60 protein-coding genes, 3 tRNA genes, 1 pseudogene and 2 other annotated features (1 of these 66 cut by a window edge) are annotated in these 56665 nt (G+C 41.4%); of the genes and pseudogenes, 55 read left to right on the forward strand and 9 right to left on the reverse strand.

Annotation, left to right across the window (positions count from 1 at the left end; genetic code table 11):
• Positions 1-16: 16 nt before the first annotated feature.
• The 9 genes and pseudogenes from AC3E9F_RS07025 (at position 17) to AC3E9F_RS07065 (ending at position 6135) form a co-directional block, all read left to right on the forward strand.
• Positions 17-87, forward strand: a tRNA-Gly gene (locus AC3E9F_RS07025).
• 32 nt (positions 88-119) lie between these two features.
• Positions 120-193: transfer RNA gene (locus AC3E9F_RS07030), tRNA-Ile, on the forward strand.
• Between the two features lie 6 nt (positions 194-199).
• Positions 200-287 (forward strand) — tRNA-Ser (locus tag AC3E9F_RS07035).
• A 163-nt stretch (positions 288-450) separates the two neighbouring features.
• Positions 451-1590, forward strand: a pseudogene (locus AC3E9F_RS07040) (DUF4767 domain-containing protein).
• A 152-nt stretch (positions 1591-1742) separates the two neighbouring features.
• Complete coding sequence (locus tag AC3E9F_RS07045; protein WP_263394428.1) at positions 1743-2447, forward strand: hypothetical protein; 705 nt, start codon at positions 1743-1745, stop codon at positions 2445-2447.
• A 134-nt stretch (positions 2448-2581) separates the two neighbouring features.
• Positions 2582-3031, forward strand: coding sequence for a MarR family winged helix-turn-helix transcriptional regulator (locus tag AC3E9F_RS07050; protein ID WP_263394429.1), 450 nt, complete (start codon positions 2582-2584; stop codon positions 3029-3031).
• Positions 3032-3049: 18 nt separating this feature from the next.
• A complete protein-coding gene (locus tag AC3E9F_RS07055) occupies positions 3050-3904 on the forward strand; it encodes an SDR family oxidoreductase (protein WP_490672952.1) in 855 nt (284 codons plus the stop codon).
• The gene (locus AC3E9F_RS07060; protein WP_263394431.1) at positions 3897-4625 is read left to right on the forward strand and encodes an ABC transporter ATP-binding protein; all 729 of its coding nucleotides are present in this window, start codon (positions 3897-3899) and stop codon (positions 4623-4625) included. Before AC3E9F_RS07055 ends, AC3E9F_RS07060 begins: the two co-directional genes overlap by 8 nt.
• Positions 4618-6135, forward strand: a complete 1518-nt coding sequence (locus AC3E9F_RS07065; protein ID WP_263394432.1) for an ABC transporter permease/substrate-binding protein — start codon at positions 4618-4620, stop codon at positions 6133-6135. The genes AC3E9F_RS07060 and AC3E9F_RS07065 overlap by 8 nt, the downstream gene beginning before the upstream one ends.
• A gap of 72 nt (positions 6136-6207) precedes the next feature.
• Here the strand turns inward: AC3E9F_RS07065 and AC3E9F_RS07070 are convergent, their stop codons facing one another.
• On the reverse strand, positions 6208-6543 hold the full coding sequence (locus AC3E9F_RS07070) for a glucuronide permease (RefSeq protein WP_263394433.1): 336 nt from the start codon (positions 6541-6543) through the stop codon (positions 6208-6210).
• Positions 6544-6575: 32 nt separating this feature from the next.
• On the reverse strand, positions 6576-7121 hold the full coding sequence (locus tag AC3E9F_RS07075; RefSeq protein WP_263394434.1) for a TetR/AcrR family transcriptional regulator: 546 nt from the start codon (positions 7119-7121) through the stop codon (positions 6576-6578).
• A 133-nt stretch (positions 7122-7254) separates the two neighbouring features.
• Between AC3E9F_RS07075 and AC3E9F_RS07080 the strand changes: the two genes are divergently transcribed.
• Together AC3E9F_RS07080 and AC3E9F_RS07085 are read left to right on the forward strand one after the other, a co-directional pair.
• Positions 7255-8157, forward strand: coding sequence for a cation diffusion facilitator family transporter (locus AC3E9F_RS07080; protein ID WP_214261531.1), 903 nt, complete (start codon positions 7255-7257; stop codon positions 8155-8157).
• A gap of 79 nt (positions 8158-8236) precedes the next feature.
• Positions 8237-9274: a zinc-binding dehydrogenase gene (locus AC3E9F_RS07085; protein ID WP_490672953.1), complete on the forward strand. Its 1038-nt coding sequence runs from the start codon at positions 8237-8239 to the stop codon at positions 9272-9274.
• 214 nt (positions 9275-9488) lie between these two features.
• Here AC3E9F_RS07085 and AC3E9F_RS07090 read toward each other — a convergent pair whose 3' ends face one another.
• Entirely contained in the window at positions 9489-10490 is a 1002-nt protein-coding gene (locus AC3E9F_RS07090; protein ID WP_490672954.1) for a LacI family DNA-binding transcriptional regulator, read from the reverse strand.
• A gap of 168 nt (positions 10491-10658) precedes the next feature.
• On the opposite strand from AC3E9F_RS07090, the gene AC3E9F_RS07095 reads away from it, so the two are divergent.
• The 3 genes from AC3E9F_RS07095 to AC3E9F_RS07105 all read left to right on the forward strand — a co-directional run bounded on the left by AC3E9F_RS07095 (position 10659) and on the right by AC3E9F_RS07105 (position 13811).
• Entirely contained in the window at positions 10659-11837 is a 1179-nt protein-coding gene (locus tag AC3E9F_RS07095; RefSeq protein WP_490672955.1) for a galactokinase, read from the forward strand.
• A gap of 18 nt (positions 11838-11855) precedes the next feature.
• Positions 11856-13334, forward strand: coding sequence for a UDP-glucose--hexose-1-phosphate uridylyltransferase (locus tag AC3E9F_RS07100; RefSeq protein WP_490672956.1), 1479 nt, complete (start codon positions 11856-11858; stop codon positions 13332-13334).
• Between the two features lie 72 nt (positions 13335-13406).
• Positions 13407-13811 carry a PaaI family thioesterase gene (locus AC3E9F_RS07105; RefSeq protein ID WP_006152721.1) on the forward strand — a complete coding sequence of 135 codons (405 nt, stop codon included), beginning with the start codon at positions 13407-13409 and terminating at the stop codon, positions 13809-13811.
• Positions 13812-13874: 63 nt separating this feature from the next.
• Here the strand turns inward: AC3E9F_RS07105 and AC3E9F_RS07110 are convergent, their stop codons facing one another.
• Positions 13875-14261 carry a bleomycin resistance protein gene (locus AC3E9F_RS07110; RefSeq protein WP_490672957.1) on the reverse strand — a complete coding sequence of 129 codons (387 nt, stop codon included), beginning with the start codon at positions 14259-14261 and terminating at the stop codon, positions 13875-13877.
• 10 nt (positions 14262-14271) lie between these two features.
• Positions 14272-15099 (reverse strand): exodeoxyribonuclease III, encoded by an 828-nt coding sequence (locus tag AC3E9F_RS07115; RefSeq protein ID WP_006155508.1) that lies wholly within the window; start codon positions 15097-15099, stop codon positions 14272-14274.
• A 262-nt stretch (positions 15100-15361) separates the two neighbouring features.
• Here AC3E9F_RS07115 and AC3E9F_RS07120 point away from each other — a divergent pair, with 262 nt between their 5' ends.
• The 12 genes from AC3E9F_RS07120 to trpA all read left to right on the forward strand — a co-directional run bounded on the left by AC3E9F_RS07120 (position 15362) and on the right by trpA (position 28995).
• Positions 15362-17107 carry an ABC transporter ATP-binding protein gene (locus AC3E9F_RS07120; protein WP_004251494.1) on the forward strand — a complete coding sequence of 582 codons (1746 nt, stop codon included), beginning with the start codon at positions 15362-15364 and terminating at the stop codon, positions 17105-17107.
• On the forward strand, positions 17097-18839 hold the full coding sequence (locus tag AC3E9F_RS07125) for an ABC transporter ATP-binding protein (RefSeq protein WP_490672958.1): 1743 nt from the start codon (positions 17097-17099) through the stop codon (positions 18837-18839). Before AC3E9F_RS07120 ends, AC3E9F_RS07125 begins: the two co-directional genes overlap by 11 nt.
• Positions 18840-18945: 106 nt before the next feature.
• Positions 18946-19638, forward strand: coding sequence for a sugar transferase (locus AC3E9F_RS07130; protein WP_006149937.1), 693 nt, complete (start codon positions 18946-18948; stop codon positions 19636-19638).
• A gap of 38 nt (positions 19639-19676) precedes the next feature.
• Complete coding sequence (locus AC3E9F_RS07135) at positions 19677-20903, forward strand: DegT/DnrJ/EryC1/StrS family aminotransferase (protein WP_263394444.1); 1227 nt, start codon at positions 19677-19679, stop codon at positions 20901-20903.
• Positions 20904-20968: 65 nt separating this feature from the next.
• Positions 20969-21193: a binding site (T-box leader), on the forward strand.
• Positions 21194-21257: 64 nt separating this feature from the next.
• Positions 21258-22436: a tryptophan synthase subunit beta gene (gene trpB / locus AC3E9F_RS07140; RefSeq protein ID WP_490672959.1), complete on the forward strand. Its 1179-nt coding sequence runs from the start codon at positions 21258-21260 to the stop codon at positions 22434-22436.
• Positions 22433-22658 (forward strand) — a binding site (T-box leader). Its footprint overlaps the gene before it by 4 nt.
• Before the next feature lie 71 nt (positions 22659-22729).
• A complete protein-coding gene (trpE, locus tag AC3E9F_RS07145; protein WP_490672960.1) occupies positions 22730-24091 on the forward strand; it encodes an anthranilate synthase component I in 1362 nt (453 codons plus the stop codon).
• Positions 24088-24654 (forward strand): aminodeoxychorismate/anthranilate synthase component II, encoded by a 567-nt coding sequence (locus tag AC3E9F_RS07150; protein ID WP_490672961.1) that lies wholly within the window; start codon positions 24088-24090, stop codon positions 24652-24654. Before trpE ends, AC3E9F_RS07150 begins: the two co-directional genes overlap by 4 nt.
• A 10-nt stretch (positions 24655-24664) precedes the next feature.
• On the forward strand, positions 24665-25669 hold the full coding sequence (gene trpD, locus AC3E9F_RS07155) for an anthranilate phosphoribosyltransferase (RefSeq protein WP_263394447.1): 1005 nt from the start codon (positions 24665-24667) through the stop codon (positions 25667-25669).
• A complete protein-coding gene (trpC, locus tag AC3E9F_RS07160) occupies positions 25666-26433 on the forward strand; it encodes an indole-3-glycerol phosphate synthase TrpC (RefSeq protein ID WP_263394448.1) in 768 nt (255 codons plus the stop codon). The genes trpD and trpC overlap by 4 nt, the downstream gene beginning before the upstream one ends.
• Positions 26420-27019 (forward strand): phosphoribosylanthranilate isomerase, encoded by a 600-nt coding sequence (locus AC3E9F_RS07165; protein ID WP_263394449.1) that lies wholly within the window; start codon positions 26420-26422, stop codon positions 27017-27019. The genes trpC and AC3E9F_RS07165 overlap by 14 nt, the downstream gene beginning before the upstream one ends.
• Positions 26997-28220, forward strand: coding sequence for a tryptophan synthase subunit beta (trpB, locus tag AC3E9F_RS07170; protein ID WP_006149843.1), 1224 nt, complete (start codon positions 26997-26999; stop codon positions 28218-28220). The genes AC3E9F_RS07165 and trpB (AC3E9F_RS07170) overlap by 23 nt, the downstream gene beginning before the upstream one ends.
• Positions 28213-28995, forward strand: coding sequence for a tryptophan synthase subunit alpha (trpA, locus tag AC3E9F_RS07175; RefSeq protein WP_263394450.1), 783 nt, complete (start codon positions 28213-28215; stop codon positions 28993-28995). The genes trpB (AC3E9F_RS07170) and trpA overlap by 8 nt, the downstream gene beginning before the upstream one ends.
• Here the strand turns inward: trpA and AC3E9F_RS07180 are convergent.
• Positions 28964-29626: a prepilin peptidase gene (locus tag AC3E9F_RS07180; protein WP_263394451.1), complete on the reverse strand. Its 663-nt coding sequence runs from the start codon at positions 29624-29626 to the stop codon at positions 28964-28966. The genes trpA and AC3E9F_RS07180 overlap by 32 nt on opposite strands.
• 70 nt (positions 29627-29696) lie before the next feature.
• Here AC3E9F_RS07180 and AC3E9F_RS07185 point away from each other — a divergent pair, with 70 nt between their 5' ends.
• The 8 genes from AC3E9F_RS07185 to AC3E9F_RS07220 all read left to right on the forward strand — a co-directional run bounded on the left by AC3E9F_RS07185 (position 29697) and on the right by AC3E9F_RS07220 (position 33624).
• The gene (locus tag AC3E9F_RS07185; RefSeq protein ID WP_263394452.1) at positions 29697-30152 is read left to right on the forward strand and encodes a GNAT family N-acetyltransferase; all 456 of its coding nucleotides are present in this window, start codon (positions 29697-29699) and stop codon (positions 30150-30152) included.
• 85 nt (positions 30153-30237) lie between these two features.
• Positions 30238-30987: a tRNA pseudouridine(38-40) synthase TruA gene (truA, locus tag AC3E9F_RS07190; protein ID WP_263394453.1), complete on the forward strand. Its 750-nt coding sequence runs from the start codon at positions 30238-30240 to the stop codon at positions 30985-30987.
• The gene (locus AC3E9F_RS07195) at positions 30977-31750 is read left to right on the forward strand and encodes a bifunctional hydroxymethylpyrimidine kinase/phosphomethylpyrimidine kinase (protein WP_263394454.1); all 774 of its coding nucleotides are present in this window, start codon (positions 30977-30979) and stop codon (positions 31748-31750) included. The genes truA and AC3E9F_RS07195 overlap by 11 nt, the downstream gene beginning before the upstream one ends.
• Positions 31728-32195, forward strand: a complete 468-nt coding sequence (locus AC3E9F_RS07200; protein WP_263394455.1) for an ECF transporter S component — start codon at positions 31728-31730, stop codon at positions 32193-32195. Before AC3E9F_RS07195 ends, AC3E9F_RS07200 begins: the two co-directional genes overlap by 23 nt.
• Before the next feature lie 50 nt (positions 32196-32245).
• Positions 32246-32470, forward strand: a complete 225-nt coding sequence (locus AC3E9F_RS07205) for a YqgQ family protein (RefSeq protein ID WP_024053574.1) — start codon at positions 32246-32248, stop codon at positions 32468-32470.
• A 5-nt stretch (positions 32471-32475) separates the two neighbouring features.
• Positions 32476-32856, forward strand: coding sequence for a rhodanese-like domain-containing protein (locus AC3E9F_RS07210; RefSeq protein ID WP_263394456.1), 381 nt, complete (start codon positions 32476-32478; stop codon positions 32854-32856).
• A gap of 93 nt (positions 32857-32949) precedes the next feature.
• Positions 32950-33177 carry a DUF4190 domain-containing protein gene (locus tag AC3E9F_RS07215; protein WP_263394457.1) on the forward strand — a complete coding sequence of 76 codons (228 nt, stop codon included), beginning with the start codon at positions 32950-32952 and terminating at the stop codon, positions 33175-33177.
• Positions 33178-33372: 195 nt separating this feature from the next.
• On the forward strand, positions 33373-33624 hold the full coding sequence (locus AC3E9F_RS07220; RefSeq protein WP_263394458.1) for a hypothetical protein: 252 nt from the start codon (positions 33373-33375) through the stop codon (positions 33622-33624).
• Between the two features lie 185 nt (positions 33625-33809).
• On the opposite strand, the gene AC3E9F_RS07225 is transcribed toward AC3E9F_RS07220, so the two are convergent.
• Positions 33810-34535 carry a pseudouridine synthase gene (locus AC3E9F_RS07225; RefSeq protein ID WP_263394459.1) on the reverse strand — a complete coding sequence of 242 codons (726 nt, stop codon included), beginning with the start codon at positions 34533-34535 and terminating at the stop codon, positions 33810-33812.
• A gap of 161 nt (positions 34536-34696) precedes the next feature.
• Here AC3E9F_RS07225 and typA point away from each other — a divergent pair, with 161 nt between their 5' ends.
• On the forward strand, positions 34697-36538 hold the full coding sequence (typA, locus tag AC3E9F_RS07230; RefSeq protein WP_178894671.1) for a translational GTPase TypA: 1842 nt from the start codon (positions 34697-34699) through the stop codon (positions 36536-36538).
• Positions 36539-36557: 19 nt separating this feature from the next.
• Positions 36558-36812, forward strand: a complete 255-nt coding sequence (locus AC3E9F_RS07235) for a DUF3165 family protein (protein WP_263394460.1) — start codon at positions 36558-36560, stop codon at positions 36810-36812.
• 53 nt (positions 36813-36865) lie between these two features.
• Here the strand turns inward: AC3E9F_RS07235 and AC3E9F_RS07240 are convergent, their stop codons facing one another.
• Both AC3E9F_RS07240 and sstT read right to left on the reverse strand, forming a co-directional pair.
• Positions 36866-37834: an aromatic acid exporter family protein gene (locus tag AC3E9F_RS07240; RefSeq protein WP_490672962.1), complete on the reverse strand. Its 969-nt coding sequence runs from the start codon at positions 37832-37834 to the stop codon at positions 36866-36868.
• Positions 37835-37894: 60 nt separating this feature from the next.
• On the reverse strand, positions 37895-39100 hold the full coding sequence (gene sstT, locus AC3E9F_RS07245; protein WP_490672963.1) for a serine/threonine transporter SstT: 1206 nt from the start codon (positions 39098-39100) through the stop codon (positions 37895-37897).
• Between the two features lie 148 nt (positions 39101-39248).
• On the opposite strand from sstT, the gene AC3E9F_RS07250 reads away from it, so the two are divergent.
• From AC3E9F_RS07250 to pknB, 19 genes are all read left to right on the forward strand, one after another.
• Positions 39249-39815, forward strand: a complete 567-nt coding sequence (locus tag AC3E9F_RS07250) for a mechanosensitive ion channel family protein (RefSeq protein ID WP_006152683.1) — start codon at positions 39249-39251, stop codon at positions 39813-39815.
• 51 nt (positions 39816-39866) lie between these two features.
• The gene (locus tag AC3E9F_RS07255; RefSeq protein ID WP_247912921.1) at positions 39867-40772 is read left to right on the forward strand and encodes a magnesium transporter CorA family protein; all 906 of its coding nucleotides are present in this window, start codon (positions 39867-39869) and stop codon (positions 40770-40772) included.
• Between the two features lie 16 nt (positions 40773-40788).
• A complete protein-coding gene (locus tag AC3E9F_RS07260) occupies positions 40789-41316 on the forward strand; it encodes a YqeG family HAD IIIA-type phosphatase (protein WP_263394463.1) in 528 nt (175 codons plus the stop codon).
• A 2-nt stretch (positions 41317-41318) separates the two neighbouring features.
• The gene (yqeH, locus tag AC3E9F_RS07265) at positions 41319-42425 is read left to right on the forward strand and encodes a ribosome biogenesis GTPase YqeH (protein WP_263394464.1); all 1107 of its coding nucleotides are present in this window, start codon (positions 41319-41321) and stop codon (positions 42423-42425) included.
• Between the two features lie 215 nt (positions 42426-42640).
• Entirely contained in the window at positions 42641-42952 is a 312-nt protein-coding gene (yhbY, locus tag AC3E9F_RS07270; RefSeq protein WP_000060171.1) for a ribosome assembly RNA-binding protein YhbY, read from the forward strand.
• A 48-nt stretch (positions 42953-43000) separates the two neighbouring features.
• Positions 43001-43630, forward strand: a complete 630-nt coding sequence (locus AC3E9F_RS07275) for a nicotinate-nucleotide adenylyltransferase (RefSeq protein ID WP_004251404.1) — start codon at positions 43001-43003, stop codon at positions 43628-43630.
• A complete protein-coding gene (gene yqeK / locus AC3E9F_RS07280) occupies positions 43630-44223 on the forward strand; it encodes a bis(5'-nucleosyl)-tetraphosphatase (symmetrical) YqeK (protein WP_263394465.1) in 594 nt (197 codons plus the stop codon). Before AC3E9F_RS07275 ends, yqeK begins: the two co-directional genes overlap by 1 nt.
• Positions 44224-44574 carry a ribosome silencing factor gene (gene rsfS, locus AC3E9F_RS07285; RefSeq protein ID WP_263394466.1) on the forward strand — a complete coding sequence of 117 codons (351 nt, stop codon included), beginning with the start codon at positions 44224-44226 and terminating at the stop codon, positions 44572-44574.
• Positions 44575-44791: 217 nt separating this feature from the next.
• Positions 44792-45532, forward strand: coding sequence for a class I SAM-dependent DNA methyltransferase (locus AC3E9F_RS07290; RefSeq protein WP_263394555.1), 741 nt, complete (start codon positions 44792-44794; stop codon positions 45530-45532).
• Positions 45533-45541: 9 nt separating this feature from the next.
• Positions 45542-45934: a hypothetical protein gene (locus AC3E9F_RS07295; protein ID WP_263394467.1), complete on the forward strand. Its 393-nt coding sequence runs from the start codon at positions 45542-45544 to the stop codon at positions 45932-45934.
• A gap of 14 nt (positions 45935-45948) precedes the next feature.
• Positions 45949-47046: a nucleotidyltransferase gene (locus AC3E9F_RS07300; protein ID WP_263394468.1), complete on the forward strand. Its 1098-nt coding sequence runs from the start codon at positions 45949-45951 to the stop codon at positions 47044-47046.
• Positions 47047-47261: 215 nt separating this feature from the next.
• Positions 47262-48875, forward strand: a complete 1614-nt coding sequence (locus tag AC3E9F_RS07305; RefSeq protein ID WP_263394469.1) for a ribonuclease Y — start codon at positions 47262-47264, stop codon at positions 48873-48875.
• Between the two features lie 135 nt (positions 48876-49010).
• Complete coding sequence (gene gmk / locus AC3E9F_RS07310; protein WP_000775049.1) at positions 49011-49637, forward strand: guanylate kinase; 627 nt, start codon at positions 49011-49013, stop codon at positions 49635-49637.
• Positions 49638-49661: 24 nt separating this feature from the next.
• On the forward strand, positions 49662-49976 hold the full coding sequence (rpoZ, locus tag AC3E9F_RS07315) for a DNA-directed RNA polymerase subunit omega (RefSeq protein WP_485716510.1): 315 nt from the start codon (positions 49662-49664) through the stop codon (positions 49974-49976).
• A gap of 84 nt (positions 49977-50060) precedes the next feature.
• Complete coding sequence (locus AC3E9F_RS07320) at positions 50061-52457, forward strand: primosomal protein N' (RefSeq protein ID WP_263394471.1); 2397 nt, start codon at positions 50061-50063, stop codon at positions 52455-52457.
• 11 nt (positions 52458-52468) lie between these two features.
• Positions 52469-53404, forward strand: a complete 936-nt coding sequence (fmt, locus tag AC3E9F_RS07325; RefSeq protein ID WP_263394472.1) for a methionyl-tRNA formyltransferase — start codon at positions 52469-52471, stop codon at positions 53402-53404.
• Positions 53397-54710: a 16S rRNA (cytosine(967)-C(5))-methyltransferase RsmB gene (gene rsmB / locus AC3E9F_RS07330; RefSeq protein ID WP_263394473.1), complete on the forward strand. Its 1314-nt coding sequence runs from the start codon at positions 53397-53399 to the stop codon at positions 54708-54710. The genes fmt and rsmB overlap by 8 nt, the downstream gene beginning before the upstream one ends.
• 15 nt (positions 54711-54725) lie before the next feature.
• Positions 54726-55463 carry a Stp1/IreP family PP2C-type Ser/Thr phosphatase gene (locus tag AC3E9F_RS07335; RefSeq protein ID WP_263394474.1) on the forward strand — a complete coding sequence of 246 codons (738 nt, stop codon included), beginning with the start codon at positions 54726-54728 and terminating at the stop codon, positions 55461-55463.
• On the forward strand, positions 55460-56665 hold the 5' portion of the coding sequence (pknB, locus tag AC3E9F_RS07340; protein WP_263394475.1) for a Stk1 family PASTA domain-containing Ser/Thr kinase. Its footprint extends 672 nt past the window's final position; only the first 1206 of its 1878 coding nucleotides appear in the window; it begins with the start codon at positions 55460-55462; its stop codon lies beyond the right edge, outside the window. Before AC3E9F_RS07335 ends, pknB begins: the two co-directional genes overlap by 4 nt.

Consider the following 56665-nt stretch of genomic DNA (forward strand, 5'->3'; position numbering starts at 1 on the left):
ATTTTTATATATTTATGCGGGTGTAGTTTAGTGGTAAAACTACAGCCTTCCAAGCTGTTGTCGCGAGTTCGATTCTCGTCACCCGCTTTGAACTTTGTTCATTACCAAGTTTTTAACTTGGGCGCGTAGCTCAGGTGGTTAGAGCGCACGCCTGATAAGCGTGAGGTCGGTGGTTCGAGTCCACTCGTGCCCATTAATAGGAGAATTACTCAAGAGGCTGAAGAGGACGGTTTGCTAAATCGTTAGGTCGGGTAACCGGCGCAAGGGTTCGAATCCCTTATTCTCCGTAATGAAAGAGCTTTTTAGCTCTTTTTTTATTTTCCCTTTTTTCATATTTTAAATCAGTTATTGCTTTTTAAGTTTTATTCTTTTATGTTAAAGTTTTTTATATTTGATATAATGTAAGAGAGATTTAAGCATTATTTTTCTGTAACTATTAAGGAGAATGCTATGGAGAATAAAAAAGTATTAGGATCTTTCTTTGTTCTTGTTCTAAGTTTATTTACATTTGGTTGTAGGAGTCAAAATGTTGAAATTTCTAGTAAGGATAGCAGCTTATCGTCTTCTACTAGTCAGTCTACAACGAATGAATCATCTAAGAAAGATTATAAAGAATTATACAAGTCGATTTTTGATGATTACCAAAAAATTCTTTCTACACCTAAGGATACAGCTAAAATTCTAGATCTTTATTAAAATCTGAATACAACTGATTGGCCTATTGATAGTTGGGCACTTGAAAATGCAGTTTATCAAGCGGATAAGATGCGCTATGTCTATACAGACCTTAATCAAGATGGTGTAGAGGAATTGCTAATCGGTGTTGAGCAATCTAGTGGTGGTTATTTTATTTCGGGGCTTTATTATTTAGTAAATGAGAAACCGGTACTTCTAGCAGAAGGTTTTGTAGCAGGTCACGGTGGTGCTAGAAATGCTATGAATATCTATCAGAGCGGTGATATCTTAGAATTAAGTTGGTCCTCTGGAACAGGTGAAGGTAGAGGAGTGCTGTATCATCTAAATGTAAATCAGCAAGCTGCAAGTAAATTACAAGAACAGGATATCCGAGTTCCTGGGAATAAGAGTTTACATGCAGATTTTGGAAAAACAGAGGCTGAAATACTAGATCTCAATCAACTTGATTGGCAGAAATTTGAAACTTCTACTAGCAGCAAGACTATTTCAGGTGAAGAGCAAAAAGCTCCTTGGAACGCTAACAAATCTGCCAAACTTGAAGCTTTTATAAAGGACTGGGGCGAAAGACTAGGACAACCCAATTACCAAAAGGGGATCGCAGGAGGGGATGTTGGGGCTGACCATCTCTATACCCTTAGGGATGATGGACCAAGTGAGAAAATGAATGCCGAGTATACGGATACAGGTCTCGGTAATGCCCAGTTCCGAATTGTAGAGCGTTATAGTAATTGGGATAAATACCCGGATGTTCATAGTTACTTCTTTGCGATAAGCAATACAGGAGAAGCAATTGTCTTTTATTCACCGACTACTAATGGTGGGGTCATGTACTTAAAACCAACAGAAAATACAGAAATCCAAGCAGAGTTTAAACGCTTGGTTGAAGAAGAATAAAAGAAAAAGAGTTTAGTTTTTAGCTAGGCTCTATTTTTAATATCTCTTTCTATCATTTTTATATTCTTTGAGTATTTAATGGTATACTATTGTTAGATAAAATTATATAGTATTATTTGACGATGATTGTATAATTTAGGAGAACATAATTTATGACAAAAGGTGTTAAGTTTCGTAGTATTTTTTATAGATTTGTTTTATTTATCATTGTTTTGTTTTTTCTAGGTTTTAATCAAATTGTTGGCCGAGGATTTCAATCGATTACCCTTTTTGATTACACTTTTAGTTTTGATCAAATACAGTTGGTGTATTGCCTTCTTTTATTAATTTTAGTTGGCATTGGCATAAATTTTCTTTTTCCTTGGAAATTTTATATTTCACAGGATGGGATTTACCTTAGAAGATTAGATTTATTTGTTCCTTGGAGTGATATTAGTGGAGTCTCCCATGTTTGGATTAACAAAGCAAGTAATTTTAGCAGAGGACTTATTTTTTATAATTATAAATGTTTAGTTTTCTATCGTCATGACTACAAGCCGATTTGTATCTATAATACTTCCTTATTAGCTTTATTTCTTATCAAACTCTTTAATCCTCAGATTAAAACGAATACCATGTCAGCTAGTTTTGCTACTGGATTAAATATTCTATTAAATTCGTCGCTTTTTTATTATCTTTACTTTCTTGAGTTAAAGGATCTTAGTTTTAGTTCTTTTTTACTTTTTTGCTTACTCTACTTTATAAAAAGTTTTATCATTCCTTTATGGTTGGTTTATAGTCAAAATTCTAAGTACGGTCCTTATCTAGCTCATAGTACTTTCTTTAAGAGGAATGCTTCTGATGTGATTCCTGTTTAATTTTATAAAAATGATGGCTTTCTACTTTTTAGTAGGAAGTTTTTATTATTTCTATATCGAAAGAGTTGACAGATGTAATCAAAAAGATTACAATTAGCAGTATAAAGTTCCATATGGAAGAAAAAGGAGACAAAATGAATAAGATGATAGGGGGCTACCAAGCTCTACAGATTCGTTTGTTGAATGGGCGTATCTTTCAAAAACTCTTGAGCAAGGAACCAGATGCTCAATACCGGAGTGAACAAGGGAAAATTTTAACGATTTTGTGGAAGCAAGAGTTGGGGTGCGTTACTACGACCGATATTGCTCTTGCGACGGGTTTAGCCAATAATACATTGACCAGTATGGTTAAGAAATTGGAAGAACAAGGTTTGGTCACGATTCAACCTTGCACGCAGGATAAAAGGAAAAAATATATCTCTTTGACAGACCTCGGTTGGGCACAAAAAGAAATTGGAGACCGTGTCAGTAAAGAATTGGGGGAGATTTTCTACCAAGGCTTTTCGGATCAAGAAATCCGAGAATTTGAGACCTATCAAGAGCGCATTATCTCAAATCTAAAGGCTAATGAAAATGACATCTAGGGAAAGGGAGTAACAGTTATGATTGGAATAACAGGTGTAACAGGGAAATTAGGTTCCTATGTGGCGAATCTTATAGATCAAAAAGGAATCGCTTCAATCCATCTAGCACGAAGCCCAGAGCGTGCAAAGATTTATGCATCTGCGGAAATTCGTCAGATGGTGTATGCCAAAACTCCAGAGGTGGTTGAGGCCTTACAGGGGATTGATGTCTTGCTGATGGTCTCTGCTCGCGAAAATCCAGAGCGTGTGAAGGAACACAAGAGTTTTTTAGATGCCGCAAAGCTAGCAGGGGTCCAGCATATCGTCTATACCTCCTTTTATGGGGCAGATGAACAGGAAACTTTTACCTTGTCTCGAGATCATGCCCAGACAGAAGCCTATATCAAGGAGTTAGGCTTCACCTACACGTTTCTAAGAGATAATTTTTACTTGGATTTCTTTATTGATATGGCCCTTGAAAATGGAGAAATTCGTGGTCCGGCTGGTAGTGGCCTGGTATCAGCTGTTGCCCGTAAGGATACTTCTAGGGTTGCAGCAGAAATTCTATTAAAACCTAAAAAATGGGAAAATCAAACCTTGAATTTGACAGGGCCAGAGGATCTTTCCATGGAAGAAATCGTAGCGCTTCTCTCAAAAGAAACCGGTAACGCCATCGCGTATGTGGATGAAACAGTAGAAGAAGCTTATGAGTCACGGAAAAAATGGCCAGCACAAACTTGGGAGTACGATGCCTGGGTCAGTACCTATACAGCAATTAAAGCTGGCGAACAAGCTGGGGTTTCAACAGATATTGAAAAAGTCCTAGGGCATCCGGCAAGTAGCCTATTGGATACTTTTAGAGACAGAAAACTTATAGAGGAAGAACATGATTGAATACAAACATGTAGCCTTACGCTACACGGATAAGGACATTTTAAAAGATGTCAATCTCCGCATTGAAAATGGAGAATTTATGGTGCTAGTGGGTCCTTCAGGATCTGGAAAGACCACCATGATCAAGATGATTAACCGTCTCTTGGAGCCGACTGATGGCAATATCTATATGGATGGGAAACGCATCAAGGACTATGATGAACGGGAGTTACGTCTCAGTACCGGCTATGTCCTCCAAGCTATTGCCCTATTTCCTAACTTGACGGTTGCGGAAAATATAGCTCTCATTCCTGAGATGAAGGGCTGGAGTAAGGAACAAATCGCCTCTAAAACAGAAGAACTCTTGGACAAGGTGGGTCTGCCTGCTGCAGAGTATGCAAATCGCATACCTAGTGAGTTATCGGGTGGGGAGCAACAACGAATTGGGATTGTGCGGGCCATCATTGGGGAACCAAAAATCTTGCTGATGGATGAGCCCTTCTCTGCTCTCGATGCTATCTCCCGCAAGCAGTTGCAAGCTCTCACCAAAGATTTGCACAAGGAGTTCGGTATGACGACCATTTTCGTGACTCATGATACGGACGAGGCCTTAAAATTAGGCGATCGGATTGCTGTTTTACAGGATGGAGAGATTCGCCAGGTCGCTGACCCTGAAACAATTCTACAAGCACCTGCGACAGACTTTGTAGCAAACTTGTTTGGAGGTGTCCTTCATGTCTAATTTCATTTCAACCTTTCAGGAGCGATTTAGTGAATGGGTAACAGCTCTGGGACAACACTTACAATTATCTCTTTTGACCTTATTGGTCGCTATTTTTCTGACCATCCCACTTGCGGTTTATCTAAATGGTCACAAAAAAGCAGCGACCTGGGTGCTACAAGTTGCAGGTATCTTCCAGACCATTCCTTCAATGGCTTTGTTGGGGCTCTTTATTCCTTTCATGGGGATTGGAACCTTACCAGCCCTCACAGCCCTTGTCATTTACGCTATTTTCCCGATTTTGGAAAATACAATCACAGCCCTGAATGGTATTGATCCTAGTCTTGAGGAGGCAGGGATTGCTTTTGGGATGACCAAGTGGGAGCGACTCAAGAAGTTTGAAATTCCACTTGCCATGCCTGTCATTGTATCGGGGGTTCGAACAGCGACCGTTATGATCATTGGTACAGCGACTCTAGCAGCTCTTGTGGGAGCTGGTGGATTGGGCTCCTTTATCCTTTTGGGAATTGATCGTCGGAATGCTAGTCTCATTTTAATCGGAGCAATCTCATCAGCCATCTTGGCCATTCTCTTTAATATCATTCTTAAATGGTTGGAAAAGGCAAAGTTGCGTACGATTGTTTCGACCTTTGCTGTCATGGTCCTTGGTTTGGGAGTTAGTTATGTTCCAAGCATGATTCCACATAATGAGAAAGACAATCTCGTCATTGCTGGGAAGTTAGGACCTGAACCTGAGATTCTCATGAATATGTATAAACTTCTCATTGAGGAAAATACGGATATGACAGTGACGGTTAAACCTAATTTTGGGAAGACAGACTTTCTTTACCAAGCGCTGAAAAAAGGGGACATTGATATCTATCCAGAATTTTCTGGAACAGTGACAGAGAGTCTCCTCCAACCATCTCCAGAAGTTGGACATGACCCAGAAAAGGTTTATGAAGTTGCTCGTGATGGCATTGCCAAACAGGATCAACTAGCCTTTCTTAAACCTATGGCTTATCAAAATACTTATGCTATAGCAGTTCCCAAAAAAATTGCGCAAGAATATGGACTTAAGACGATTTCAGACTTGAAAAAAGTAGAAGGACAGCTCAAGGCGGGATTCACTCTAGAGTTTAATGATCGTGAGGATGGAAACAAGGGCTTGCAGTCTGTTTATGGATTGAATCTCAATGTGGCAACCATGGAGCCAGCTCTTCGCTACCAAGCCATCCAGTCAGGGGACATTCAAATTACAGATGCTTACTCAACAGATGCTGAAATTGCTCGCTATGATTTAGTGGTTTTGGAGGATGATAAACAACTCTTCCCGCCATATCAAGGTGCACCACTGATGAAAGCTGAATTACTCGAAAAACATCCTGAATTAGAAGCTATTCTTAATAAACTAGCTGGTAAAATCACCGAGAGCCAGATGAGTCAGATGAACTATCAAGTCGGAGTAGAAGGCAAGTCGGCTGAAACAGTGGCGCGTGAGTTTCTCCTTCAAGAAGGAATACTTAAGTAATAAAGTTTCAAAGGATTATTGGATTAGTTGATACTCTTAACAGTAAATAAAAAAGGATCAGACGGTCCTTTTTTATTGTATCAAGGCTAACAAGATAGTAAGAACCAGTGCGATTCCAATTCGAATAAGATGGTGAACTGGATGAAAGTTTTCTTTTCGTTTGCCATTCCAATAGGCTCCGTAGCAAATCAAACCACAACCAATCAGCCAAATGAATAAAGCAACAATCGGCAAAAGGAAGTAGAGGATGAGAGATAAGGTCGCAAGGCAACTTCCTATGAACAGAAGTCGATTTCCTAGAGTGTTCTTGCCCTTTATTAATTCTGAAAGGATGGCCAATAAATGAATAAGAGGAAAAGCAAGAAGTAAGAAGGCTATAAAAATAGCAAGAATAATAACGAAGTTCATAAGATTTCCTTTCTAGCTAGAATAATGATGATTTATTTTTGTTTGGTTGTTATTTTCATGACGTCTAAGTAAAATCTCACTACTTGATCTTCCTTATAAGATTTCCCCTTTTTCAGCCACCAAGTCAATGTTTCGATAAAGTTAGTTACAACAAAGTGCTTGAGGTAGGAGTCAGGAATATTAGGATAGGCAACTTGTAAGTCCTCTACAACCATGGGGTAGACGTGGTGTTCCAATTCTTTCTGTAATTGACGGAGGAAGTAGTCATTTTTTGAAAAAAGGAGGCTGGTGATATGGTCTTGATTTTTCTTAAAATGCAAAAAGATATGAGCCAAATAAGCTTCTTTAGATATATTTTTCTCACGTTCAAAAAGATGATGGAAGAGATAACGGCAGAGCTCGTCTAGGAGTAATTCTTTACTTTCATAATGGCTATAAAAGGTGGAACGACCGACATCTGCTAGGTCTATTATCTCCTGAACAGTGATGGTTTCAAAGTTTTTTTGATTTAGTAATTGTAAGAAAGCAGCATAGATAGCTTTTCGAGTCTTGGTAATGCGACGATCTTGAGTACTCATATGAACAATTTGAACAAACTGTTCAGTAACTTACAAACTGAACAGAATGCTTCTATCCTTTCTGTTGATAGTATTGGATAATAGATAATGAACAAGATGTTCATGAATCTATTATATCAGAGGATTAAGGATTATGAAGACAAAACATGCTGTTTGGTTAGCATTTTTCTTGAATTTGAGTTATGCCATTGTCGAGTTTATCGCTGGAGGAGTATTTGGATCGAGTGCAGTTCTTGCTGATTCCGTTCACGACATGGGAGATGCAATCGCAATTGGGGTATCAGCCGTTCTAGAAACGATCTCCAATCGTGAAGAGGATAGCCGTTACACCTTGGGTTACAAACGATTTAGCCTTCTAGGAGCTTTGATAACGGCTGTGATTCTCATGACAGGATCAGTTTTTGTCATTTTGGAAAATATAACGAAAATCTTTCATCCCCAACCTGTCAATGATGAGGGCATTCTCTGGCTAGGGATCATCGCGGTTACGATCAATGTGCTAGCGAGTTTAGTGGTTCGTAATGGGAAAACAAAGAACGAGTCGATTCTTAGCCTGCATTTTCTGGAAGACACACTTGGTTGGGTCGCCGTCATCCTGATGGCTATTATTCTACGATTTACGGATTGGTATATCTTAGATCCTCTCTTGTCGCTTGTCATTTCCTTCTTTATCTTGTCAAAAGCCATTCCACGTTTTTGGTCTACGCTAAAGATTTTCTTGGATGCTGTACCAGAAGGAGTGGATATCGAGCAAGTAACGAGTGATTTGGAGCAATTGGAGTATGTGGCCAGTGTGAATCAGCTCAATCTCTGGACCATGGATGGTTTGGAGAAAAATGCCATTATTCACGTTTGTCTGGAGCATGTCAAGCATATGGAGGTCTGTAAAGAATCTATCCGAGACTTGCTCAAAGAGAGTGGCTTTCAAAATGTCACCATTGAGGTGGATGAAGACTTAGCAACCCACCGAGCTCATAAGCGTAATGTCGAAGAGCTGGAATCTAGTCAAAGTCATGATTACGATCATCGTCATTGATGAAGCGTAGTATAAGTGAGCGAAAGCTTCATAAAAAGTGTATACTTGAAGTAAGTTAGATACAGAGAGGTAAATGTTTATGAAATCAGCAGTCTATAAAAAAGCAGGTCAGGTTGGTATTGAAGAGGTTAAACATCCAAGCATTCAAGAAGCGGATGATGTGATTATCCGTGTGGTTCGTGCTTGCGTATGTGGTTCAGACCTATGGAGTTACCGAAATCCAGATATTAAAGCGGGTCACAAAAATAGTGGACACGAAGCAATTGGAATCGTTGAAGAAACTGGAGAGGCCATTACAACAGTCAAGCCCGGTGATTTTGTGATTGTACCATTTACTCATGGCTGTGGGGAATGCGACGCTTGTCGTGCTGGATTTGATGGTTCTTGTGACAATCATATTGGAAATAATCTAGGAGGAAATTTCCAAGCTGAATATCTCCGTTTCCACTACGCTAATTGGGCACTTGTGAAAATTCCTGGTCAACCTTCAGATTATAGCGAAGGCATGCTCAAGTCACTTTTGACACTTGCTGATGTCATGCCGACCGGTTACCATGCAGCGCGTGTGGCTAATGTGCAAAAAGGCGACAAAGTTGTCGTTATTGGGGATGGGGCTGTTGGTCAATGTGCTGTCATTGCAGCTAAGATGCGTGGCGCATCCCAAATTGTCCTTATGAGTCGCCACGAAGACCGTCAACAAATGGCCTTGGAGTCAGGCGCGACAGCAGTCGTAGCTGAGCGAGGAGAAGAAGGAATTGCCAAGGTACGTGAAATTCTTGGCGGTGGACCAGATGCAGCACTTGAGTGTGTTGGTACTGAGGCTGCTGCTGAGCAAGCACTGGGTGTCCTTCATAATGGCGGTCGCATGGGATTTGTAGGAGTTCCACATTATAAGAATCGTGCACTTGGTTCAACCTTTATGCAAAATATCTCTGTTGCAGGTGGAGCAGCTTCTGCGACAACATACGATAAACAATTCTTGCTCAAAGCTGTCCTTGACGGTGATATCAATCCAGGTCGTGTCTTTACTTCAAGCTATAAACTGAAAGATATCGACCAAGCTTATAAGGATATGGATGAACGTAAGACTATTAAATCTATGATTGTGATGGATTAATACTCTTCAAAAATCTCTTCAAACCACGTCAGCTCTATCTGCAACCTCAAAACAGTGTTTTGAGCTGACTTCGTCAGTCTTATCCACAACCTCAAAGCAGTGCTTTGAGCAGCTTGCGGCTCGCTTCCTAGTTTGCTCTTTGAGTATAAAAAAGAAAATCCTAATAGAGAACTGAGAAGCTCTTATTAGGATTTTTTGTATTCAACTCTTGTACTTAATGCAAGGTGCTTTCTCTTAAAGTCAGTTTGGTTCCCAGCATAGTGAGGCTTGGGATTTTACGGCCGTGAAGGACTTCTCTGTTCAGAATATCCATTCCTGTGCGTCCCATTTCTTCGGTGTAGACTGTAATACTGGAAAGTGGTGGGAACACTTGCTTAGTCAGAATGGTATCATTAAAGGAAATAATGCTGACGCGCTCTGGTATGCTGATGCTGGCTTCTTGAAGGGCGCGAAGGGCACCAATGGCCAAGCTATCACTGGCTGCAAAAAAGGCTTGTGGAAGCTTCTCTCCTAATTTTTCGATAGCTTCTTTCATTAAATCATATCCAGATTGAGCAGTAAATAGACCTTGGGAAACGAATTTCTCGTTATAAATTCCTTTTTCTTGCGTATAAGATTTGAAGTAATCTAAACGCTTGTCTGCGATGACTTCTTCTTGGTCAGTAGTAGTTTCAAGACCGGATAAGATACCAATCTTCTTAATCCCGTGGTCTGTAAAGTAATCAACCACCTGTCTAACAGCATTATTAAAATCTGTAATGACACAGGTATGGCCCAAGGCGATGGTGTCACTATCAAGAAAAACTAGAGGTTTTTGATATTCTTCAAATGAGGCAATCTGTGCTTGGCTAAATTTTCCAATACAAAGAATTCCAATGACTTCTTCGCTAAGCGTGAAAGGTTGGTCGTTGAAATAGCGCAAGATTTCGTAATCTAATTCTTGGGCTCTATTTTCAATTCCTAGTCGAATCTGGTAGTAGTAGAGGTCTTCTAACTCTCCCTGTTCACTGACCCATTGGATGATGGCAATCTTTTGTTTGAGTTTATGAGATTCACCAGTTTTGAGATGCTTGGTGTAACCTAGTTCTTCGGCGACGGTTAAAATACGATGTCGGGTTTCTTCTGTGACAGATAGACTCTGATCGCGATTGAGGACACGGGATACAGTTGCGATTGAAACAGAGGCTAGCTGAGCGATATCTTTGAGTGTAGCCATAATTCCCCTCCTTTTTAGGTTATTATAGCATATTTTTCTTGCTTTTTACTCATAGTTTAGTAAAATATCGGTAAAATTGTTGACCAAAGCAAAACCCTTGGGTACAATAGAAGAAAACGATTACAAGGTAAATTTTTTTACCTGACAAATTGTCAAAGGAGAATTCATATGACACAACATCTTACTGCTGATGCACTTCGCAAGGACTTTCTTGCGGTTTTTGGTCAAGAAGCAGATCAAACCTTCTTCTCACCAGGCCGTATCAACTTGATTGGGGAACATACTGACTATAATGGTGGCCATGTTTTCCCAGCTGCTATTTCACTCGGAACTTATGGGGCCGCACGTAAGCGTGATGACCAAGTATTGCGTTTTTACTCAGCTAACTTTGAGGATAAAGGAATCATCGAAGTGCCTCTAGCTGACCTTAAGTTTGAGAAAGAGCACAACTGGACCAACTATCCAAAGGGTGTCCTTCATTTCTTGCAAGATGCTGGTCATGTGATTGATAAAGGGTTTGATTTCTATGTTTTTGGGAATATACCAAATGGTGCGGGCTTGTCTTCTTCTGCATCCTTAGAACTTTTGACTGGTGTTGTGGCAGAATACCTCTTTGACTTAAAATTGGACCGTTTAGATTTGGTTAAAATCGGAAAATTAACAGAGAACAACTTTATCGGTGTTAACTCTGGTATCATGGACCAATTTGCTATCGGTATGGGGGCAGACCAACGTGCTATTTACCTGGATACCAATACTTTAGAATACGATTTGGTTCCCCTTGATTTGAAGGACAATGTCGTTGTTATCATGAATACCAACAAACGCCGTGAACTTGCGGATTCTAAATACAATGAACGCCGCGCTGAATGTGAAAAAGCAGTAGAAGAACTCCAAGTGGCCTTGGATATTCAGACTTTGGGTGAATTGGATGAGTGGGCTTTTGATGAATACAGTTACCTCATCAAAGATGAAAATCGTTTGAAACGTGCTCGCCATGCCGTTCTTGAAAACCAACGTACGCTTAAAGCACAAGCAGCACTTCAAGCGGGAGATTTGGACAAGTTTGGTCGTTTGATGAATGCATCTCACGTTTCTCTTGAGCATGATTATGAAGTGACTGGTTTGGAATTAGATACCCTTGTTCATACGGCTTGGGATCAAGAAGGGGTTCTTGGTGCTCGTATGACTGGAGCAGGTTTTGGTGGTTGTGCGATCGCCCTGGTTCAAAAAGATGCTGTTGAGTCCTTTAAAGAAGCTGTAGGCAAGCATTATGAAGAAATCGTTGGATATGCTCCAAGCTTCTATATCGCTGAAGTAGCAGGTGGAACTCGCGTTCTTGATTAGTCAAAAGGAGGTTTTCTAATGACCTTAGTAGAAACATTTGTTACCAAAGTCATTGCAGAAAGTACCTTTGAAGAGTTAGATCGGATTTATCTGACCAATCGTGTCTTGGCCTTGGTTGGTGATGGTGTTCTGGAAGTTGAGACTGACCAAGACAACTTGATTGATCTCAAAGACCAGCTTGTCGAGGAAGCCGTTCGACTGGAAACAATTGAAGATAGTCAGGCTGCGCGTGAGATTCTCGGTGCTGACCTCATGGACTTGGGAACGCCTTGTCCAAGTCAGGTTAATCGTGATTTTTGGAATACCTATGCCCAGTCACCAGAGCAGGCAATTGCGAATTTCTACCAACTCAGTCAGAAGAATGACTACATCAAACTGAAGGCTATCGCAAAGAATATTGCTTATCGTGTACCATCTGACTACGGTGAACTAGAGATTACCATCAATCTCTCTAAGCCTGAAAAGGATCCAAAGGAAATCGCGGCAGCTAAGTTGGTCAAGTCGAGTAACTATCCTCAATGTCAGCTCTGTATGGAAAATGAAGGCTACCATGGTCGTGTCAATCATCCAGCTAGAAGCAATCACCGGATTATTCGTTTTGATATTTCTGGGCAGGAGTGGGGCTTCCAGTATTCGCCTTACGCTTACTTTAATGAGCACTGTATTTTCCTAGATAGCAAGCATCGTCCTATGGCCATTAGTCGCCAAAGTTTTGAACGTTTGTTAGCAATTGTGGAGCAATTTCCAGGCTACTTTGCTGGTTCGAATGCTGATCTGCCAATTGTGGGTGGCTCTATCCTGACGCATGATCATTATCAAGGGGGGCGGCATGTCTTCCCAATGGAAGTGGCTCCTTTACAGAAATGCTTTACTTTTGATGGTTTTGAATCTGTTAAAGCAGGAATTGTTCAGTGGCCTATGTCTGTGATTCGATTGACGTCGGATTCAAAAGACGATTTGATAAATCTTGCTGAGAAAATCTTACTGGCTTGGCGTCGGTACTCAGATCCAAGTGTGCAGGTTTTGGCGGAAAGCAATGGAACACCGCACCATACTATCACACCGATAGCCCGTAAACGAGATGGACAGTTTTCGTTGGACTTGGTTTTGAGAGACAATCAAACATCTCCAGAGCATCCAGATGGTATCTATCATCCCCACAAGGATGTCCAACATATCAAAAAGGAAAATATCGGCTTGATTGAGGTCATGGGCTTAGCCATCTTGCCACCACGCTTGAAGGAAGAAGTGGAGCAGGTAGCAGCTTACCTAGTCGGAGAGGAAGTATCAGTCGCAACTTATCACCAAGAATGGGCAGATGAGTTGAAAGAAAATCATCCTGGATTGACTGATAAAGACCAAGCTCTCGAAATTGTTCAAGAATCTGTCGGAAAGATATTTGCTCGAGTGTTAGAAGATGCAGGGGTTTACAAGCAAACAGAAGAAGGACAGGCAGCCTTTATGCGCTTTGTGGAGCAGGTTGGAGTTTTACCTTAATAAGTGCTTCTCTCTTGCATAGACTCATGAAAAGTAGTATCATAGTGTCGTTTGAAAAATCAGGAGGAAAGTATGAAAGATTTTCACTTTGACGCTATATCTGCCTTTGAAAACTACGAAATTGAAAAAATGAGGGACGGTCACGTGGTGGTGACAACAAAAGTAGTGGACTCTTCACTCAACTACTATGGAAATGCCCATGGAGGCTATCTATTTACCCTTTGTGACCAAATCAGTGGTCTTGTGGTGATTTCGCTAGGATTAGACGGGGTGACACTCCAGTCTTCCATCAACTATCTGAAAGCTGGAAATCTAGGGGATGTTCTCACTATCAAAGGAGAATGTGTCCATCAAGGACGTACCACTTGTGTCGTCGATGTTGACATCATCAACCAAGATGGCCGAAATGTCTGCAAGGCAACCTTCACCATGTTTGTCACAGGACAACGGTCTGAAGATAGACAGGTGAGGATATAGGAAACAAAAAAAGAGGCACATGCCTCTTTTTTTATTACTTTTCCACTCTAATGATTTATTATTCTACTCACTAAATCTTAAAAAATAGCCATCTGGGTCTAAAACTGCAAATTCATGAGGATAGATATACTTCTCATCAACACGAAATTCTTTTTTAGTCAAAGGACGATGAATAGGATAGTTAGACTCGATTACTTTCTGATAGAGTCTGGGGACATCCTTGATACCAAAGGAAATATTGACACCACGCCCGAAAGGATAAGTCAGTTGGGATAATTCTTCTGCGTTGCCTTCTTCTAGCATAAGCTGGCAATCCTCAAAAGAAAGGAAGAGGAATTTTTCTTCTGGGCGCTCGTATTCGATGGTAAAACCCAGTAAATCGCAGTAGAAGTGACGCGATTTCTCGATATCCGATACGACAAATTCAGGGATGACAGCTTGATAGTCCATTGTTTTCTCCTTAGAAATCAATCTCCATGACAATCGGTGTATGGTCTTGGCGTGCGCCTGAGTCAATCATGTCTGACTTGCTAACCTTGTCTGCTACACGGTTACTTGTAAGCCAGTAGTCGATTCTCCAGCCTGTGTTGTTGATTTTTGAAGTCTTGCTGCGTTGTGCCCACCAAGTATAGCGTTCTGGCACATCGCCATGGATATGGCGGAAGGTATCTGTAAATCCTTTGGCTAAAAGGTTTGTAAATCCTTCACGTTCTTCGTCTGTAAATCCTGGTGAACGGCGGTTGCTGGCTGGGTTGGCAAGGTCAATTTCCTTGTGGGCAACGTTATAGTCACCTGTAGCAAGGACAGGCTTTTGCTTGTCTAGCTGAGCTAAGTACTCTGCATATTTGACATCCCAGACTTGACGTTCTTCCAAGCGTTTGAGTCCATCACCAGCGTTTGGTGTGTAAACTTGAGTCACGAAAAATGTATCAAATTCTAGGGTAATGATGCGTCCTTCAGAATCCATAGTAGAAGGGGCACCGATTTCCGGGAAACTGATAGTTGGAGTCAGTTCTTTCTTATAGAGGAACATGGTTCCAGCATAGCCTTTACGAGCAGGTTCTTGAGAGGAACGCCAAGTATTTTCATATCCAGGGAAGAGTTCTTCTAACACCTCAAGATGTTTTTTAGTAGGCCCTGTAGCTGAAAGCTTGGTTTCTTGGATGGCGATGATATCAGCGTTTTCAGCAACCAAGGTTTGGAGGACGTCTTGTGATAATTTCGCACGCGCAGAATCGCTCGTGAGTGCAGCGTTTAGGGAATCAATATTCCATGAGATCAGTTTCATAATGTTTACCTTTTCATTCAGATTATAGACAATATTATACCAGAAAAAGAAGCAATTCCCCAGCGTATAGTTTGAAAAATCCAGGTCATTCCTATATAATAAAGAATGATTTATGTAAAAGATTGAAAATAAATGAAATGTTACTCCTTTGAGTATCTTTATCGCTGAATATGACAAAGTTTAAGTTAGTGTCATCACCTATGAATAGGAAAAACCTGAGGCAGTCGCCTCAGGTTTCCATTTGTCATTAGAAAGGAATTTTATGTCCATCATCCAAAAACTCTGGTGGTTTTTTAAATTAGAAAAACGCCGTTACCTAGTTGGAATTGTAGCTTTGGTTTTGGTTTCTGTACTAAACCTTATCCCACCTATGATCATGGGGCGCGTGATCGATGCCATCACTTCGGGACGATTAACACAAGATGAGCTCCTGCTTCATCTCTTTTATCTCCTGCTGGCAGCTTTCGGTATGTATTACCTGCGTTATGTTTGGCGCATGTATATCCTAGGGACCTCCTACCGACTTGGACAAATCATGCGTTCAAGACTATTTGAGCACTTTACAAAGATGTCTCCCGCTTTTTATCAGAATTATCGAACCGGGGACCTGATGGCTCACGCAACCAATGATATCAATGCCCTGACTCGTCTAGCAGGTGGTGGTGTCATGTCGGCGGTGGATGCCTCTATCACGGCCTTGGTGACTCTGCTGACTATGCTCTTTAGCATTTCTTGGCAGATGACCTTGGTTGCCATTCTACCTTTGCCATTTATGGCCTATGCGACTAGTCGTCTGGGGAGAAAGACCCATAAGGCTTTTGGAGAATCGCAAGCAGCCTTTTCTGAACTCAACAATAAGGTTCAAGAATCTGTATCAGGTATCAAGGTAACCAAGTCCTTTGGTTATCAATCTGATGAGTTGGCATCTTTCCAGGAAGTCAATGATTTGACCTTCCAAAAGAATCTGCAAACCATGAAATATGATAGCCTCTTTGACCCTATGGTTCTACTCTTTGTTGGTTCTTCCTATGCCTTAACTCTCTTAGTCGGTGCTTTTATTGTGCAAGCAGGACAAGTAACCGTTGGTAATCTTGTCACCTTTATCTCTTACTTGGATATGTTGGTCTGGCCCTTAATGGCTATTGGATTCCTCTTTAATATTACTCAAAGAGGGAAGGTTTCTTATCAACGAATTGAGAGTCTTTTGTCTCAAGAATCACCTGTCAAAGATCCAGAATCTCCACTTGACGGGATTGAAAATGGGCGCTTGGACTATGCCATTGATCGTTTTGCCTTTGAAGACGAAGAGACGCTGAGAGATATACATTTTAGTCTCGAAAAAGGGCAAACCTTGGGTTTGGTTGGGCAAACTGGTTCAGGGAAAACTGCTTTGATTAAATTGCTCCTACGTGAGTATGATGTTGACCAAGGAGCTATTTATCTAAATGGTCATGATATTCGTGACTATCGACTAGCTGACTTACGTAGTTTGATGGGATACGTCCCACAGGACCAATTTCTCTTTGCTAGTTCCATCTTAGAGAATATTTGTTTTGGAAATCCCGACCTACCTTTCTCTGCAGTAGAAGAAGCGACTCAGTTGGCTCAAGTCTATCAAGACATTCAAGCCATGCCTGAGGGATTTGATACAGTTATCGGGGAAAAAGGTGTCAGTCTATCTGGTGGACAAAAGCAACGTCTGGCTATGAGTCGGGCTATGATTTTAAATCCTGATATCTTGATTTTAGATGATTCCTTGTCAGCTGTGGATGCTAAGACAGAGTTCGCGATCATCGATAATCTCAAGGAAACTCGCAAAGATAAAACGACTATCATCACTGCCCATCGTCTCAGTGCAGTTGTTCATGCTGATTTGATCTTGGTTATGCAAAATGGACAGATTATCGAACGTGGGACTCATGAGGACTTACTAGCCTTGGATGGTTGGTATGCCCAAACCTACCAGTCTCAACAGTTAGAAATGAAAGGAGAAGAAGATGCGGAATAAACAAGAACAATGGGCTGTATTAAAGCGTTTGTTGTCTTATCTTAAGCCTTATGGGCTCCTCACCTTTTTAGCCTTAGCTTTTCTCCTTGCGACAACTGTTGTTAAGAGTATTATCCCCCTGGTAGCTTCTCACTTTATCGACCAGTATCTAAACAACCTTAATCAGCTTGCTGTTACAGTTTTGCTAGTTTACTATGGTCTCTACATTCTTCAAACCATTGTCCAATATGTGGGGAATCTCCTTTTTGCGCGCGTGTCCTACAGTATCGTTAGAGATATTCGACGTGATGCCTTTGCCAATATGGAGAAGCTAGGCATGTCTTACTTTGATAAAACGCCTGCAGGTTCCATCGTTTCTCGCTTGACCAATGATACTGAGACTATCAGTGATATGTTTTCGGGGATCTTATCTAGCTTTATCTCAGCAGTCTTTATCTTTGTGACAACCCTTTATACCATGCTTGTTCTGGACTATCGTCTGACAGCTTTGGTTCTACTCTTTTTACCCTTGATTTTCCTTTTGGTTAATCTCTACCGTAAAAAATCGGTCAAGGTCATTGAAAAAACCAGAAGTCTCTTATCAGATATTAACAGTAAGCTGGCAGAAAACATCGAAGGCATTCGTATTATTCAAGCCTTTAATCAAGAAAAGCGCCTGCAAGAAGAGTTTGATGAGATAAACCAGGAGCACCTGGTCTACGCCAACCGTTCGGTAGCCCTTGACTCTCTCTTCCTACGTCCGGCCATGAGCTTATTGAAGCTATTGGGGTATGCAGTTTTGATGGCTTACTTTGGCTATCGTGGTCTCTATCTAGGCATAACGGCAGGAACCATGTATGCCTTTATCCAGTACATCAATCGCCTCTTTGATCCCCTCATCGAGGTAACACAAAACTTTTCTACCCTTCAGACATCTATGGTGTCAGCAGGTCGTGTTTTTGCACTTATCGATGAAACCAACTATGAACCGGCTCAAGAAAATGGACAAGCGGAGATTCAAGAAGGAAATATCCGTTTTGAACATGTGTCCTTCTCTTATGATGGGAAACACCAGATTCTCGATGATATTTCCTTTACGGTTAATAAAGGTGAAACCATCGCCTTTGTCGGACATACTGGCTCTGGGAAATCCTCTATCATCAATGTTCTTATGCGCTTTTATGAATTCCAGTCTGGTCGGGTTTTACTTGATGGTGTGGATATTCGTAAGTATAGTCAAGAGGAGTTGAGAAAAAATATTGGTCTGGTCCTACAGGAACCTTTCCTCTATCATGGGACCATCAAGTCCAATATCGCCATGTACCAAGATATCAGCGATGACCAGGTTAAGGCAGCAGCAGAGTTTGTGGATGCAGATTCTTTCATTCAGGACCTTCCATTAGGTTATGATGCCCCTGTGTCTGAGCGTGGTTCGAGTTTCTCTACTGGTCAACGTCAGCTTCTTGCCTTTGCTAGAACCGTTGCCAGTCAACCGAAAATTCTGATTTTGGATGAAGCGACAGCCAATATCGACTCTGAAACAGAAGCCTTGGTCCAAAATTCCCTAGCCAAGATGAGACAGGGCCGGACGACCATTGCCATCGCTCATCGTCTCTCTACTATCCAAGATGCCAACTGTATCTATGTCCTTGATAAGGGACGTATTATTGAGAGTGGAACCCATGAGGAACTTTTGGCCTTGGGTGGAACCTATCACAAGATGTATAGTTTGCAGGCAGGTGCTCTTTCCTAGGGAAGAATTCCTTTAAAATACATATTTCTTGCACTGCCTCTTTCATTTTGTGGTATAATGTAGAATGTTAATAAAGATTACATATTAAAAGCAGAGGAGAATGTGCATGCTGAAATGGGATGAACTACCTCAGGAGATGCAATTGAGCGAGGTAAAACCATACTACCAGCTCGTCTCTGGAAGAAAAGGTTCACTGATTCTCAAGCGTTGTCTAGACTTGTTTCTAGCCTTGGTCTTGTTAATCTTGACTTCACCCGTATTTCTGATTCTAAGCATTTGGATCAAGCTAGATAGCAAAGGTCCAGTTATTTACAAGCAGGTGCGGGTAACCCAGTACAACCGACATTTCAAGATTTGGAAATTCCGTACCATGGTGACGGATGCGGACAAGAAAGGAAGTTTAGTAACTTCTGCGAATGACAGCCGCATCACCAAGGTTGGAAATTTCATTCGCCGTGTTCGTTTGGATGAACTTCCGCAATTGGTCAATGTCCTCAAAGGGGAGATGTCCTTTGTGGGAACTCGTCCAGAAGTACCACGTTATACAGAGCAGTACAGCCCTGAAATGATGGCTACCTTGCTCTTGCCAGCAGGGATTACATCGCTTGCCAGCATTAACTATAAGGACGAGGATGCTATTATCAGTCAAATGACTGCAAAAGGTATGACGGTTGACCAGGCCTATGTCGAAAGAGTCCTACCAGAAAAGATGCACTATAATCTAGCCTACCTACGTGATTTTAATTTCTTCGGGGATATTAAGATCATGTTCCAGACTGTATTTGAAGTTTTAAAATAAGTAGTCGCAAGATTGAAACCAATCAAAGGAGTAAAACAATGACAAAGTATAATATTCCATTTTCACCACCTGATATTACCGAAGCAGAAATTGCGGAAGTAGCAGATACCCTCCGTTCTGGTTGGATCACAACAGGTCCAAAGACAAAAGAATTAGAACGTCGTCTATCTATCTATACTCAGACACCTAAGACAGTCTGCCTCAACTCTGCAACAGCAGCTCTTGAATTGATTTTGCGCGTGCTTGAAGTGGGACATGGTGATGAAGTTATCGTTCCAGCTATGACTTATACAGCATCATGTAGCGTTATCACTCACGTAGGTGCTACACCAGTTATGGTTGATATCCAAGGTGATACCTTTGAAATGGACTATGACAAGCTTGAGCAAGCAATTACTGAGAAGACTAAGGTTATTATCCCGGTTGAACTTGCAGGGATTATCTGTGACTATGAACGTTTGTTCCAAGTTGTTGAGAAAAAACGTGACCTATTTACAGCTACTAGCAAGTGGCAAAAAGTCTTTAACCGAATCGTTGTTGTCTCAGATAGCGCCCATGCTTTGGGTTCAACCTACAAGGGACAACCAGCCGGTTCAATCGCTGACTTTACATCATTCTCTTTCCATGCAGTCAAGAACTTTACAACTGCTGAGGGAGGAAGTGCCACTTGGAAAGCCAATCCAGCGATTGACGATGAAGAAATGTACAAGGAATTCCAAATCCTTTCCCTTCATGGTCAAACAAAAGATGCGCTTGCTAAGATGCAGCTAGGCTCATGGGAATACGATATTGTAACACCAGCCTACAAGTGCAACATGACAGACATCATGGCTTCACTTGGTCTAGTTCAGCTAGATCGTTATCCTGGCTTACTACAACGTCGTAAAGATATCGTGAATCGCTATGACCGTGGATTTGCAGGAACTCGTATTCACCCATTGGCTCATAAGACAGATACTGTTGAATCTTGTCGTCACCTTTACATTACCCATGTAGAAGGTGCGAGCCTCGAAGAGCGCAATCAAATCATTCAAGAATTGGCTAAGGCAGGAATTGCAAGTAATGTTCATTACAAACCGCTTCCGCTTTTGACAGCTTATAAGAATCTTGGGTTTGACATGGCAGATTATCCAAAGGCCTATGCCTACTTTGTAAACGAGATTACACTACCACTTCATACCAAATTAACAGATGAAGAAGTGGATTATATCATTGAGACCTTTGTCAGAGTTTCCGAACAAATTCTTGCTTCTTCAAAAAACTAATAAAAAAATTAGTAAAAAATGAACGAAAACGGTTGACAAAGGAAAAACAATAACATATAATTAACTCAACAAATCAGAAAAGTAGTTATTTTTGATCTTCAGGGAGCCTGTGGTTACTGCGAACAGGTGGTTGGAACTAGTGAAATTGGGCTGATTTTAAAAATGAATTTGAAACAATGAAAATTCGGTAGGCACACCTTACAGTGCAACTTGTTGTTAGACAAGGCAGAGATGTAAAGGGGATAATCTCTTTACAATTGAGGTGGTACCGCGTTACAGACGCCCTCACACAGAGTTGTTCTCTGTGTGTGGGCTTTTTCATATTTTAGAATAATAGAAAAGAGGAAAAATTTTATGACAACAAAAGGCTATTTCGGACAATTTGGTGGTAGTTTTGTACCAGAACCAATTCAGGTTTTACTAGATGAATTGGAAGTGACTTTTGAAAAATACAAGGATGATCCAGAGTTTTTAGCTGAGTTTCGCCATTACTTGAAAGATTATTCAGGTCGCGAAACACCGCTCTATTTTGCAGAAAGTTTGACAGAGCACCTAGGTGGGGCTAAGATTTATCTCAAGCGAGAAGATCTTAACCATCTGGGTTCTCACAAGCTCAACAACGTTTTAGGACAAATCCTTCTTGCTAAACGCATGGGTAAAAAACGTGTCATTGCTGAAACAGGAGCTGGCCAGCACGGTGTTGCGACAGCTGCAGCGGCAGCCAAATTTGGTATGGCATGTGATGTCTACATGGGGGCAGAAGATGTGGAGCGTCAACGTCTAAATGTCTTCCGTATGGAGATGATGGGAGCAACTGTTCACGCAGTTGAAACTGGTACTCGTACCCTCAAAGATGCGGTTGACGCAGCCTTTGGAGCATGGATGAATGACCTTGAAGCCTTCTACGTTTTAGGTTCGGCTGTAGGTCCTCACCCTTATCCAACGATTGTTCATGAGTTCCAAAAAGTGATTAGTGAAGAATCTCGTCGTCAAATTTTGGAAAAAGAAGGACGTCTGCCAGACTACGTCATTGCCTGTGTGGGTGGTGGTTCCAATGCCATCGGAGCTTTTTCACAGTATGTAGCTGATGAAGAAGTAAAATTGGTTGGGGTAGAAGCTGCTGGTCACGGTTTAGATACCGACAAACACGCAGCAACTATGACCAAGGGTAGTGTCGGAATTGTCGATGGAATGAAGACCTATGCAATCTTTAAGGAAGATGGAGAGCTGGCGCCAGTTTACTCTATCTCAGCAGGTTTGGACTATCCAGGGGTTGGACCAGAACACGCCTTCTTTAAAGACTCTGGTCGTGTAGAATATGTTGCAGCGACTGATGAAGAAGCTGTCCAAGCCTTGCTTTTACTTAGCAAGACTGAAGGAATTATCCCAGCTATTGAAAGCTCCCATGCCATCGCAGAAGCAGTCAAACGAGCACCAAAACTAAGTAAAGATGAGATTATCATTATCAATGTTTCTGGTCGTGGAGACAAGGACGTAGCTGCTATTGCAGACTACCTTGAAGCTAAAAAATAAAAGATGGAAAAGATACAGAGATTTCTCTCTCAGAGAGCTTGTGGTTGCTGAAAACAAGCAGAGAAAGCTGTAAGGTTGGGTCCGTCTGAAATGAGAGAAGAAAACATGATTCTCAAGGGAGTGCCCTTTATCGCACAACCTGTTACAGGAAGGTTCTGAGACAGGATTGAGAGATAGGAGAAATCCTATAATTGAGGTGGCACCGCGAATTTCGTCCTCACGCAAGTTATTTTGCGTGGGGATTTTTTGTAGAATCACCACAGGATTTAAGAAGAACTGAAAGGGAAATTACAATGGAACGAATCATTCATGGAGATGTTTTATCACCAATTTTGGCTTATATGCGCTTGAAGGGACAACACAAGGTTATACTTGAAAGTATCCCAAGAGAAAAGGAAAATGCTCGATTTTCTATTTTGGCTTATAATCCAGTTTTTGAGATTAAGTTTGAGAATGGAGTCCTATATCAAAATGGCCGAGTGATTGATCGTGACCCTTTGGATTTCCTTTATGAAGTGACTCATAAAAGCAATCACCATTCAGACCTACCTTTTGGTGGTGGAGCGATTGGCTTTGTTGGTTACGACATGATTTCTCTTTACGAAGAGATTGGCCAGCTTTCTGAGGATACGATTGGGACACCAGATATGCATTTCTTCGTATATGAGAGTTATATAGTTTTTGACCACAAGAAAGAAAAGATTCATATCATCGAGGATGCTCTCTACAGTAATCGTAGCAATGATGAGCTAGAAGCGGCTTTGGATCAAGTTTTAGAGGAGTTAAAAATCCTAGCATCAAATGAATTTGAAGATTTGGACCTTTCTCCACTTCAGTTTAGACCACATATTGCACCTCAGAAATTTGAAGAAATGGTAGAAACAGCTCGTGACTTGATTCGCAATGGAGATATGTTCCAATGCGTACTCAGTCAACGTTTCTCCGCAGAAGTAACTGGAAATCCTTTTGACTTCTACAGAAATCTCCGAGTGACAAATCCATCAAATTACCTCTACTTTTACGACTTTGGAGATTATCAAATCATCGGTGCCAGTCCTGAGAGCTTGGTTTCCGTCAAGAATGGCATCGTGACAACCAATCCAATTGCAGGTACGCGACCTAGAGGTGCCAATGATGAGGAAGATGCAGCACTTGCAAGTGATCTACTTTCTGATGAAAAGGAGACGGCAGAACACCGAATGCTAGTGGACCTAGGACGCAATGATATCGGTCGAATTGCTGAGACAGCAAGTGTCCAAGTAACCAAGTATATGGAAGTGGAACTTTTCCGCTATGTCATGCATTTGACTAGCGTGGTTAAAGGACGTTTGCTTCCAGAACTGACTGCCATGGATGCCTTGAAAGCGACTTTTCCGGCAGGAACAGTTTCTGGGGCCCCTAAGATTCGTGCTATGAAACGCATCTATGAGTTGGAAACAGAGAAACGAGGCGTTTATGCCGGGGCTATCGGCTACCTTTCAGCAACTGGAGATATGGACTTTGCCATTGCAATTCGAACCATGATTCTAAAAAATAAAACAGCCTATGTGCAGGCTGGTGCAGGAATTGTTTATGATTCCATCGCTCAGAATGAATACCAAGAAACCATTAACAAAGCTAAATCTATGACTAGAATGGGAGAACTAAGACCATGATTTTACTGATTGATAATTATGATTCATTTACCTATAACCTAGCCCAATACATCGGGAATTTCGCAGAAGTTCAGGTTTTGAGAAATGATGATCCAAACCTTTATGAAGAAGCTATAAAGGCAGATGGACTAGTCTTTTCTCCTGGTCCAGGTTGGCCAGCTGATGCTGGGAAGATGGAAGAAATGATTCGTGATTTTGCAGGTAAGAAACCGATTCTAGGGATTTGTTTGGGGCACCAAGCCATCGCAGAAGTCTTTGGTGGCAAGTTAGGCTTGGCTCCAAAAGTCATGCATGGCAAGCAGAGTCAGATTCGATTTGAGACTCCTTCAGTTCTCTATCAAGGAATCGAGGATAATCGTCCAGTCATGCGTTACCACAGTATTTTAATTGAAGAGATGCCAGAAGAGTTTGAAGTGACAGCTCGTTCGACAGATGACCAAGCTATTATGGGGATTCAACACAAAACCTTGCCGATTTATGGCTTGCAGTATCATCCAGAAAGTATTGGAACGCCAGATGGCTTATCTTCTATTCAGAATTTTATCGAGAAAGTTGTAAAGTGAGGAAGACAAAATGAAAGAAATTATTGAAAAATTAGCGAACTTTGAAGACCTATCAAGTGTTGAAATGACAGATGTGATCGAACGCATCGTAACAGGGCGAGTGACAGAAGCACAAATCGCTTCTCTACTGTTAGCCCTCAAGATGAAGGGAGAAACACCTGAGGAAAGAACAGCCCTCGCCCAAGTTATGAGAGGACATGCTCAACACATTCCAACCAATATTCAAGATGCTATGGATAACTGTGGTACGGGTGGAGATAAGTCATTTAGCTTTAACATCTCAACAACTGCAGCCTTTGTCTTGGCAGGTGGTGGAATCCATATGGCTAAACATGGCAATCGTTCAATTTCCTCTAAATCTGGTTCAGCAGATGTCTTGCAAGCTTTGGGAATCAATATTGACCTCAAGCCAGCACAATTGGGTAAGGTATTTGACCAAACAGGAATCGTCTTTCTCTTTGCCAAAAACATGCACCCAGCTATGAAATATATTATGCCAGCACGTTTGGAATTGGGAATTCCAACCATCATGAATTTGACAGGTCCACTCATTCACCCAATGATCTTGGAAACACAGCTTCTAGGAATTAGTCGTCCAGAACTTCTAGAAAGTACAGCTCAGGTTTTGAAAAACATGGGTCGCAAACGTGCTATCGTAGTAGCTGGTCCAGAAGGATTAGATGAGGCTGGTTTGAATGGTACTACCAACATTGCCCTTCTTGAAAATGGTGAAATCACTTTGTCAACCTTTACTCCAGAAGATTTGGGAATGGAACGCATTGCCATTGAGGACATTCGTGGAGGAAATGCTCATGAGAATGCAGCCATTCTTGTTAGCGTTCTCAATAACGAACCAAGTCCATTCTTGGAAACAACAGTCTTAAATGCTGGCCTTGGTTTTTATGCCAATGGTAAGGTAGATAGTATCAAAGACGGAGTTGAAATGGCACGCCAAGTGATTGCCAGTGGTAAGGCCCTTGAAAAACTCAGACTATTACAGGAGTACCAAAAATGAGTCAGGAATTTTTGTCACGTATCTTAGATCAGAAGGCGCGTGAAGTTGAAAAGATGGAACGAGAGGAACTTCAGCCCTTGCGTGAAAGCTATCGCTTAGCTGAATATTTGAAAAACCATCAAGAACGTCTGCAAATTATTGCAGAGGTCAAGAAGGCGAGCCCAAGTTTAGGGGATATTAATCTGGATGTGGATATCGTTCAACAGGCCCAGACTTACGAGGCTAACGGCGCTGTTATGATTTCTGTTCTGACAGATGAAGTTTTCTTTAAAGGTCATTTGGATTATCTGCGTGAGATTTCCAGTCAGGTACAGATTCCGACGCTGAACAAGGATTTTATTATCGATGAAAAGCAAATCATCCGAGCTCGCAATGCAGGTGCGACAGTTATCTTGCTCATCGTAGCGGCTTTATCAGAAGAACGCCTCAAGGAACTGTATGACTATGCGACAGAGCTTGGTCTAGAAGTGTTGGTGGAAACTCATAATCTAGCGGAGCTAGAAGTTGCCCACCGTCTTGGCGCTCAAATTATTGGTGTGAATAATCGTAATTTGACTACCTTTGAAGTTGACTTGCAGACTAGTGTAGACTTGTCCAAACACTTCAAGGATGATTGCTTGTATATTTCTGAATCTGCCATTTTTACAGGAGAGGATGCGAAACGAGTTGCACCCTACTTTAACGGAATTTTGGTGGGAACAGCCCTCATGCAAGCAGAAGATGTCGCCCAGAGAATCAAGGAGTTGCAGATTGACAAAGGTTAAGATTTGTGGACTATCGACCAAAGGAGCAGTAGAAACAGCTGTGTCAGCTGGAGCAGACTACATCGGTTTTGTCTTTGCTCCTAGCAAAAGACAGGTGACCTTGGGACAGGCTGCGGAGCTGGCAACACTCATTCCTGTTAATGTAAAAAAGGTTGGCGTATTTGTTTCACCAAGTCGGGAAGAATTACTAGAAGCGATTGAAAAGGTTGGCTTGGACTTAGTTCAAATTCATGGTCAGGTGGCGGATGATTTGTTTGTGGATTTGCCTTGTGCCAGCATTCAGGCTGTTCAGGTGGATGGAGATGGTCATGTACCAAGTTCACAGGCAGATTATCTACTCTTTGATGCCCCTGTGGCAGGAAGTGGTCAAACCTTTGACTGGGGGCAACTGGATACGACAGAACTATCTCAGTCTTTCTTCATCGCAGGCGGGCTCAATGAGGATAATGTAGAAGAAGCAATTCAACACTTTACTCCCTTTGCAGTAGATGTATCAAGTGGTGTAGAGACAGACGGCCAAAAAGATCATGAAAAGATTAGAAGATTTATAGAGAGGGTTAAGCATGGCATATCAAGAACCAAATAAAGAAGGATTTTACGGAAAATTCGGTGGACGTTTTGTCCCAGAAACATTGATGACGGCAGTATTGGAGTTGGAAGAAGCTTATCGTGAAAGTCAGGCAGATCCAAGTTTCCAAGAAGAGTTAAACCAACTTTTGCGCCAATATGTAGGTCGTGAAACACCTCTTTACTACGCAAAAAACTTGACCCAGCATATCGGCGGAGCCAAGATTTACCTCAAACGTGAAGACCTCAACCATACAGGTGCACACAAGATTAACAATGCCTTGGGACAAGTTTTACTGGCTAAACGTATGGGCAAAAAGAAAATTATTGCTGAAACAGGTGCCGGTCAGCACGGTGTAGCAACTGCAACAGCTGCAGCCCTTTTTAACATGGAATGTACTATCTATATGGGTGAGGAAGATGTTAAACGCCAAGCCCTCAATGTCTTCCGTATGGAACTTTTGGGAGCCAAGGTGGAAGCTGTAACAGATGGTTCGCGCGTGCTCAAAGACGCGGTCAATGCAGCCCTTCGTTCATGGGTAGCCAACATCGATGATACCCACTATATCCTTGGTTCTGCCTTGGGACCTCATCCTTTTCCAGAAATTGTGCGTGATTTCCAAAGTGTTATCGGTCGAGAGGCTAAACAACAGTACCGTGACTTGACAGGGCAAGATTTGCCAGATGCCCTAGTAGCCTGTGTTGGTGGAGGTTCTAATGCTATCGGTCTTTTCCATCCATTTGTGGAAGATGAATCTGTAGCTATGTATGGAGCTGAAGCGGCAGGACTTGGTGTGGATACAGAGCATCACGCAGCTACCTTGACCAAGGGTCGCCCAGGAGTTCTTCACGGTTCTCTCATGGATGTTCTCCAAGATGCCCACGGACAAATCTTAGAAGCCTTCTCTATCTCAGCAGGTTTGGACTACCCAGGTATTGGTCCTGAACATTCTCACTACCACGATATCAAACGTGCGACCTATGTTCCTGTGACAGATGAGGAAGCCTTGGAAGGCTTCCAACTCTTGTCTCGTGTGGAAGGGATTATCCCAGCTTTGGAGTCTAGTCACGCTATCGCCTTTGCGGTGAAATTAGCCAAAGAACTTGGTCCAGACAAGTCTATGATTGTCTGTCTATCAGGTCGCGGGGACAAGGATGTAGTTCAAGTCAAGGACCGTTTGGAAGCAGACGCAGCAAAGAAGGGAGAAGCTCATGCCTAAGACACTAACAGAAAAACTGAACGCTATCAAGGCAACCGGAAAGGGAATTTTTGTTCCCTATATCATGGCTGGAGACCATGAAAAAGGATTAGATGGTCTCGCTGAAACAATTCACTTTTTAGAAGATTTGGGTGTGTCTGCTATTGAAGTGGGAGTTCCTTTCTCAGACCCAGTTGCAGATGGTCCAGTTATCGAAGAAGCAGGCTTGCGCAGTCTAGTTCGCGGAACCTCTACCCAGGCTCTGGTTGAAACTTTGAAGACTATTGAAACAGAAGTTCCACTTGTTATCATGACCTACTTTAACCCCCTCTTTCAGTACGGTATTGAGAAATTTGTCAAAGACCTTTCTGATACAGCGGTTAAGGGTTTGATTATTCCAGATCTCCCTCATGAACATGCTAATTTTGTAGAGCCCTTTTTAGCAAATACAGACATTGCTTTGATTCCACTTGTTAGCTTGACGACAGGAATTGAGCGTCAAAAAGAACTCATTGAGGGAGCTGAAGGTTTTGTTTATGCAGTTGCCATTAACGGGGTGACAGGGAAATCAGGCAATTATCGAGATGATTTGGACAAGCACTTGGCTCAACTGCGTCAAGTGGCTGACATTCCAGTATTGACAGGGTTTGGTGTATCTACACAGGATGATGTAGAACGATTTAATGCAGTATCAGACGGCGTCATCGTCGGTTCCAAGATTGTTAAGGCTCTACATGAAGGAAAAGTAGCAGAAATCGCTGACTTTATCCGAGAAGCAGTAGCTTACCCAGAATAATCATACAGCTAGCAAATAAGAGGAAAGGCACGAATGGGAGTCTTTCCTTGTTCTTTTGTAGGAGAAAAGCTAGAATGCCAGTTGTAGAAGCGAACTGTATCAAAATTAGTAATTCTGTCAGACTAAAGATAAGCGCACAAGAGGCTAGAAAGAGAAAATCCCCTGCACCTATGCGGATATCGATTAAGTGAGCCAAAATTCCCAGAATAAGAAAGAAAATCATAACTAGATTCCAACCATAGCAAACCATGAGAATTAGGTGAAAGGTCAGCCAGACTAGCAAAGGATATTCTTGATGTCGAAGGTCATAGATGCTCAAAGTCAAGCCAGCAGTGACTAGGATGACTTGACTCAGAGTTAGAAATCCCAAAGACCCAGCTAGAAAGACAAGTCCTAACCCCAACTCCAAAAGGGCATACCAGAAAGGATATCGAACCTTGCAATAGCGGCAGCGAAAGCGATTGAATATCTGGGACACAATTGGAATCAAATCCAGTGGTTTCAAGGGAGTCTGACAAGAATCACAGTGACTAGCAGGAAAGATAATAGACTGCTCAGGAAAGCGGTCAATGACAAGACCTAGAAAGGAAGCAAAAATAGCTCCAACAAGAAAAAAGTAAAGGTGAATCATACTTATTAATTCGGAAAAAATAAGAGAAAGAGTATAATAGTTGGATAAAGGAGAAATTTTAGGAGCAAATATGAAAATTCACTTTGAAAAAGGACTTCAGATAGAAAATGCCCAACTCATTTGTCGCTGGTCTAATGCTTTGGGAGAAAGTTTTCAGAAGCAATGGATGGGACCTAAAATTTCTTATCCCTTGATTGTCCAATCCTTACAAAAGCTGGAAGGAATTTTTTCCATTTTTGCTGAAGAAGAGTTTGTAGGTGTCATCCAGAAAATAAGGCTAGAAGACAGGAATCTTCATATCGGGAGATTTTTTATCAATCCCCAGAAACAGGGGCAGGGGTTAGGTAGCCAGGCTTTAAGGAAATTTGTTAGTTTGGTCTTTGAAAATGAAGACATAGATACTATTTCTCTAAATGTCTACGAGGCAAATCAAACAGCTTATAATCTTTACCAAAAGGAAGGATTTGAAATCGTTCAAATGGTTGAAGTACCTGTACGAAAATATATAATGAGAAAATCGAGGTAAGGACTAGTTGATATCTAAAACTGCACCCGTACAATTTTTGGTTTTCAAACTTGTTGCAGAGAAATTTTCTTGATAAAATAGATACATGACTAGATATAAAGCAATCATTTCCTATGATGGCTACGCCTTTGCTGGCTTTCAACGGCAACCACACGCGCGTAGTGTCCAAGAGGAAATTGAAAAAACTTTAACCAAATTAAATAAAGGGCAGGCCATTACCATCCATGGTGCAGGGCGAACGGATAGTGGTGTTCATGCGCTAGGGCAGGTTATCCACTTTGATCTTCCCTATCAGATGGATGAGGAAAAGCTTCGCTTTGCTCTCGATACTCAAAGTCCTGAAGATATAGATGTCATTTCGATTGAGGTAGTGGCTGATGATTTTCATTGCCGTTATGCCAAGCATAGCAAGACCTACGAGTTTATCGTGGATAGAGGGCGTCCTAAAAATCCTATGAGACGTCATTATACCACCCACTATCCCTATCCACTAGATGTGGAACGCATGCAAAAGGCTGTGAAGAAATTAGAAGGAACCCATGATTTCACCGGTTTTACTGCTGCCGGAACAAGTGTGGAGGACAAGGTAAGAACGATCACGGAAGCCAGTCTTAGGGTTGACGAGACCGGTCAATTTTTGACCTTTACTTTCTCTGGCAATGGCTTCCTCTATAAGCAGATTCGAAATATGGTCGGGACCTTGCTGAAAATTGGTAATAATCGGATGCCCATTGAGCAGATTGACCTGATTTTGGAGAAAAAAGACAGACAGTTGGCAGGTCCAACTGCAGCACCCAATGGTTTGTATTTGAAGGAGATTCGTTATGAAGAATAATCGTATTTTAGCACTTTCAGGAAATGATATTTTTAGTGGTGGTGGACTAGCTGCTGACCTTGCGACCTATACTTTAAATGGTCTGCATGGTTTTGTGGCCATGACCTGCTTGACTGCCTTGACGGAAAATGGTTTTGAAGTCTTTCCGACAGATGAGACTATTTTCCAACAACAGCTGGATAGTCTTAAGAACGTGGACTTTGGAGGGATTAAGATTGGCCTCTTACCGACTGTTGGTGTTGCTGAGAAAGCTCTTAACTTTATCAAGGAACGCGCAGGAGTTCCAGTGGTATTGGATCCAGTTCTCGTTTGTAAGGAAACGCATGATGTTGCTGTCAGCGAGCTCTGTCAAGAGTTGATTCGCTTTTTCCCTTATGTGACTGTAGTTACTCCTAACCTTCCTGAGGCAGAATTACTTGCAGACCAAAAGATAGAAACCTTGGATGATATGAAAGCTGCAGCTCAGAAATTACATGACTTAGGAGCACCAGCAGTCATTATTAAAGGTGGGAATCGCCTCAGTCAAGATAAGGCATTAGATGTATTTTATGATGGAAAGAACTTTACAGTTTTGGAAAATCCTGTTATTGAAGGACAAAATGCAGGTGCTGGTTGTACCTTTGCCTCAAGCATTGCTAGTCAGTTAGTCAAGGGAGAGGAGCTCTTACCAGCAATTGAGAGTTCTAAAGCCTTTGTTTATTGTGCTATCGCACAAGCAGATCAATATGGAGTAAGACAGTATGAAGCAAACCAAAACAAGTAAAATCGCCCTATTATCAATACTGACTGCCCTATCGGTAGTTTTAGGTTATATTGTCAAAATCCCAACTCAAACAGGAATCTTAACTCTTTTAGATGCTGGAATCTTTTTCACTGCTTTTTATTATGGAAAACGAGAGGGAGCTATTGTGGGAGGTCTAGGAGGTTTCATTATTGACCTGATCTCAGGCTATCCTCATTGGATGTTCTTCAGCTTGCTTTTCCATGGTTTGCAGGGTTACTTTGCAGGTTTTAAAGGAAAATGGCAGTGGCTTGGATTAGTTTTAGCAACTTTTCTCATGGTAGCTGGATATGCATGTGCGACATCTTGGATGAAAGGTTGGGGTGTAGCTCTGACAGATATTCCTCACAATTTGTTGCAGAATTTTGTTGGAATGATTGTTGGCTATCTTCTCCATCAGAGTATTAAGAAAATTAGTAAGCAGTAAAAAGGAATCTTCCCTAGGAACTCTTGAAAAAGCTCTGATTTTTTGCTAAAATGAAAGCTATGAAAACACTCTACGATGTGCAACAATTTCTCAAACAGTTCGGTATTCTTGTCTATATGGGCAAACGTCTTTATGACATTGAATTAATGAAGATTGAACTATCACGAATTTATGATGCAGGCTTGATGGATAAGCTGGATTATCTAGAAGCGGAGGCTGTTCTTCGCAGAGAGCACAAACTAGAATTAGATTATTTAGAAAAAAATGGAGATTAGATATTATGGTAACTTGGGTATTATGGGGACTTGTAGTGGTGATGTTGGCATGGATGGGATACAACTATCTTCGTATTCGCCGTGCAGCAAAAATTGTAGACAATGCAGAGTTTGAGTCTTTGATTCGTACCGGTCAGTTGATTGACTTGCGTGATCCGTCAGACTTCCACAGAAAACATATCCTCGGAGCTCGTAATATTCCTTCAAACCAATTGAAGACAAGTCTTGCAGCGCTTCGTAAGGACAAGCCTGTACTTCTTTATGAAAACCAACGTGCACAACGGGTTACCAATGCAGCACTTTTCTTGAAAAAACAAGGTTTCTCAGAAATTTATATCCTTTCTTACGGATTGGATTCTTGGACAGGAAAAGTTAAGACTAGCTAATAATGTGAAATAAAGTTGTCACATATGTTTAATATACAGTTCTAGCTTTTTATGATATAATTAATTTGTATTAAATTTAAGGAGTTTTTTATTATGCAAGAAAAGAAAAAAGCCTCACTTGTTTTAGGTATTCTATCTATCGTCCTTGGTTTGCTATCTCCAATCGTAGGACTTATTTTGGGGATTATTGGCCTTGTCTTGGCTAATTCACATCAAAATCAATCTGGACTAGTGTATAAAACAGAAAAAATTCTCAATATCGTAGGGATTGTCATTTCTGTACTTAACTGGATTGCAGGACTTATCTTAATGATGCATTAATCAGGGTTCTAACAAAAAAAGCTTTAGTTTTAAAGCTTTTTTTGTTTGATCCAATCTTCTCGAAATAGGTATGAATCATTCTAATGCTTCTTGACTCAGGTGCAAGTTTACATACAGCAAAATTGATTACACCATAGATAAAATCTCTTTATATGGTATAATGAATCTGTGATAAATTTAAGGAGTTTTTATAATATGAATACACAAGAAAAGAAAAAAACTTCATTTGTTTTAGGTATCATATCTATCATAGCTGCCTTTGGATTTCCAGTGTTAAGTATTATTTTTGGTATTTTTGGTTTGGTCTTGGCACATTCGCATCAAAAAGAGTCTGGACTAGACTATAAGACAGAAAAAATTCTCTCTATTTTAGGGCTTGTGTTAGGGCTTGTCATTTCTGCACTTTTTTGTATCGTATTAATCTCACAACTTTCGAGAATTAATTAAAGAGTTTGGGACAAAAATTCTAGCCTCTCAATTGTCTATGGATTGTCGAGCAAGACGCAGTGGTTGAGTGGGCTCTACTACGCTGATTTCATCAGCTTTTACAGCCCTACTCAACTGTGCGGAGGTGGGACGACGAAATCGAATTCTAACGAATTACCGATTTCTGTCCCACTCTCTTTTTTGTTTTATCCACTTTTCTCTAGGTAGTTTTTTATGATTTCCAATTCCTCTTGGTTCAAGGGACGGTATTGCCCCTCTGCTAGCTCTGAATCTAATGTGAAATCCCCAAACTGAACTCGTTTGAGAGCAGTGACCTTGACACCGACTGAGAGGAACATTTTTTTAACCTGATGAAATTTTCCTTCAGAGATGGTGATAGTGGCTCTGCTGAGACTAGGACTTGAAGATAGAATCTCAAGTTGAGCAGGTTTACAGCTAGTTCCATCTAAAAAGATAATCCCATCTTTGAATTGTTGGATGTGATCGGATAAGAGCGGTCCATTGACTTCAACTTGATAAGTTTTATCGACATGATATTGAGGGTGGAGAAGTTGAAAACCTAGAGGGCCATTATCTGTTAGGAGGAGCAACCCTGTCGTATCTCTATCCAATCGACCAATTGCGTAAAGATGAGCCGACTGGAGGTGTTGAGGTAGTAAGTCCATAACCGTTGGGAGCTTCTTGTCCTTGCTTGCTGTCACGACACCATTTGGTTTGTGAAGCATGAGATAGGTGTGCTCATATCCTTGGATTTTTCTACCCTGAAAAATCAACTCTTGTAATCCCGTATCAACATTCTGTGCAAGGGAAGTAGCAGGGACTCCATCTATTAAGATTTCTTTTTTGATAAGAGCCTGTTTCATGGCTTTTCGACTGATTTTTTCCTGGGCTAATAAATTATCTAAACGCATACCAGCCTATCTTATCACAAGTCAGGATTTTTGAAAAGAAAAGATAAGTCATGAATTTTCTTTTGAAAACATTTACACTTACTTGAGTTAAGTCATTTGCTTAAAATTGTGGTATAATTGCTCAGTTAGAAAATAAATTTTTGAATATAACAGAGGAAATCATGACAAAATTAAGAGAAGATATCCGTAATATCGCGATTATCGCCCACGTCGACCACGGGAAAACAACCCTCGTTGACGAATTATTAAAACAATCTGAAACTCTTGACGCACGTACAGAATTAGCTGAGCGTGCAATGGACTCAAACGATATTGAAAAAGAGCGTGGAATTACTATCCTTGCGAAAAATACAGCCGTTGCCTACAACGGAACTCGTATCAACATCATGGATACACCAGGACACGCGGACTTCGGTGGAGAAGTTGAGCGTATCATGAAAATGGTTGATGGTGTTGTTTTGGTCGTAGATGCTTACGAAGGAACCATGCCACAGACTCGTTTCGTATTGAAAAAAGCGTTGGAACAAGATCTTGTGCCTATCGTTGTAGTTAACAAAATCGATAAGCCATCAGCTCGTCCAGCAGAAGTAGTGGATGAAGTTTTGGAACTTTTCATCGAACTTGGTGCAGATGATGATCAGCTTGACTTCCCAGTAGTCTATGCTTCAGCGATCAACGGAACATCTTCATTATCAGATGATCCAGCAGACCAAGAAAAGACTATGGCGCCAATCTTTGACACCATTATCGACCACATTCCAGCTCCGGTTGATAACTCTGATGAGCCTCTTCAATTCCAAGTGTCACTTCTTGACTACAATGACTTCGTAGGACGTATTGGTATCGGACGTGTCTTCCGTGGTACAGTCAAGGTTGGGGACCAAGTTACCCTTTCTAAACTTGACGGAACAACCAAGAACTTCCGTGTTACAAAACTCTTTGGTTTCTTTGGTTTGGAACGTCGTGAAATCCAAGAAGCTAAGGCTGGTGATTTGATTGCCGTATCAGGTATGGAAGACATTTTCGTTGGGGAAACAATCACTCCAACAGATGCAGTTGAAGCTCTTCCAGTTCTTCACATCGATGAACCAACTCTTCAAATGACTTTCTTGGTTAATAACTCACCATTTGCTGGTCGTGAAGGAAAATGGGTGACTTCTCGTAAGGTTGAAGAACGTCTTCAAGCTGAGTTACAAACAGACGTATCTCTTCGTGTAGACCCAACAGACTCACCAGATAAATGGACGGTTTCAGGACGTGGGGAATTGCACTTGTCAATCCTTATCGAGACTATGCGTCGTGAAGGTTATGAGCTTCAAGTGTCTCGTCCAGAAGTTATCGTAAAAGAAATTGACGGTGTCAAATGTGAACCATTTGAACGCGTGCAAATCGACACACCAGAAGAATACCAAGGTTCTGTTATCCAAAGCCTTTCTGAGCGTAAGGGTGAAATGTTGGATATGATTGCAACAGGTAATGGTCAAACTCGTTTGGTCTTCCTAGTTCCTGCGCGTGGTTTGATTGGATACTCAACTGAGTTCTTGTCAATGACTCGTGGTTACGGAATCATGAACCATACCTTCGATCAATACTTGCCATTGATTCCAGGTGAAATCGGTGGACGTCACCGTGGTGCTCTTGTTTCTATCGATGCTGGTAAGGCTACAACTTACTCTATCATGTCTATCGAAGAACGTGGTACTATCTTTGTCAACCCAGGTACCGAGGTTTACGAAGGAATGATCATCGGTGAAAACTCTCGTGAAAATGACTTGACTGTTAATATCACGAAAGCAAAACAAATGACCAACGTTCGTTCAGCTACTAAGGACCAAACAGCAGTTATCAAAACTCCTCGTATCTTGACGCTTGAAGAATCACTTGAGTTCTTGAATGATGATGAATACATGGAAGTAACGCCTGAATCAATCCGTTTGCGTAAGCAAATTCTCAACAAGGCAGAGCGCGAAAAAGCAAACAAAAAGAAAAAATCAGCTGAATAAGAGCTAGAAAGAGATAAAGATGGTCTATTTAATCATAGGGATTTTATTACTCTTACTCTATATCTTTGCGACCCCTCAAAGTATCAAGGGAACAGTCAACGTTGTTATTCTGGTTTTTGGACTTGTTGCCCTCTTGATTTTGTTGATGCTATCTGCACTTCAGATCCTTCAACTTCCAGCTGAAATCTTTATTACATTGGGAATGCTGGCTCTTACTTACTTTAGTTTGAGAGACATCAGTCTCATGTCGATTCGAAAGAAGCGCGAAAATTAAATCTATTCATAACAAAAAACTTCTATCGGCAACTCAGTTGCTGATAGAAGTTTTTATTTGTTACTGTTTTTGTCAGAATAACGGTTGTAGAAATCTACTTTTATCTGGATAAAATGCTCTAATTCACGAAAGAGTTGTAGAAGCGTAGCCCGTGTCTCAAACTCTTCTCTAGTTTTAGGGAGAGATCGATTGCGAAACACCTCTAGGTAGCTCTCAATATCATTCAATAAGTTATAGGCTGGATTGGTTTGACTCAATTGACTAGCTGTTTTTGAAAAGAGCTGAGCGACAATCAAACTCTCACTAGCGGCTAGTTGGCATGTGTTGATCTGTTGAGCCATATTTCTTAAGATACGAGTTTGTCTTTGTCGCATCTCAAAGTAGTGGATATGATAGTCTGTCTGGTGAAAGAGATGGTCAGAATGATCGAGGTAAACTAACTTAAGAGCATCCTCAAGTAGTTGATCAAGTTCATTGACTAGTTGAGCCTGATTACGGCCATCTCCTCTTTTTAGATAGTAAGAAAGCCGTAGAAGAACATCTCTGAGTTTTTCTTCAACAAGAGTATGATAATGTTGAATTTCTTTTTCACGTGAAGGCATATAGAGATTGACCAGAAGCGCAAAGCCAGTACCGATTAGGAAGAGTAAGAGCTCATTCAGTAAAAGTGCTGGTGCTGTTGATTGTTGGATTAAGAGATGGCTAACCAAGACGCTACTTGGAGTGATTCCAATTTCCCAACTCAGTTTATAGGCTAGAGGAACGTAGATTGCTAAGTAAAGCCCAAAGCTCCAGATATGATAACCAGTTAGTTGAAAGGCGATAACACCGATTGTCAGAGCTAGCAAGGTTGAAAAAAGTCTATTACGAGCTAGTTTGATAGTGCTTCTTCGCGTATCAGATAGACTTAAGATAGCAATGATACCAGCTGATACAGCTGATGACAAATCAAAAAAGTAGGCTAGTAAACAAGCAAAACAAGTTGCTAGGACTAGTTTTAAAGTACGTTGTGTGATAGACATAGAATACTTTCCGAATGAATAATAGTTATACTACATATTATAAAAGGAATTTCAAATAGGTCAAGCCTTCCGACTTGCATATTCTGCAACGGCAGTAAAGAGAACATCTGTCGAAGAGTTGAGGGCTGTTTCACAAGAGTCTTGTACAACACCAATGACAAAACCGACTGCAACAACTTGCATAGCAATATCGTTGCTAATACCAAAGAGACTGCAGGCAACAGGGATGAGTAGAAGGGAACCGCCGGCAATTCCAGAAGCTCCGCAGGCAGAGATTGCTGCGACAATACTGAGTACAAAAGCAGTTGCAAAATCAACTGAAATCCCCAGGGTGTTAACAGCAGCCAAGGTTAAAATGTTAATGGTAATTGCTGCTCCAGCCATATTAATGGTTGAGCCTAATGGGATAGAGACTGTATAGGTATCTGGATTAAGACCGAGATCTTCACAGAGTTTCATATTAACAGGGATATTTGCAGCAGAGCTACGAGTAAAAAATGCTGTTACACCGCTGATACGTAGACATTTCAAAACTAGTGGATAGGGATTTCTCTTCATGAATAAAAAGGCAATCAGTGGATTGATGACTAGAGCCACTAAAAGCATAGTGGCAATTAAAAGCCCTAGTAAAACACCATAGTTGGTTAGGCTGGCAATCCCCTGGTCTGAAATGGTTTGAAAGACTAATCCGAGAATACCAAAAGGAGCTAGATTAATAATCCAACCAACAATCTTAGAAACAACATCCGACATGGTTTTCAAAAGATCTTTGCTGTGACTACTAGCTTCTCTCATAGCAATTCCAAAGACAATAGCCCAAGATAGGATGCCGATGTAATTAGCTTGGATGATTGCATTTAGAGGATTATCAACTAATTTTAATAGAAGATTACTGAGAACCTGTCCGATACCATCTGGTGAAGTTGCTTCCGTTGTTGTGGCTGTTACTAAGTTAATCTGAATAGGAAAGAGAAAGCTAATGAAAACTGCCACAAGAGCAGCTGCAAAAGTTCCAAGTAAATACAAAAGTATAACGGTTTTTATATTTGTAGTTTTTCCTTTTCGATGTTGAGAAATAGCATTAGCGACAAGGAAAAATACTAAAATAGGGGCGATTGCTTTGAGTCCACCGACAAAAAGATCACCTAGGAGTCCAATCCCTGGCATATTGGGGAAAAGTAATCCAAGTAAAGTTCCAAGAAGCATTCCAATTAGGATTCGTTTGATAAGACTTGACTTGTTCCAGGCATTAATGATTCTTGTCATACACATCTCCTTTTTTGAGTAATAGTAACGATTATAGTATAAATATACTTGAAAATCAAGCAAAATGTAAATTTACATAATGAAAGCGCATATTTATAAATATCTTGTCTCTATCGTTTTATGGTATAATGGATAAAAGGAGTTTTACATGCAAGAATTTTTTAAAAGTTATTTTAATAAGCTAGATTTAACAACGGTATTTGAGAATCTTTTAACGAAAGTGATTTCTCTTTTAATTTTATTTGTGCTATTTTACATAGCTAAACAGCTTCTCCACGCAGCTGTCAAGAAAATTGTCAAGCCTTCACTTAAGTATTCAAATCGTGATGCAGGACGACAAAAGACAATCTCGCGTTTATTAGAAAATATTTTTAATTACACCCTTTATTTCTTTTTAGTTTACTGCATTTTGTCTATCCTAGGACTTCCTGTATCCAGTTTACTAGCTGGTGCTGGGATTGCCGGAGTTGCAATTGGTATGGGGGCGCAGGGCTTCTTATCAGATGTTATCAATGGCTTCTTTATTCTCTTTGAACGCCAGTTGGATGTAGGAGATGAAGTTGTTTTGACAAATGGTCCCATTACTGTATCGGGAAAAGTAGTTAGTGTCGGCATTCGAACCACTCAACTAAGAGGTGAAGACCAGGCTCTCCACTTTGTTCCCAACCGTAATATTACCGTGGTTAGCAATTTTTCAAGAGATGAGTTGAACTGAAATTTTACTTGATTTATGGTACAATAGAGGGAGTTTGACAGAGGAGAAATGATGGTTTTAGATAAACAATTAGGAAATGGTTGTACCTGGATAAATCTTGATATCGAAAAAATTAAAAATCTTGAAGATTTATCTGAAATCTATGGTTTGGATAAGGAAACCATCGAATATGCTCTGGATAGAAATGAAAGAGCCCACATGGATTATAACCGTGAGAATGGGACTGTGACCTTTATTTATAATGTTCTTGACCTAGAAAAAGACAAGGAATACTATGAAGCGATTCCCATGACCTTTATCGTTGAAAAACAACGAATCATCACAATCAGCAATCATAAGAATGCCTATGTGATTGAACGTATGCTAACTTATCTGAAAACTCATGAAATTATTTCGATTTACAAGTTTCTCTTTGCTGGTTTAGAGATTATCAGTAACGCCTATTATCCAATCATTGAAAAGATGGATAAGAGTAAAGATGAAGTCAACAGCTTACTTCGTCAGAGAACAACAAAGAAAAATCTCTTCGCCCTCTCGGACTTGGAGACTGGTATGGTTTACTTAACAGCAGCGGCAAAACAAAATCGACTCCTCTTAGAACATATCCAGGGCCATGCTCTTTATCGGAGATTTAATGAAGTCGAACGAGAGCAGTTTGATGATGCAATGATTGAAGCCCATCAGTTGGTGTCTATGACAGACTTGATTTCTCAAGTCTTGCAACAACTCTCATCTTCTTACAACAACATCCTAAACAATAACCTGAATGATAGTTTGACAGTTTTGACTATTATCTCCGTCTTACTAGCAGTACTTGCGGTTATTACAGGTTTCTTCGGAATGAATGTTCCTCTACCATTTACAGAAGAGCCCAATGCTTGGATTTATATCTTAATGGCTAGCTTGATTTTATGGGCAGCCTTATCTCAATGGCTGAAGAAAATTACTAGAAAATAAAAGAGAAGGAGCCAGAATGGCAATTGAACATTACATGCCAGATTTTGCTGTGGAAGCAGTATATGATTTGACAGTAGAAAGCCTGCAAAAACAGGAAATAAAAGCTGTTTTGGTGGATTTGGACAACACTCTGATTGCTTGGAATAACCCTGATGGGACTCCAGAAATGAAGCAGTGGTTACACGACCTTCGTGATGCTGGTATTCGTATTATCGTGGTGTCTAACAACTCTAAAAAACGAGTTCAACGTGCGGTTGAAAAATTTGGGATTGACTATGTTTATTGGGCTTTGAAGCCCTTTACTTTCGGGATTGATCGTGCCATGAAGGAATTCCACTATGAGAAAAACGAAGTGGTTATGGTTGGGGATCAACTCATGACAGACATTCGTGCAGCTCACCGTGCAGGAATTCGCTCGATTTTGGTTAAACCCTTGGTGCGGCACGATTCCATCAAAACGCAAATCAACCGAGCTCGTGAACGTCGTGTTATGAAGCAAATCACTGAAAAGTACGGACCTATTACTTATAAAAAAGGAATTTAACTATGGAAGAAATTCTCTGTATTGGTTGTGGAGCAACCATTCAGACGGAAGATAAGACTGGTTTGGGTTTTACACCTCAGTCAGCACTCGAAAAAGGTTTGGAAACTGGTGAAGTTTATTGCCAACGTTGTTTCCGTCTTCGTCATTACAATGAAATCACAGATGTCCAGTTGACGGATGATGATTTCCTAAAACTCTTGCACGAGGTAGGAGACAGTGATGCCTTGGTGGTCAATGTGATTGATATCTTTGACTTTAATGGTTCTGTTATCCCAGGATTGCCTCGCTTTGTATCAGGCAACGATGTTCTCTTGGTTGGAAATAAAAAAGACATCCTTCCTAAGTCTGTTAAGCCTGGTAAGATTAGTCAATGGCTCATGGAACGTGCCCACGAAGAAGGTCTACGTCCTGTTGACGTCGTTCTGACTTCAGCCCAAAACAAACATGCTATCAAGGAAGTCATTGATAAAATTGAGCACTACCGTAAGGGTCGTGACGTCTATGTAGTTGGGGTTACCAACGTTGGGAAATCAACTCTTATCAATGCTATTATCCAAGAAATTACGGGTGACCAGAACGTCATCACAACCTCACGCTTCCCAGGGACAACCTTGGACAAGATTGAGATTCCACTTGATGATGGTTCTTATATCTATGATACACCGGGAATTATCCATCGTCATCAGATGGCCCACTACTTGACAGCTAAAAACCTCAAGTATGTCAGTCCTAAAAAGGAAATCAAACCTAAAACCTACCAGCTCAATCCTGAGCAAACCCTCTTTTTAGGAGGTTTGGGACGATTTGATTTCATTGCAGGAGAAAAGCAAGGTTTCACAGCTTTCTTTGATAATGAACTCAAACTTCATCGTACCAAGCTTGAAGGAGCTAGTGCTTTCTACGACAAGCACCTTGGAACCCTTCTTACACCACCAAATAGCAAGGAAAAAGAAGATTTTCCAAAACTGGTCCAACATGTCTTTACTATCAAGGATAAGACAGACCTCGTTATCTCAGGGCTAGGCTGGATTCGTGTAACAGGAATTGCCAAAGTAGCAGTCTGGGCACCAGAAGGCGTCGCCGTCGTCACACGAAAAGCCATTATTTAAGCATAGAAAGGAAAGGGTTATCTAAAGTTGGGCGAGCATGGCGAGCCCCATAAGGAATACTTTTCGCCGTGGTGTTAGTTGGCCCAAGTGATTGTACCAACTGCGGAAAATTTGAGACCTTAGGCTCAAATTTTAGTCATGAAAGTCCAAAGGACTTTGCTGACGTCCGTCATCACCTAAGAAAAGTATGAAAAGAAACTCTTTTATTTAAGATTATGTCATTAACATCAAAACAACGTGCCTTCCTCAACAGCCAGGCACACACCCTCAAACCTATCATCCAAATCGGGAAAAATGGACTCAACGATCAAATTAAAACTAGCGTTCGTCAGGCACTGGATGCCCGCGAGTTGATCAAGGTTACACTCTTGCAAAACACAGATGAAAATATCCACGAAGTAGCTGAAATCTTGGAAGAAGAAATCGGTGTGGATACAGTCCAAAAAATCGGCCGTATCTTGATTTTGTATAAACAATCAAGCAAGAAAGAAAATCGTAAGATTTCTAAAAAAGTCAAAGAAATCTAAAACTCTACTCCAAAACTGTTTTTACAGAAGACTAAAGGAGATCAACCTATGGCAATCGAATTATTAACTCCCTTTACAAAAGTGGAGTTAGAGCCAGAAATCAAGGATAAAAAACGCAAGCAAGTTGGAATCTTAGGGGGAAATTTTAACCCTGTTCACAATGCCCACCTGATCGTGGCAGACCAAGTGCGCCAGCAGTTGGGATTGGATCAAGTTTTGCTTATGCCTGAATACCAACCACCTCACGTAGACAAAAAGGAAACCATTTCTGAACACCACCGCCTCAAGATGCTTGAATTGGCAATTGACGGAATCGAAGGTTTAGCTATTGAGACCATCGAGCTGGAGCGTAAGGGTATTTCCTACACCTACGACACCATGAAGATTCTGACAGAGAAGAATCCAGATACAGATTATTACTTTATCATCGGTGCCGATATGGTAGACTATCTGCCTAAGTGGTACAGAATTGATGAATTGGTCGACCTCGTTCAGTTTGTAGGAGTTCAGCGACCACGCTACAAGGCAGGGACTTCTTATCCAGTCATCTGGGTGGATGTGCCCCTGATGGACATCTCATCTAGTATGGTGCGTGATTTTATTGCCCAAGGTCGCACACCTAACTTTCTCTTGCCAAAACCAGTGCTAGACTATATTGAGAAAGAAGGGCTTTACTGATGGCATACCAAGACTATATCAACTGTTCGCGTGAAGAATTGTTGGAAAAAATGGCAGAGCTCCTACCTGAAAAACGTTTAACCCATTGTTTGGGTGTAGAGCGCGCAGCCATTGAACTTGCAGAACGATTCGGAGTGGATGCCGAGAAAGCAGGTCTAGCAGGTCTCCTTCATGACTATGCTAAAAAGTTGTCAGACCAGGAATTTCTAGACTTGATTGACCGTTATCAGCTAGATCCTGACCTCAAAAACTGGGGCAATAATGTCTGGCATGGTATGGTCGGTATTTACAAAATTCAGGAAGATTTGAACTTGCAAGACTCTGAAATTCTGCGTGCAATAGAAATCCATACAGTTGGAGCGAGTCAGATGACGGATCTTGACAAGGTTATCTATGTGGCAGACTACATCGAGCACAATCGTGCCTTTCCAGGAGTAGATCAGGCGCGTGAAATTGCTGAACTATCGCTAAATAAGGCGGTGGCCTACGAGACAGCTCACACAGTGGAGCATTTGGCTCACCAGGGATTCCCCATCTATCCCCAAACCCTTGAAACCTATAACGCCTATGTGCACTATTTGAAAGAGGATTAAATGAACGAAAAAGAATTATTAGAACTAGTCGTGAAAGCGGCTGATGAGAAACGTGCGGAGGATATCCTCGCGCTTGACGTACAAGAATTGACCAGTGTGACAGACTATTTTGTTATCACTAGCTCTATGAACAGCCGTCAGTTGGATGCTATCGCTGACAATATTCGTGAAAAAGTAACGGAAGCAGGATTTAAAGGCAGCCATGTCGAAGGCGATGCAGCTGGAGGCTGGGTCTTGCTAGACCTTGGTGGCGTTGTTGTGCATATCTTTTCAGAAGAAATGCGTGCCCACTATAATCTAGAAAAACTCTGGCATGAGGCAGAGTCAGTAGACCTCTCAGAAACTTTATAGTCTTTTCCTTTATCTTTTATTACTGCGTTAACTCATTTTGCCTAACTCTAGTTATGCCTGCAATTCGTTGCCTAGTACTAAAAGCAAACGAAAAGACTATAGCGTTACAATTGAACTCAGTTGCAGTCAACTGGGTTTTATTTGCTTATTTTAGAAAAATTGATTGAAAGGTAAAGGGCGAGTGGTGTTTGCCATGGACGCTCTTGGTATCATGATGATGGCGACTTATGAAACGTTTGCAGCGGTCTATGATGCTGTGATGGATGATAGTTTATACGATAAGTGGACGGATTTTTCCCTCCGTCATTTGCCTAAGACTAAGGAGAGAAAGAAACTCTTGGAGCTTGCTTGTGGGACAGGCATCCAGTCTGTGCGCTTTTCTCAAGCAGGTTTTGATGTGACTGGGCTGGACTTGAGTGCGGACATGTTGAAGATTGCTGAGAAGAGAGCGACTTCAGCTAAGCAAAAGATTGATTTTATTGAAGGTAATATGCTGGATTTGTCCAAGGCAGGGAAATACGATTTTGTCACTTGTTATTCGGACTCTATCTGCTATATGCAGGATGAAGTAGAAGTAGGCGACGTTTTCAAAGAAGTCTATAATGCCCTCAATGAAGATGGTGTTTTTATCTTTGATGTGCATTCGACCTACCAGACAGATAAGGTTTTTCCAGGCTATTCTTATCATGAAAATGCAGAAGACTTTGCTATGCTTTGGGATACCTATGAGGACGAAGCACCTCACTCTATCGTGCATGAACTGACTTTCTTTATCAAGGAAGCAGACGGGTCCTTTAGCCGTCATGATGAAGTGCATGAAGAACGGACATACGAAGTCTTGACCTATGATATTTTGCTGGAACAGGCTGGTTTTAAATCCTTCAAACTTTATGCTGATTTTGAGGACAAGGAGCCTACAGAAACGAGCACCCGTTGGTTTTTTGTGGCACAGAAGTAGGAGGTTGATATGGTTCGATCAAAATATTCTTGGGAAGAAGTTTCAAAGTTTAATCGTATCCGTCAAAATGGAACGCTTTGGGAAAAAGATGGGCAATATTTTTATGTTCAGGAAGAAGGCACCGTATTTTCAGAGTTAGTTGTTTACGATATGTCTAAGAAACTTTTTGATATGTTAGTAAATGAAATAAAATCGGAGGATGATATCCGACATATGCTAATGTATGGAACATGGCCAATGACGGTTGCCGGATGCCATAGACCAACGATGTTGATAGCTTATCCTGAACTACAAAAGAATTATAGTAATGAACAACTAGCAGAAATCCTTCCAGTAGGAGAAAAACAATGGCTTAACTGGAGAGGGAGATTGCCTGAGTGGTATCGTAGATTTCGTCATTAGAAAGGGAGAACATCATGACCATTACAGGTATTATCGCGGAGTTCAATCCTTTTCATAATGGCCACAAATACCTGCTAGAACAGGCAGATGCGTTGAAAATTGTGGCCATGTCTGGGAACTTCGTGCAACGAGGCGAGCCTGCTATCGTGGACAAGTGGACACGGGCTCAAATGGCACTAGAGAATGGAGCGGACTTAGTTGTAGAATTGCCCTTTTTAGTCAGTGTTCAGGCAGCGGATTTCTTTGGACAAGGAGCAGTAGACATCTTGGCGCAGTTAGGAATTGACAGCCTAGTTTTTGGGACAGAGGAAGTTCTAGATTACCAGAAAATTGCTAACTTATACGCAGAGTGTGGTCAAGAGATGGAGAATTTTGTGGACAATCTACCTGATTCACTCTCCTACCCTCAGAAAACCCAAGCCATGTGGAAGGAATTTGCAGGTCTTGATTTTTCGGGTGATACGCCCAATCATGTCTTAGCTCTTGCCTATGCCAAGGCAGTCGCGAGACGAAACATCAAACTTCATCCAATTAAACGTCAAGGTGCAGGCTATCATTCTGTGGATAAGGATGTTGACTTTGCTTCGGCGACAGCTATTCGTCAGCATCAATCAGACCAAGATTTCTTAGAACGCTTTATGCCATCTGTTGCCCTCTTTGAGCAAGCTAGTAAGGTGAGTTGGGAAGATTATTTTCCACTTTTACGCTATCAAATCTTGTCAAATCCAGACCTAACTAGCATTTATCAGATTAATCAGGAAATGGCAGTGCGTATTAAGGATGCCATCAAGACAGCCCAATCTGTAGAGAAATTGGTTGAGTTAGTGGCTACCAAGCGGTACACCAAGGCGCGTGTCAGACGCCTCTTGACCTATATCTTGGTGCAGGCCAGAGAAAGTGACTTGCCAGAAGGTATTCACGTCCTTGGTTTTACCGAAAAAGGTAGACAACACCTTAAAGATTTGAAAGGACAAGTCCAGCTTGTTAGCCGAATCGGTAAAGAACCCTGGGATGCCATAACCCAAAAGGCAGACCGGATTTACCAACTAGGACACCCGAGTATCGCAGAGCAAAATTTTGGCCGAGTGCCGATCAGAATCGAATCGAACTAAGTCTACTGTGAGGTAGGCTTTTTTTAGTTTTTTGCAAAAATTTCTTTTAAAAAATAGTAAGGTTTAAGAAGCTTATTTTACTAAGGAAAATGAAGATATTGACTCAAAAAAAGACCAAAATATCTTCCATTTAAGGTTTGTTAAAAATAGTTTTTTGTGGTAAAATGTATAAGAATGCATGTCATTCGGATAAACAAATAAATTGAGGTAAAAACATGGAAATTATGGCGATTGTTATAGTTGTTTTTGCCGTCATCATTGGTTTAGTCATTGGATATGTCAGCATCTCAGTCAAGATGAAATCATCACAAGAGGCTGCAGAGTTGATGCTTTTAAATGCTGAACAAGAAGCAACTAATTTACGAGGACAAGCTGAGCGCGAAGCGGATTTATTACTCAATGAAGCTAAAAGCGAAAGCAAATCCCTTAAAAAAGAAGCACTATTGGAGGCTAAAGAGGAAGCCAGAAAATACCGCGAAGAAGTGGACGCCGAATTTAAGTCAGAGCGTCAAGAACTCAAGCAAATCGAAAGTCGTTTGACGGAGAGAGCTACGAGCCTTGACCGTAAAGACGATAATTTGACGAACAAAGAAAAAGCACTTGAACAAAAAGAACAAAGTATTTCTGATAGAGCAAAAAACCTTGATGCACGTGAAGAGCAACTAGAGGAAATTGAAAAACAAAAGCAAGCTGAACTTGAGCGTGTCGGAAGTCTGACCCAGTCAGAGGCAAAAGACATTATCTTAGCTCAAACAGAGGAAGACTTGAGCAAGGAAATTGCTAGTCGCATTCGTGAGGCGGAGCAAGAAGTCAAGGAACGTTCTGATAAGCTTGCTAAGGATATTTTGTCCCAAGCTATGCAGAGAATTGCAGGTGAGTATGTAGCTGAGTCTACCAACTCAACAGTGCATCTGCCTGATGATACCATGAAAGGTCGTATCATTGGTCGTGAAGGTCGTAATATTCGTACCTTTGAAAGTTTGACAGGGGTTGATGTCATCATTGATGATACGCCAGAAGTGGTAACCTTGTCAGGTTTTGATCCTATCCGCCGTGAGATTGCCCGTATGACGATGGAAACCTTGCTTAAAGATGGACGTATTCATCCAGCTCGTATCGAAGAGTTGGTTGAGAAAAACCGTCAAGAGATTGACAATAGAATTCGTGAATATGGTGAAGCCGCAGCCTATGAAATTGGTGCGCCTAACCTTCACCCTGACTTGATGAAGATTATGGGTCGCTTGCAGTTCCGTACTTCATATGGACAAAATGTCTTGCGTCACTCCATCGAAGTGGCTAAGTTGGCTGGTATCATGGCTAGCGAACTTGGTGAAAATGCAGCCCTTGCCCGTCGTGCAGGATTCCTTCATGATATCGGTAAAGCCATTGATCGAGAAGTAGAAGGTAGCCACGTTGAGATTGGTACAGAATTGGCTCGCAAGTATAAAGAACATCCAGTCGTGATTAACACAATTGCTAGTCACCACGGTGATGTAGAGCCTGAAAGTGTGATCGCAGTTCTCGTTGCTGCAGCGGATGCCTTAAGTGCAGCCCGTCCAGGAGCTCGTAGCGAATCGCTTGAAAGCTACATCAAACGTCTCCATGATTTAGAAGAAATCGCGAATAGCTTTGAAGGTGTTCAAAATAGCTTTGCCCTTCAGGCCGGTCGTGAAATCCGTATCATGGTGAACCCAGGTCAAATCAAGGACGACAAGGTCACAATCTTAGCTCACAAAGTTCGTGAGAAAATCGAAAGCAACCTCGATTACCCAGGAAATATCAAGGTAACCGTGATTCGTGAACTTCGTGCAGTTGATTATGCAAAATAAATAAGAAAGAGCAGTTGAAAAATTACTGCTTTTTTGTTACACTAGATAGAAAGATTGTAGTAAGCAGAAATGGCTTTACACTGTGAATTCTGATGAATTTTCGAGTCATTTCACAAACTATCCAAAGGAGACATCATGGCAGACCGTGGCTTACTAATCGTTTTTTCAGGTCCTTCTGGAGTTGGAAAAGGAACGGTTAGACGAGAAATTTTTGAGAGTTCTGAAAATCAATTCCAATATTCTGTATCGATGACAACACGGGCTCAACGTCCAGGTGAAGTAGACGGAGTTGACTATTTCTTCCGTACGCGTGAAGAATTTGAAGAATTGATCCGTCAAGGACAAATGTTAGAGTATGCAGAGTATGTAGGAAACTACTATGGAACTCCTCTGACTTATGTCAATGAAACGCTTGATAAAGGTATTGACGTCTTCCTTGAAATTGAAGTGCAAGGAGCTCTTCAGGTCAAGAAAAAAGTTCCAGATGCAGTCTTTATCTTTTTGACACCGCCAGATTTAGAAGAATTGCAAGACCGTCTCGTAGGCCGTGGTACGGATAGCGCAGAAGTGATTGCCCAACGTATCGAAAAAGCCAAAGAAGAAATTGCTCTGATGCGTGAGTACGACTACGCCATTGTCAATGATCATGTTCCTCTTGCTGCAGAACGTGTCAAACGTGTTATTGAAGCTGAACATTTCCGTGTCGATCGTGTCATCGGTCACTATCAGGATATGCTACCAAAGTCTCCGACTATTCGATAAACTATAGAAAACAGGTACAAACAAATGATGCTTAAACCCTCTATTGATACCTTGCTTGACAAGGTACCATCAAAATATTCACTCGTCATCTTGGAAGCAAAACGTGCTCACGAATTAGAAGCTGGAGCACCTCCAACTCAAGAATTCAAATCTGTAAAATCTACGCTTCGTGCCTTGGAAGAGATTGAATCTGGAAATGTAACTATCCACCCAGATCCAGAAGGGAAACGCGAAGCAGTTCGTCGTCGTATCGAAGAAGAAAGACGCTTGAGAGAAGAAGAAGAAAAGAAAATCAAAGAGCAAATCGCGAAAGAAAAAGAAGAAGGTGAAAAAATTTAAGGTTGGGGGGACTCAATCTTATTTTTTCTATTGCAAGAATACTCAATCAATTGAAACGATTTAAGAAGAGAAGGAGGTGAGGATATGGCTATTGCAAAAATTATTGTCGATGTTCCTTTGATGCAGACGGACCAACCCTATAGTTACAAGATTCCTGAAGAATTTAAAGATATGTTGGAAGTCGGCATGCGAGTCCACGTTCCATTTGGAAAGGCCAATCGCTTGATTCAAGGGATAGTACTTGGAATGGAACAAGAAAATGATACGGAAGTGGCAGACGATGACTTGAAAGAGATTGCCGAAGTGCTGGACTTTTCTCCTGTCTTAACGGAGGAACAGCTCTGGTTAGCTGAAGAACTACGTAAGTCAGTATTCTCTTATAAAATTTCCATTCTTAAAGCTATGCTTCCTGGGTTTTTGAACTCTAGCTATGATAAGATCCTCTATCCTCTGGAAGGCTTGAATCAAGAAGACAGACATCGTTTGTTTGGTTCGCAGGACTCCTTAGCATTTTCATCTCTCGACCTAGAAAAGCAAGCTGAGATGATGAGGTTGACTCGAAAAGGGCTCTTGAAACTAGAGTATCAGGCTGTAGACCAGAAGAAGGTTAAAACGCAGTCTTGGGTTGAAGTCAATCTTGACAAATTAGAAAAACTAGAAATCTCAAATCGTGCCAAGAAGAAATTGGAACTGCGAGAATATTTATTAGCACATCCTGAAACAGTTCCTTTGGCTGATTTGTTAGAACATTACTCACGCGAGCAAGTTAACTTCTTTGTGGAACATGGTGCTATCACCATCGTGCAAAAGGAAGTCCAACGTTCAGCTGCCTACTTTGAAGGAATTGAATCGAATCAAGCCCTAGAGTTAAATCCAGAACAAAAAGAAGCCTGTGAGGCGGTTGTTGGAGCAATTGGGAAAGAACATCCTCCATTTCTTCTACAAGGAATTACAGGAAGTGGGAAAACGGAGGTGTACTTGCAGATTATCCAAGGAACCTTGGATATGGGGAAAACAGCTATCGTTTTAGTCCCAGAAATCTCTTTGACACCTCAAATGACAGAGCGTTTCATTGCTCGTTTTGGTGATAAAGTAGCCATTCTCCATTCAGGTTTATCCAATGGTGAAAAGTACGACGAATGGCGCAAGGTGGAGCGAGGAGAAGCCCAGGTAGTTGTTGGTGCTAGGTCTGCCATTTTTGCACCTTTGAAAAATCTAGGGGTAATCATTATCGATGAGGAGCACGAGGCCACCTACAAGCAAGACAGCAATCCTCGTTATCATGCTAGAGATGTGGCCATTTTAAGAGCTCAGTACAATCAAGCTGCTCTAGTCCTTGGTTCTGCAACACCGAGTCTAGAAAGCCGTGCGCGTGCTAGCAAGGGTGTTTATCAACATCTCCGCCTGACGCAAAGGGCCAATCCTTTAGCCAGTATTCCTGAAGTTCAAGTGATTGACTTTCGGGACCATATCGGGCAAAATGAAACATCTAACTTTACACCACCACTGATTGAGGCCATTCAAGATCGACTGGATAAAAAAGAGCAGGTTGTTCTCATGCTCAATCGCCGTGGTTATTCAAGTTTTGTCATGTGTCGGGAATGTGGGACCGTGGATACCTGTCCGAACTGCGATATTTCTCTGACGCTGCACATGGATACCAAGACGATGAACTGTCATTATTGTGGTTTTTCTAAGGAAATCCCCCATGTTTGTCCAAACTGTCAGAGTCGCAGCATTCGTTATTACGGGACAGGAACTCAGAAGGCCTATGATGAGCTGGCTGAACTCTTTCCAGAGGCACGCATTCTACGCATGGATGTGGATACAACTCGTAAAAAGGGCAGTCACCAAGCTCTACTTGAACAATTTGGCAATGGTGAAGCGGACATATTGCTAGGGACCCAGATGATTGCCAAGGGATTGGATTTTCCAAATGTAACCCTTGTCGGAGTTCTTAATGCGGATACAGCCTTGAATCTGCCTGATTTCCGTTCTTCTGAGAGGACTTTCCAACTCTTGACCCAGGTAGCCGGTCGTGCCGGTCGTGCTGAAAAGGCAGGTCAGGTCTTGATTCAGTCCTATAATCCTAATCATTATGCCATTCGTTTTGCCAAGGAACAGGACTACGAAGGTTTTTATGCCTATGAAATGGGCATCAGACGTCAGTTGGGTTATCCACCTTATTATTTTACAATTGGAATTACCCTCTCTCACAAGAAGGAAGAAGAGGTCGTCAAACGTGCTTATGAAGTCATGGAGATTTTGAGGTCAGGTTTATCGGATGCTTGTATCATCCTTGGACCAACTCCTAAACCTATCGCACGCACCCATAACCTCTACCATTATCAGATTTTAATTAAATATCGGTTAGAAGATGAGTTAGCTTCAGCCCTGAATCAGGTCTTGGCTCTAACTCAAGAACGGGAAAATAGCGAGCTTCGTCTCAGTATTGACCACGAACCGCAGCAATTTTTATAAAAGGAGAAAAGATGACAAAACTAATCTTTATGGGAACTCCCGAGTTTTCAGCGACCGTTTTAAAGGGTCTTTTGACAGATGATCGCTATGAGATTATAGCGGTTGTAACTCAGCCAGACCGTGCCGTCGGCCGTAAAAAAGTTATCCAGGAAACCCCAGTTAAACAAGCTGCCAAAGAAGCAGGACTTCCTATCTACCAACCCGAAAAATTATCGGGTAGTCCAGAGATGGAAGCAATCATGAATTTGGGTGCTGATGGGATTGTGACTGCAGCTTTTGGACAATTTCTCCCAAGTAAACTCCTTGATAGCATGGATTTTGCAGTCAACGTTCATGCTTCCCTTCTTCCAAAGCACCGTGGTGGAGCTCCTATCCATTATGCCTTGATTCAAGGTGATAAGGAAGCAGGAGTGACCATTATGGAAATGGTCAAGGAAATGGATGCAGGAGATATGATTTCCCGTCGTAGCATTCCCATTACAGATGAGGATAATGTCGGAACCTTGTTTGAAAAATTGGCGATTGTTGGTCGTGATTTGCTTTTGGATACTCTTCCTGCTTATTTAGCTGGTGAAATTCAGCCAGAACCGCAAGATCCAAACCAGGTTACATTTTCTCCAAATATCAAACCTGAGGAAGAAAAGTTGGATTGGAACAAGACCAACCGTCAACTCTTTAACCAAATCCGTGGGATGAATCCATGGCCTGTTGCCCATACCTTCCTTAAAGGAGATCGATTTAAGATTTATGAAGCCCTGCCAGTAGAAGGTCAAGGAACTCCAGGTGAGATTCTCTCCATCGGTAAGAAAGAATTGATTGTCGCAACGGCTGAAGGATCCCTGTCTCTCAAACAAGTTCAACCAGCAGGGAAACCTAAGATGGACATTGCTTCCTTCCTCAACGGTGTGGGACGAACTTTGACAGTAGGAGAACGATTTGGTGATTAAAGTAGAAACGGCTAGAAGTTTAGCCTTGGAGGTGCTAGAGGACGTCCTTGTCAATCAAGCATACTCCAATATCGCCTTAAATAAACACCTCAAGGGAAGTCAACTGTTAGCAGCAGATAAGGGCTTGGTGACAGAGCTGGTCTATGGAACTGTAGCACGAAAACTTACACTAGAGTGGTACGTTTCTCACTTTATCGAGGATAGAGACAAGCTAGACAGCTGGCTCTATGTTTTGCTTCTCATGAGCGTTTATCAACTCCAATACCTGGATAAGTTGCCTGACCATGCAGTGGTTCATGAAGCGGTTGAAATTGCTAAAAGTCGCAAAAAAGGTAGTGAAAAATTAATCAATGCTGTTCTGCGCCGTATCTTGCGAGAAGGGTTGCCAGATATTGCTAGTATCAAACGTAAGAACAAGCGTGATTCTATCGCCTACTCTTTGCCAGTATGGTTAGTTTCTAAGCTCAAGGAAGAGTATGGAGAAGAGCGAGCGCAAGCGATTTTTGAGAGTCTTTTGCAACGCAATAAAGCCAGTATCCGGGTGATAGATTTGAGTCGAAAAGAGGAAATCAAAAAAATGCTTGGTGCAAGTGATTCCATTTTGTCGGCTGCAGGTTTGGTCAAAGAGCAGGGGCATTTTGCTGGTCATGACTTGTTTGTAGAAGGTGCTATTACTATTCAAGATGAGTCTAGTCAGTTGGTGGCTCCGACACTAGATTTGCAAGGAGACGAGCAGGTTTTGGATGCCTGTGCCGCTCCTGGTGGGAAAACAACCCATATGGCTTCTTTTCTGACGACAGGTCAAGTAACGGCTTTGGATCTCTACGACCATAAACTCACGTTGATTCAAGAGAATGCAGAGCGTTTAGGCCTAGCAGACCGTGTACAAACACAAAAACTGGATGCCAGAAAAGTGCATGAGTTTTTTGGCAAGGATCAATTTGATAAAATTCTAGTCGATGCCCCTTGCTCAGGGATTGGACTTTTGCGTCGGAAACCTGATATCAAATACAACAAAGACACTGCTGATTTCGCATCATTACAGGAAATTCAGCTGGAAATATTAGGTAGTGTTTGTCAAACGCTACGTAAAGGTGGTATAATAACTTATAGTACCTGCACTATTGTCTCTGAGGAGAACTTTCAAGTTGTTCAAGCATTTTTAGAAAGCCATCCCGAGTTCGAGCAGGTTAAACTAGAACACGAATGCAAGGATATTCTGAAAGATGGTTGTATCCTCATTACTCCTGAATTGTATGGAAGTGATGGATTCTTTATCAGCCAATTTCGCAAGATATCCAATTAGGAAGGAACTGACACAATGGAGATTTCATTATTAACAGATGTGGGTCAGAAACGTACAAATAATCAAGACTATGTCAATCTTTTTGTCAACCGTGCCGGTCGCACGATGATCATCTTGGCTGACGGGATGGGAGGACACCGAGCGGGTAATATTGCCAGTGAGATGGCGGTAACGGATTTAGGTGCTGCCTGGGTAGATACTCAGATTGACACTGTGAATGAAGTTCGAGAATGGTTTGCAGAACACCTAGAAATTGAAAATCAAAAGATTTATCAATTGGGGCGTGATGAAGCATATAAAGGAATGGGGACAACTCTAGAAGCCCTTGCAATCATTGATAATCAAGCTATCTATGCTCATATTGGTGATTCTCGTATTGGCTTGATTCGTGGGGAAGAGTACCACCAATTAACGAATGATCATTCATTAGTTAATGAGTTGCTCAAGGCAGGTCAATTAACACCTGAAGAAGCTGAAGCGCATCCACAAAAAAATATCATTACTCAGTCTATTGGACAAAAGGATGAGATTCAACCTGATTTAGGGATCATGAGCTTGGAACCGGGTGACTATATCGTTATAAATAGTGATGGTCTAACCAACATGATTTCAGGAAGTGAAATCTATGACATCGTGACAAGTGATATTTCACTTGAAGACAAGGCGGCAACCTTAGTACGTTTTGCAAACAATGCCGGAGGGCTTGACAACATCACGGTTGCCTTGATTGCGATTGAGGAGGAATCAAAATGATCCAGATCGGCAAGATATTTGCCGGACGATATCGGATTATCAAACAAATTGGCCGTGGAGGAATGGCAGATGTCTACCTGGCCAAAGATTTGATTCTTGATGGGGAAGAGGTTGCTGTGAAGGTCCTAAGGACCAACTATCAGACGGACCCTATCGCTGTTGCACGTTTTCAGCGTGAAGCGCGTGCGATGGCAGACCTAGATCATCCTCATATCGTTCGAATTACGGATATCGGTGAAGAAGACGGTCAACAGTACCTAGCTATGGAATATGTAGCTGGGCTTGACCTCAAACGCTATATCAAAGAACACTACCCTCTATCAAACGAGGAAGCTGTTCGTATCATGGGTCAAATTCTCTTGGCGATGCGTTTAGCGCATGCAAAGGGGATTATTCACCGAGATTTAAAACCTCAAAATATACTCTTGACTCCTGATGGAACTGCAAAAGTGACTGACTTTGGGATTGCAGTGGCCTTTGCAGAAACTAGTTTGACACAGACCAACTCCATGTTGGGTTCTGTTCATTATCTATCACCTGAGCAGGCGCGTGGTTCTAAAGCGACCATACAGAGTGATATTTATGCAATGGGAATTATCTTTTTCGAAATGTTGACAGGTCATATTCCTTATGATGGTGATAGTGCTGTGACCATTGCACTTCAACATTTCCAAAAACCACTTCCTTCTGTCATTGCTGAAAATCCATCAGTACCACAATCCTTGGAAAACGTAGTTATAAAAGCGACAGCTAAAAAGTTAACAGACCGTTATCAAACTGTCTCAGAGATGTATGTTGACTTATTGAGCAGCCTTTCTTATAACCGTCGAAATGAACCAAAGTTAGTATTTGAAGATACGAGTAAAGTTGATACAAAAACTTTACCGAAAATGTCACAGTCTACCTTAACAGCGATTCCTAAAGTGCAACCGAAGGAAGAAGCTCCACAGAGCCAAAATCCGGCTAAAAAGGCACCGGGTAAAGAAGCTGTTGCAAAACCAGTCAAGAAGCGTCGTTTTAAAGCGAGATATTTGGTGCTTTTAGCCAGCTTTATACTTGTTTTAGCTTCTCTCTTTTGGATTGTATCGAAAACACCAGCAACTGTTGAAATTCCAAATGTTGCAGGACAAACTGTAGCTGAAGCTAAGGAAAAACTTAAAAAAGCTAATTTTGAAATTGGTGAAGAGAAGTCTGAAGCTAGT

The organism is Streptococcus sp. SCPM-O-B-15277 (M60) (assembly GCF_058200335.1).

Coding starts and splice junctions, on each gene's coding strand:
- AC3E9F_RS07300 (WP_263394468.1), top strand. CDS start 45,949: ATGACCATTACAGGTATTATCGCGGAGTTCAATCCTTTTCATAATGGC.
- trpC (WP_263394448.1), top strand. CDS start 25,666: ATGAGTCAGGAATTTTTGTCACGTATCTTAGATCAGAAGGCGCGTGAA.
- AC3E9F_RS07105 (WP_006152721.1), top strand. CDS start 13,407: ATGAAAGATTTTCACTTTGACGCTATATCTGCCTTTGAAAACTACGAA.
- AC3E9F_RS07335 (WP_263394474.1), top strand. CDS start 54,726: ATGGAGATTTCATTATTAACAGATGTGGGTCAGAAACGTACAAATAAT.
- AC3E9F_RS07235 (WP_263394460.1), top strand. CDS start 36,558: ATGGTCTATTTAATCATAGGGATTTTATTACTCTTACTCTATATCTTT.
- AC3E9F_RS07115 (WP_006155508.1), bottom strand. CDS start 15,099: ATGAAACTGATCTCATGGAATATTGATTCCCTAAACGCTGCACTCACG.
- yqeK (WP_263394465.1), top strand. CDS start 43,630: ATGGCATACCAAGACTATATCAACTGTTCGCGTGAAGAATTGTTGGAA.
- AC3E9F_RS07305 (WP_263394469.1), top strand. CDS start 47,262: ATGGAAATTATGGCGATTGTTATAGTTGTTTTTGCCGTCATCATTGGT.
- AC3E9F_RS07200 (WP_263394455.1), top strand. CDS start 31,728: ATGAAGCAAACCAAAACAAGTAAAATCGCCCTATTATCAATACTGACT.
- AC3E9F_RS07180 (WP_263394451.1), bottom strand. CDS start 29,626: ATGATTCACCTTTACTTTTTTCTTGTTGGAGCTATTTTTGCTTCCTTT.
- rpoZ (WP_485716510.1), top strand. CDS start 49,662: ATGATGCTTAAACCCTCTATTGATACCTTGCTTGACAAGGTACCATCA.
- AC3E9F_RS07065 (WP_263394432.1), top strand. CDS start 4,618: ATGTCTAATTTCATTTCAACCTTTCAGGAGCGATTTAGTGAATGGGTA.
- trpE (WP_490672960.1), top strand. CDS start 22,730: ATGGAACGAATCATTCATGGAGATGTTTTATCACCAATTTTGGCTTAT.
- AC3E9F_RS07260 (WP_263394463.1), top strand. CDS start 40,789: ATGGCAATTGAACATTACATGCCAGATTTTGCTGTGGAAGCAGTATAT.
- AC3E9F_RS07080 (WP_214261531.1), top strand. CDS start 7,255: ATGAAGACAAAACATGCTGTTTGGTTAGCATTTTTCTTGAATTTGAGT.
- AC3E9F_RS07185 (WP_263394452.1), top strand. CDS start 29,697: ATGAAAATTCACTTTGAAAAAGGACTTCAGATAGAAAATGCCCAACTC.
- trpB (WP_490672959.1), top strand. CDS start 21,258: ATGACAACAAAAGGCTATTTCGGACAATTTGGTGGTAGTTTTGTACCA.
- AC3E9F_RS07250 (WP_006152683.1), top strand. CDS start 39,249: ATGCAAGAATTTTTTAAAAGTTATTTTAATAAGCTAGATTTAACAACG.
- AC3E9F_RS07210 (WP_263394456.1), top strand. CDS start 32,476: ATGGTAACTTGGGTATTATGGGGACTTGTAGTGGTGATGTTGGCATGG.
- AC3E9F_RS07150 (WP_490672961.1), top strand. CDS start 24,088: ATGATTTTACTGATTGATAATTATGATTCATTTACCTATAACCTAGCC.
- AC3E9F_RS07120 (WP_004251494.1), top strand. CDS start 15,362: ATGTCCATCATCCAAAAACTCTGGTGGTTTTTTAAATTAGAAAAACGC.
- rsfS (WP_263394466.1), top strand. CDS start 44,224: ATGAACGAAAAAGAATTATTAGAACTAGTCGTGAAAGCGGCTGATGAG.
- AC3E9F_RS07055 (WP_490672952.1), top strand. CDS start 3,050: ATGATTGGAATAACAGGTGTAACAGGGAAATTAGGTTCCTATGTGGCG.
- AC3E9F_RS07050 (WP_263394429.1), top strand. CDS start 2,582: ATGAATAAGATGATAGGGGGCTACCAAGCTCTACAGATTCGTTTGTTG.
- typA (WP_178894671.1), top strand. CDS start 34,697: ATGACAAAATTAAGAGAAGATATCCGTAATATCGCGATTATCGCCCAC.
- AC3E9F_RS07290 (WP_263394555.1), top strand. CDS start 44,792: ATGGCGACTTATGAAACGTTTGCAGCGGTCTATGATGCTGTGATGGAT.
- yhbY (WP_000060171.1), top strand. CDS start 42,641: ATGTCATTAACATCAAAACAACGTGCCTTCCTCAACAGCCAGGCACAC.
- AC3E9F_RS07085 (WP_490672953.1), top strand. CDS start 8,237: ATGAAATCAGCAGTCTATAAAAAAGCAGGTCAGGTTGGTATTGAAGAG.
- gmk (WP_000775049.1), top strand. CDS start 49,011: ATGGCAGACCGTGGCTTACTAATCGTTTTTTCAGGTCCTTCTGGAGTT.
- trpB (WP_006149843.1), top strand. CDS start 26,997: ATGGCATATCAAGAACCAAATAAAGAAGGATTTTACGGAAAATTCGGT.
- AC3E9F_RS07240 (WP_490672962.1), bottom strand. CDS start 37,834: ATGTCTATCACACAACGTACTTTAAAACTAGTCCTAGCAACTTGTTTT.
- AC3E9F_RS07090 (WP_490672954.1), bottom strand. CDS start 10,490: ATGGCTACACTCAAAGATATCGCTCAGCTAGCCTCTGTTTCAATCGCA.
- AC3E9F_RS07100 (WP_490672956.1), top strand. CDS start 11,856: ATGACCTTAGTAGAAACATTTGTTACCAAAGTCATTGCAGAAAGTACC.
- AC3E9F_RS07225 (WP_263394459.1), bottom strand. CDS start 34,535: ATGCGTTTAGATAATTTATTAGCCCAGGAAAAAATCAGTCGAAAAGCC.
- AC3E9F_RS07275 (WP_004251404.1), top strand. CDS start 43,001: ATGGCAATCGAATTATTAACTCCCTTTACAAAAGTGGAGTTAGAGCCA.
- AC3E9F_RS07110 (WP_490672957.1), bottom strand. CDS start 14,261: ATGGACTATCAAGCTGTCATCCCTGAATTTGTCGTATCGGATATCGAG.
- AC3E9F_RS07135 (WP_263394444.1), top strand. CDS start 19,677: ATGACAAAGTATAATATTCCATTTTCACCACCTGATATTACCGAAGCA.
- sstT (WP_490672963.1), bottom strand. CDS start 39,100: ATGACAAGAATCATTAATGCCTGGAACAAGTCAAGTCTTATCAAACGA.
- AC3E9F_RS07195 (WP_263394454.1), top strand. CDS start 30,977: ATGAAGAATAATCGTATTTTAGCACTTTCAGGAAATGATATTTTTAGT.
- AC3E9F_RS07320 (WP_263394471.1), top strand. CDS start 50,061: ATGGCTATTGCAAAAATTATTGTCGATGTTCCTTTGATGCAGACGGAC.
- truA (WP_263394453.1), top strand. CDS start 30,238: ATGACTAGATATAAAGCAATCATTTCCTATGATGGCTACGCCTTTGCT.
- AC3E9F_RS07070 (WP_263394433.1), bottom strand. CDS start 6,543: ATGAACTTCGTTATTATTCTTGCTATTTTTATAGCCTTCTTACTTCTT.
- yqeH (WP_263394464.1), top strand. CDS start 41,319: ATGGAAGAAATTCTCTGTATTGGTTGTGGAGCAACCATTCAGACGGAA.
- AC3E9F_RS07125 (WP_490672958.1), top strand. CDS start 17,097: ATGCGGAATAAACAAGAACAATGGGCTGTATTAAAGCGTTTGTTGTCT.
- AC3E9F_RS07215 (WP_263394457.1), top strand. CDS start 32,950: ATGCAAGAAAAGAAAAAAGCCTCACTTGTTTTAGGTATTCTATCTATC.
- AC3E9F_RS07095 (WP_490672955.1), top strand. CDS start 10,659: ATGACACAACATCTTACTGCTGATGCACTTCGCAAGGACTTTCTTGCG.
- fmt (WP_263394472.1), top strand. CDS start 52,469: ATGACAAAACTAATCTTTATGGGAACTCCCGAGTTTTCAGCGACCGTT.
- AC3E9F_RS07220 (WP_263394458.1), top strand. CDS start 33,373: ATGAATACACAAGAAAAGAAAAAAACTTCATTTGTTTTAGGTATCATA.
- AC3E9F_RS07255 (WP_247912921.1), top strand. CDS start 39,867: ATGGTTTTAGATAAACAATTAGGAAATGGTTGTACCTGGATAAATCTT.
- trpA (WP_263394450.1), top strand. CDS start 28,213: ATGCCTAAGACACTAACAGAAAAACTGAACGCTATCAAGGCAACCGGA.
- AC3E9F_RS07205 (WP_024053574.1), top strand. CDS start 32,246: ATGAAAGCTATGAAAACACTCTACGATGTGCAACAATTTCTCAAACAG.
- trpD (WP_263394447.1), top strand. CDS start 24,665: ATGAAAGAAATTATTGAAAAATTAGCGAACTTTGAAGACCTATCAAGT.
- AC3E9F_RS07075 (WP_263394434.1), bottom strand. CDS start 7,121: ATGAGTACTCAAGATCGTCGCATTACCAAGACTCGAAAAGCTATCTAT.
- AC3E9F_RS07295 (WP_263394467.1), top strand. CDS start 45,542: ATGGTTCGATCAAAATATTCTTGGGAAGAAGTTTCAAAGTTTAATCGT.
- AC3E9F_RS07130 (WP_006149937.1), top strand. CDS start 18,946: ATGCTGAAATGGGATGAACTACCTCAGGAGATGCAATTGAGCGAGGTA.
- AC3E9F_RS07060 (WP_263394431.1), top strand. CDS start 3,897: ATGATTGAATACAAACATGTAGCCTTACGCTACACGGATAAGGACATT.
- AC3E9F_RS07045 (WP_263394428.1), top strand. CDS start 1,743: ATGACAAAAGGTGTTAAGTTTCGTAGTATTTTTTATAGATTTGTTTTA.